The organism is Blastococcus sp. CT_GayMR20, from assembly GCF_004570345.1.
Genome location: NZ_SPQM01000002.1, coordinates 1 through 54461, shown reverse-complemented (window position 1 = coordinate 54461; position 54461 = coordinate 1). Strand labels below are relative to the sequence as shown.

The 54461-nt window shown below is 72.1% G+C and carries 60 protein-coding genes, 1 tRNA gene and 1 pseudogene; 25 read left to right on the top strand and 37 right to left on the bottom strand.

Going from position 1 to position 54461, the window contains the following annotated elements:
- Window positions 1–63: 63 nt before the first annotated feature.
- Window positions 64–351 (bottom strand): hypothetical protein, encoded by a 288-nt coding sequence (locus tag E4P40_RS00855; protein WP_209305150.1) that lies wholly within the window; start codon window positions 349–351, stop codon window positions 64–66.
- Between the two features lie 145 nt (window positions 352–496).
- Window positions 497–2854, bottom strand: coding sequence for an arylsulfatase (locus E4P40_RS00850; protein WP_135156700.1), 2358 nt, complete (start codon window positions 2852–2854; stop codon window positions 497–499).
- A 219-nt stretch (window positions 2855–3073) separates the two neighbouring features.
- On the opposite strand from E4P40_RS00850, the gene E4P40_RS00845 reads away from it, so the two are divergent.
- Window positions 3074–3736, top strand: coding sequence for a DUF308 domain-containing protein (locus E4P40_RS00845; RefSeq protein ID WP_167762065.1), 663 nt, complete (start codon window positions 3074–3076; stop codon window positions 3734–3736).
- Between the two features lie 10 nt (window positions 3737–3746).
- Here the strand turns inward: E4P40_RS00845 and E4P40_RS00840 are convergent, their stop codons facing one another.
- From E4P40_RS00840 to E4P40_RS00820, 5 genes are all read right to left on the bottom strand, one after another.
- Window positions 3747–4265: an RDD family protein gene (locus tag E4P40_RS00840; protein WP_209305149.1), complete on the bottom strand. Its 519-nt coding sequence runs from the start codon at window positions 4263–4265 to the stop codon at window positions 3747–3749.
- A 115-nt stretch (window positions 4266–4380) separates the two neighbouring features.
- Entirely contained in the window at window positions 4381–5799 is a 1419-nt protein-coding gene (locus E4P40_RS00835; protein ID WP_135156695.1) for a hypothetical protein, read from the bottom strand.
- Between the two features lie 32 nt (window positions 5800–5831).
- On the bottom strand, window positions 5832–6104 hold the full coding sequence (locus E4P40_RS00830; RefSeq protein ID WP_135156693.1) for an amphi-Trp domain-containing protein: 273 nt from the start codon (window positions 6102–6104) through the stop codon (window positions 5832–5834).
- A gap of 3 nt (window positions 6105–6107) precedes the next feature.
- Complete coding sequence (locus E4P40_RS00825) at window positions 6108–6683, bottom strand: DUF308 domain-containing protein (RefSeq protein WP_167762064.1); 576 nt, start codon at window positions 6681–6683, stop codon at window positions 6108–6110.
- Between the two features lie 103 nt (window positions 6684–6786).
- Window positions 6787–7164, bottom strand: coding sequence for an SHOCT domain-containing protein (locus tag E4P40_RS00820; protein WP_135156689.1), 378 nt, complete (start codon window positions 7162–7164; stop codon window positions 6787–6789).
- Window positions 7165–7423: 259 nt separating this feature from the next.
- Here E4P40_RS00820 and E4P40_RS00815 point away from each other — a divergent pair, with 259 nt between their 5' ends.
- From E4P40_RS00815 to E4P40_RS00800, 4 genes are all read left to right on the top strand, one after another.
- Entirely contained in the window at window positions 7424–8764 is a 1341-nt protein-coding gene (locus E4P40_RS00815) for a cation:proton antiporter (protein WP_135156687.1), read from the top strand.
- Complete coding sequence (locus E4P40_RS00810; RefSeq protein WP_135156685.1) at window positions 8761–10500, top strand: SulP family inorganic anion transporter; 1740 nt, start codon at window positions 8761–8763, stop codon at window positions 10498–10500. The genes E4P40_RS00815 and E4P40_RS00810 overlap by 4 nt, the downstream gene beginning before the upstream one ends.
- 117 nt (window positions 10501–10617) lie before the next feature.
- Complete coding sequence (locus tag E4P40_RS00805) at window positions 10618–11481, top strand: formylglycine-generating enzyme family protein (RefSeq protein ID WP_245160074.1); 864 nt, start codon at window positions 10618–10620, stop codon at window positions 11479–11481.
- Window positions 11482–11509: 28 nt separating this feature from the next.
- Window positions 11510–12751: a DUF2254 family protein gene (locus E4P40_RS00800; protein ID WP_167762063.1), complete on the top strand. Its 1242-nt coding sequence runs from the start codon at window positions 11510–11512 to the stop codon at window positions 12749–12751.
- 9 nt (window positions 12752–12760) lie between these two features.
- Here E4P40_RS00800 and E4P40_RS00795 read toward each other — a convergent pair whose 3' ends face one another.
- The 4 genes from E4P40_RS00795 to E4P40_RS00780 form a co-directional block, all read right to left on the bottom strand.
- Entirely contained in the window at window positions 12761–13123 is a 363-nt protein-coding gene (locus tag E4P40_RS00795; protein ID WP_135156679.1) for a hypothetical protein, read from the bottom strand.
- A gap of 155 nt (window positions 13124–13278) precedes the next feature.
- On the bottom strand, window positions 13279–14133 hold the full coding sequence (locus tag E4P40_RS00790; RefSeq protein WP_167762062.1) for a YhjD/YihY/BrkB family envelope integrity protein: 855 nt from the start codon (window positions 14131–14133) through the stop codon (window positions 13279–13281).
- A 94-nt stretch (window positions 14134–14227) separates the two neighbouring features.
- Window positions 14228–15670 (bottom strand): DUF2252 domain-containing protein, encoded by a 1443-nt coding sequence (locus E4P40_RS00785; protein ID WP_135156675.1) that lies wholly within the window; start codon window positions 15668–15670, stop codon window positions 14228–14230.
- A gap of 75 nt (window positions 15671–15745) precedes the next feature.
- Window positions 15746–16243 (bottom strand): DUF1269 domain-containing protein, encoded by a 498-nt coding sequence (locus E4P40_RS00780; RefSeq protein ID WP_135156673.1) that lies wholly within the window; start codon window positions 16241–16243, stop codon window positions 15746–15748.
- 195 nt (window positions 16244–16438) lie between these two features.
- Between E4P40_RS00780 and E4P40_RS00775 the strand changes: the two genes are divergently transcribed.
- The 4 genes from E4P40_RS00775 to E4P40_RS00760 all read left to right on the top strand — a co-directional run bounded on the left by E4P40_RS00775 (window position 16439) and on the right by E4P40_RS00760 (window position 19118).
- A complete protein-coding gene (locus E4P40_RS00775) occupies window positions 16439–17323 on the top strand; it encodes a hypothetical protein (protein ID WP_135156671.1) in 885 nt (294 codons plus the stop codon).
- A 119-nt stretch (window positions 17324–17442) separates the two neighbouring features.
- Window positions 17443–17901: a hypothetical protein gene (locus E4P40_RS00770; protein ID WP_209305148.1), complete on the top strand. Its 459-nt coding sequence runs from the start codon at window positions 17443–17445 to the stop codon at window positions 17899–17901.
- A gap of 72 nt (window positions 17902–17973) precedes the next feature.
- Complete coding sequence (locus tag E4P40_RS00765) at window positions 17974–18558, top strand: hypothetical protein (RefSeq protein WP_135156669.1); 585 nt, start codon at window positions 17974–17976, stop codon at window positions 18556–18558.
- A 23-nt stretch (window positions 18559–18581) separates the two neighbouring features.
- Window positions 18582–19118: a potassium channel family protein gene (locus E4P40_RS00760; protein WP_209305147.1), complete on the top strand. Its 537-nt coding sequence runs from the start codon at window positions 18582–18584 to the stop codon at window positions 19116–19118.
- 12 nt (window positions 19119–19130) lie between these two features.
- On the opposite strand, the gene E4P40_RS00755 is transcribed toward E4P40_RS00760, so the two are convergent.
- The 3 genes from E4P40_RS00755 to E4P40_RS27860 all read right to left on the bottom strand — a co-directional run bounded on the left by E4P40_RS00755 (window position 19131) and on the right by E4P40_RS27860 (window position 20208).
- Window positions 19131–19424, bottom strand: coding sequence for a LapA family protein (locus E4P40_RS00755; RefSeq protein WP_135156667.1), 294 nt, complete (start codon window positions 19422–19424; stop codon window positions 19131–19133).
- An 89-nt stretch (window positions 19425–19513) separates the two neighbouring features.
- Window positions 19514–19957, bottom strand: coding sequence for a VOC family protein (locus E4P40_RS00750; RefSeq protein WP_135156665.1), 444 nt, complete (start codon window positions 19955–19957; stop codon window positions 19514–19516).
- 92 nt (window positions 19958–20049) lie between these two features.
- Complete coding sequence (locus E4P40_RS27860) at window positions 20050–20208, bottom strand: hypothetical protein (protein WP_167762061.1); 159 nt, start codon at window positions 20206–20208, stop codon at window positions 20050–20052.
- Between the two features lie 479 nt (window positions 20209–20687).
- Here E4P40_RS27860 and E4P40_RS00745 point away from each other — a divergent pair, with 479 nt between their 5' ends.
- Both E4P40_RS00745 and E4P40_RS00740 read left to right on the top strand, forming a co-directional pair.
- The gene (locus E4P40_RS00745) at window positions 20688–21461 is read left to right on the top strand and encodes a LuxR family transcriptional regulator (RefSeq protein WP_135156663.1); all 774 of its coding nucleotides are present in this window, start codon (window positions 20688–20690) and stop codon (window positions 21459–21461) included.
- A 180-nt stretch (window positions 21462–21641) separates the two neighbouring features.
- Window positions 21642–22622 (top strand): hypothetical protein, encoded by a 981-nt coding sequence (locus tag E4P40_RS00740; protein ID WP_135156661.1) that lies wholly within the window; start codon window positions 21642–21644, stop codon window positions 22620–22622.
- Window positions 22623–22706: 84 nt separating this feature from the next.
- On the opposite strand, the gene E4P40_RS00735 is transcribed toward E4P40_RS00740, so the two are convergent.
- Window positions 22707–23993 (bottom strand): hydroxyacid-oxoacid transhydrogenase, encoded by a 1287-nt coding sequence (locus E4P40_RS00735; protein WP_135156659.1) that lies wholly within the window; start codon window positions 23991–23993, stop codon window positions 22707–22709.
- 189 nt (window positions 23994–24182) lie between these two features.
- Here E4P40_RS00735 and E4P40_RS29280 point away from each other — a divergent pair, with 189 nt between their 5' ends.
- A complete protein-coding gene (locus E4P40_RS29280) occupies window positions 24183–24311 on the top strand; it encodes a hypothetical protein (RefSeq protein WP_280790566.1) in 129 nt (42 codons plus the stop codon).
- 26 nt (window positions 24312–24337) lie between these two features.
- A complete protein-coding gene (locus E4P40_RS00730; RefSeq protein ID WP_135156657.1) occupies window positions 24338–25570 on the top strand; it encodes a serine/threonine-protein kinase in 1233 nt (410 codons plus the stop codon).
- 9 nt (window positions 25571–25579) lie between these two features.
- Here the strand turns inward: E4P40_RS00730 and E4P40_RS00725 are convergent, their stop codons facing one another.
- From E4P40_RS00725 to E4P40_RS00715, 3 genes are all read right to left on the bottom strand, one after another.
- Complete coding sequence (locus E4P40_RS00725; RefSeq protein ID WP_135156655.1) at window positions 25580–26611, bottom strand: ion channel; 1032 nt, start codon at window positions 26609–26611, stop codon at window positions 25580–25582.
- A gap of 77 nt (window positions 26612–26688) precedes the next feature.
- Entirely contained in the window at window positions 26689–27237 is a 549-nt protein-coding gene (locus E4P40_RS00720) for a universal stress protein (protein WP_135156653.1), read from the bottom strand.
- Window positions 27234–27593, bottom strand: coding sequence for a universal stress protein (locus E4P40_RS00715; RefSeq protein WP_135156651.1), 360 nt, complete (start codon window positions 27591–27593; stop codon window positions 27234–27236). The genes E4P40_RS00720 and E4P40_RS00715 overlap by 4 nt, the downstream gene beginning before the upstream one ends.
- Here E4P40_RS00715 and E4P40_RS28730 point away from each other — a divergent pair.
- Both E4P40_RS28730 and E4P40_RS28725 read left to right on the top strand, forming a co-directional pair.
- Window positions 27592–28242, top strand: a pseudogene (locus tag E4P40_RS28730) (acyl-CoA dehydrogenase family protein); the annotation flags it as partial. The gene E4P40_RS00715 and the pseudogene E4P40_RS28730 sit on opposite strands and share 2 nt — an antisense overlap.
- 82 nt (window positions 28243–28324) lie before the next feature.
- Window positions 28325–28876, top strand: a complete 552-nt coding sequence (locus E4P40_RS28725) for an acyl-CoA dehydrogenase family protein (RefSeq protein WP_245160073.1) — start codon at window positions 28325–28327, stop codon at window positions 28874–28876.
- Window positions 28877–28880: 4 nt separating this feature from the next.
- On the opposite strand, the gene E4P40_RS00705 is transcribed toward E4P40_RS28725, so the two are convergent.
- Window positions 28881–29135, bottom strand: coding sequence for a hypothetical protein (locus E4P40_RS00705; protein WP_135156649.1), 255 nt, complete (start codon window positions 29133–29135; stop codon window positions 28881–28883).
- A gap of 156 nt (window positions 29136–29291) precedes the next feature.
- On the opposite strand from E4P40_RS00705, the gene E4P40_RS00700 reads away from it, so the two are divergent.
- From E4P40_RS00700 to E4P40_RS00685, 4 genes are all read left to right on the top strand, one after another.
- Window positions 29292–29870 (top strand): hemerythrin domain-containing protein, encoded by a 579-nt coding sequence (locus E4P40_RS00700; protein WP_135156647.1) that lies wholly within the window; start codon window positions 29292–29294, stop codon window positions 29868–29870.
- Window positions 29867–30472, top strand: coding sequence for a CoA pyrophosphatase (locus tag E4P40_RS00695; RefSeq protein ID WP_135156645.1), 606 nt, complete (start codon window positions 29867–29869; stop codon window positions 30470–30472). Before E4P40_RS00700 ends, E4P40_RS00695 begins: the two co-directional genes overlap by 4 nt.
- Before the next feature lie 81 nt (window positions 30473–30553).
- Window positions 30554–30859 (top strand): hypothetical protein, encoded by a 306-nt coding sequence (locus E4P40_RS00690; RefSeq protein WP_135156643.1) that lies wholly within the window; start codon window positions 30554–30556, stop codon window positions 30857–30859.
- Window positions 30860–30929: 70 nt separating this feature from the next.
- Window positions 30930–31718 carry an alpha/beta hydrolase gene (locus E4P40_RS00685; protein ID WP_135156641.1) on the top strand — a complete coding sequence of 263 codons (789 nt, stop codon included), beginning with the start codon at window positions 30930–30932 and terminating at the stop codon, window positions 31716–31718.
- Between the two features lie 34 nt (window positions 31719–31752).
- Here the strand turns inward: E4P40_RS00685 and E4P40_RS00680 are convergent, their stop codons facing one another.
- Together E4P40_RS00680 and E4P40_RS00675 are read right to left on the bottom strand one after the other, a co-directional pair.
- Entirely contained in the window at window positions 31753–32391 is a 639-nt protein-coding gene (locus E4P40_RS00680; protein WP_135156639.1) for a class I SAM-dependent methyltransferase, read from the bottom strand.
- 1 nt (window position 32392) lies between these two features.
- A complete protein-coding gene (locus E4P40_RS00675) occupies window positions 32393–33355 on the bottom strand; it encodes an NAD(P)/FAD-dependent oxidoreductase (RefSeq protein WP_135156636.1) in 963 nt (320 codons plus the stop codon).
- Window positions 33356–33433: 78 nt separating this feature from the next.
- Here E4P40_RS00675 and E4P40_RS00670 point away from each other — a divergent pair, with 78 nt between their 5' ends.
- From E4P40_RS00670 to E4P40_RS00655, 4 genes are all read left to right on the top strand, one after another.
- Entirely contained in the window at window positions 33434–34027 is a 594-nt protein-coding gene (locus tag E4P40_RS00670) for an XRE family transcriptional regulator (protein ID WP_135156634.1), read from the top strand.
- 86 nt (window positions 34028–34113) lie between these two features.
- The gene (locus E4P40_RS00665) at window positions 34114–34416 is read left to right on the top strand and encodes an EthD family reductase (protein ID WP_135156632.1); all 303 of its coding nucleotides are present in this window, start codon (window positions 34114–34116) and stop codon (window positions 34414–34416) included.
- A 1-nt stretch (window position 34417) separates the two neighbouring features.
- Window positions 34418–34786 carry a DUF1330 domain-containing protein gene (locus tag E4P40_RS00660; protein WP_135156630.1) on the top strand — a complete coding sequence of 123 codons (369 nt, stop codon included), beginning with the start codon at window positions 34418–34420 and terminating at the stop codon, window positions 34784–34786.
- Window positions 34783–36117, top strand: coding sequence for an NAD(P)/FAD-dependent oxidoreductase (locus E4P40_RS00655; RefSeq protein WP_135156628.1), 1335 nt, complete (start codon window positions 34783–34785; stop codon window positions 36115–36117). Before E4P40_RS00660 ends, E4P40_RS00655 begins: the two co-directional genes overlap by 4 nt.
- A 225-nt stretch (window positions 36118–36342) precedes the next feature.
- Here the strand turns inward: E4P40_RS00655 and E4P40_RS00650 are convergent, their stop codons facing one another.
- The 9 genes from E4P40_RS00650 to E4P40_RS00610 all read right to left on the bottom strand — a co-directional run bounded on the left by E4P40_RS00650 (window position 36343) and on the right by E4P40_RS00610 (window position 46530).
- A complete protein-coding gene (locus E4P40_RS00650) occupies window positions 36343–36885 on the bottom strand; it encodes a hypothetical protein (RefSeq protein WP_135156626.1) in 543 nt (180 codons plus the stop codon).
- A gap of 235 nt (window positions 36886–37120) precedes the next feature.
- On the bottom strand, window positions 37121–37696 hold the full coding sequence (locus E4P40_RS00645; protein WP_135156624.1) for a tripartite tricarboxylate transporter TctB family protein: 576 nt from the start codon (window positions 37694–37696) through the stop codon (window positions 37121–37123).
- Window positions 37677–39206, bottom strand: a complete 1530-nt coding sequence (locus E4P40_RS00640; protein WP_135156622.1) for a tripartite tricarboxylate transporter permease — start codon at window positions 39204–39206, stop codon at window positions 37677–37679. Before E4P40_RS00640 ends, E4P40_RS00645 begins: the two co-directional genes overlap by 20 nt.
- Window positions 39207–39356: 150 nt before the next feature.
- Entirely contained in the window at window positions 39357–40235 is an 879-nt protein-coding gene (locus E4P40_RS00635) for an amidohydrolase family protein (RefSeq protein ID WP_209305146.1), read from the bottom strand.
- Window positions 40235–41350, bottom strand: coding sequence for a tripartite tricarboxylate transporter substrate-binding protein (locus E4P40_RS00630; RefSeq protein ID WP_135156620.1), 1116 nt, complete (start codon window positions 41348–41350; stop codon window positions 40235–40237). The genes E4P40_RS00635 and E4P40_RS00630 overlap by 1 nt, the downstream gene beginning before the upstream one ends.
- Entirely contained in the window at window positions 41347–42660 is a 1314-nt protein-coding gene (locus tag E4P40_RS00625) for a CaiB/BaiF CoA-transferase family protein (protein WP_167762060.1), read from the bottom strand. Before E4P40_RS00625 ends, E4P40_RS00630 begins: the two co-directional genes overlap by 4 nt.
- Window positions 42661–42677: 17 nt before the next feature.
- A complete protein-coding gene (locus E4P40_RS00620; protein ID WP_245160079.1) occupies window positions 42678–43661 on the bottom strand; it encodes an NAD(P)-dependent oxidoreductase in 984 nt (327 codons plus the stop codon).
- 5 nt (window positions 43662–43666) lie between these two features.
- On the bottom strand, window positions 43667–44449 hold the full coding sequence (locus E4P40_RS00615) for an enoyl-CoA hydratase/isomerase family protein (protein ID WP_167762059.1): 783 nt from the start codon (window positions 44447–44449) through the stop codon (window positions 43667–43669).
- 755 nt (window positions 44450–45204) lie between these two features.
- The gene (locus E4P40_RS00610; RefSeq protein WP_135156612.1) at window positions 45205–46530 is read right to left on the bottom strand and encodes an acyl-CoA dehydrogenase family protein; all 1326 of its coding nucleotides are present in this window, start codon (window positions 46528–46530) and stop codon (window positions 45205–45207) included.
- A 486-nt stretch (window positions 46531–47016) separates the two neighbouring features.
- Between E4P40_RS00610 and E4P40_RS00605 the strand changes: the two genes are divergently transcribed.
- Window positions 47017–48204 (top strand): MFS transporter, encoded by a 1188-nt coding sequence (locus E4P40_RS00605; protein ID WP_135156610.1) that lies wholly within the window; start codon window positions 47017–47019, stop codon window positions 48202–48204.
- 109 nt (window positions 48205–48313) lie between these two features.
- On the opposite strand, the gene E4P40_RS00600 is transcribed toward E4P40_RS00605, so the two are convergent.
- Window positions 48314–48386 (bottom strand) — tRNA-Asn (locus E4P40_RS00600).
- Between the two features lie 141 nt (window positions 48387–48527).
- Between E4P40_RS00600 and E4P40_RS00595 the strand changes: the two genes are divergently transcribed.
- Window positions 48528–48737 (top strand): hypothetical protein, encoded by a 210-nt coding sequence (locus E4P40_RS00595; RefSeq protein WP_135156608.1) that lies wholly within the window; start codon window positions 48528–48530, stop codon window positions 48735–48737.
- Window positions 48738–48744: 7 nt separating this feature from the next.
- On the opposite strand, the gene E4P40_RS00590 is transcribed toward E4P40_RS00595, so the two are convergent.
- The 6 genes from E4P40_RS00590 to E4P40_RS00565 all read right to left on the bottom strand — a co-directional run.
- Window positions 48745–49320 (bottom strand): hypothetical protein, encoded by a 576-nt coding sequence (locus E4P40_RS00590; RefSeq protein WP_135156606.1) that lies wholly within the window; start codon window positions 49318–49320, stop codon window positions 48745–48747.
- Entirely contained in the window at window positions 49317–51203 is a 1887-nt protein-coding gene (gene dnaG / locus E4P40_RS00585) for a DNA primase (RefSeq protein WP_135156603.1), read from the bottom strand. The genes E4P40_RS00590 and dnaG overlap by 4 nt, the downstream gene beginning before the upstream one ends.
- A complete protein-coding gene (locus tag E4P40_RS00580) occupies window positions 51203–51712 on the bottom strand; it encodes a hypothetical protein (protein WP_135156601.1) in 510 nt (169 codons plus the stop codon). Before E4P40_RS00580 ends, dnaG begins: the two co-directional genes overlap by 1 nt.
- Before the next feature lie 12 nt (window positions 51713–51724).
- Window positions 51725–52354, bottom strand: coding sequence for a YdcF family protein (locus E4P40_RS00575; RefSeq protein WP_245160072.1), 630 nt, complete (start codon window positions 52352–52354; stop codon window positions 51725–51727).
- A 58-nt stretch (window positions 52355–52412) separates the two neighbouring features.
- Entirely contained in the window at window positions 52413–53090 is a 678-nt protein-coding gene (locus E4P40_RS00570; protein WP_135156599.1) for a response regulator transcription factor, read from the bottom strand.
- The coding region (locus E4P40_RS00565; protein ID WP_135156597.1) for a histidine kinase at window positions 53087–54461 on the bottom strand (1375 nt) is incomplete at its 5' end. The genes E4P40_RS00565 and E4P40_RS00570, both read right to left, overlap by 4 nt.

Below are 54461 nucleotides of genomic sequence, written 5' to 3'. Positions count from 1 at the left end.
CGCCGAGCGGGGCAGTCGGTGTCCCCTGTTCCGTGTGCCGGACGAGCGTGGCGTCCTACGCGGTCATCGGCGTCGCGACCGATACGTCGAGAGGTCAGTCACCGTGTCTCTCGGATGGGGTAACGAGCCGGCTCGGCCGTGGTCCGCGCGCGGCAGCACCCGGTGGGCGGAGACCACGACGAGACCCAGCATCCGGCACTGGGCCAGGATCCCGAGCAGGTGCGACTCGTCGATCACGTCCCCGTAGAGAGTCACCCCGGCTGGCTCCTCCTCGATACGCATGTCGCAGAAGGCTTCCCGCGCCTGCTCGGTGAGCCGCCCGTCCATGCGGAACTCGTAGGCCGTCGTCATCACGAGGCTCCTTCCCCCGGTGTCCACTGTCCTGCCGTCCCGCCGCGAACCGCATCGCCCCGTTGGCGTGACCTGGGGGACGGCCCGTCGGCCGGCACTTCCGGCCCGGCACGGCGACAGCGCCGTGCCGGGCCCAGCACGTCGGTCATTCCCGGGAGAGCATGGCCGCAGCTTCGCGCTCGAGGTCGACGTACGGCGTGCCGGAGACGTCGACGGCGACCCGGTGCAGGGTGCCGCCGGTGAACCGCCACGGCGCCTCGCCGGGGTAGTCGTCGGTGACCGCCTCCCCGCTGTCCCGGCCCACGGTCAACCCTTCGCCCGCCAGGGAGAAGAAGCCGGGCTGGGTGCGGATCGTGCCCTCACCCACCTTGCGGTCACCGTGGAACAGCGACAGGGTCCCGTGCGCGGTACCCGGAGGGTCCTCCGCGGACTTCTCGAAGCTCGCCGACAGGATCAGGTCCTCGCCCGTGGGCAGGTCCTCGGTCGCCTCGACCCGCTGTTCGGCGACACCGGCGAAGTTGTTCACGTAGCGAAGCCGGTTGTCCTTGACGTAGAGCGCGTGCCCGCCGAAGCGGCTGCCGTGCGCGAACAGCACGCCCTGCGCGGCCCCGTCGACCAGGTCTACCTGGGCTCCGATGCTGAAGTCCCGGTTCCGCAGATTGACGGCGATGTGCTCCGGGATCTCTGCCGCTCCCGGCCGGTAGACGTAGCGGTCACGGTGCGGGATGAGCTGCGGCCGGGGCGTGAGGATGATCTCCAAGGCGGAGCGGTCGTCGAGCGGGAAGGCGTGGTTGACGCCCGCCTCGTAGAACCACAGACCGATGAGCTCCGACAGCCGGTCCGGCTCCTCCGCCGCGAGGTCGTGCACCTCCGACCGGTCGGTGTCGACGTGGTAGAGCTCCCAGGTGTCGTGCGCGTAGTCGCCCCAGCCCGAGAGCGCGGGGTGGGTGGTGACCGCCTTCCACCCGTCGTGCCAGATCGCCCGGGTGCCGAGCATCGAGTAGAACTGCGTCCGCTTGGCCGACGGCGTGCCGGCCGAGCCGAAGCTGGACGCCATGCTGACGCCCTGGATGGGGATCTGGGTCACTCCCCGCACCGCGTTCGGCTGCTCCAGGCCGAGGCACTCCAGCACCGTGGGCACCAGGTCGATCGCGTGGTGGTACTGGTCCCGGATCTCCCCGCGGGCGGGGATGCCGGCCGGCCAGGAGACGATGCACGGGTCGCAGGTACCGCCGTTGAAGGAGTACCGCTTCCACATCTTGAACGGGGTGTTGAAGGCCATCGCCCAGCCGGTGGGGTAGTGGTTGTACGTCTCGGGACCGCCCAGCTGGTCGATCATGGCCAGGTTCGCGGCCAGGTCGTCGGGGATGCCGTTGAAGAACTTGTTCTCGTTGACCGAGCCGTTCGGACCGCCCTCACCGCTGGCCCCGTTGTCGGAGACGACGAAGACGAGCGTGTTGTCCAGCTGGCCGATCGACTCGAGGTAGTCGAGGAGCCGGCCGATCTGGTCGTCGGCGTGGGACAGGAATCCCGCGTACACCTCCGCCATCCGGGCGAACAGCCGCCGCTCGTCGTCGGAGAGGCTGTCCCACGGCTTCGTGTAGTCCAACGCGGGGAACGCCTGGCCGTCGGGGCCGCGGCGCTCGTCCGGCGTCCCGATCGGGTTGGCGGGCGGGAGCTCGGTGGCGGACGGGACGATCCCGAGTTCCTTCTGGCGGGCCAGGATCTGCTCGCGGGCGACGTCGTAGCCCATGTCGAAGCGGCCCTTGTACCGGTCCGCCCATTCGCGCGGCACGTGGTGCGGTGCGTGCGCGGCACCGAGCGCGTAGTACAGGTACACCGGTCGTTCCGGGGCGATCGTCTTGACGTCGTCGATGAACTGGATCGCCTTGTCGGTGAGATCGACGCTCAGGTGGTAACCCTCCGCGGGTGACGCCGGGGGGTCGACGGGGTGGTTGTCGTGGACCAGGTCGGGATACCACTGGTTCGTCTCGGCACCGAGGAAGCCGTAGAACCGTTCGAACCCCCGGCCGGTCGGCCAGTTTCGCTTCGACGCGGCGAGGTTCATCTCGTCCTGGGCGCACAGGTGCCATTTGCCGACCATCGCGGTGCTGATCCCGCGCTCCACGAGCACCTCCGGGAGGGTGGCGCACTCGGGCGGCACGTGCCCGTTCCCGTTGGGGAACCCGGTGGCCGCCTCGGTGATGCACGCCATGCCGTTCGTGGTGTGGATGCGGCCGGTCAGCAGGCAGGACCGGGTGGGCGAGCAGAGGGCGGTGGTGTGCCACTGGGTGTACCGCAGCCCGGCCGCGGCGATCCGGTCGATGTTCGGCGTCTCGATCAACCCGCCGTAGCAGCCGAGCGCCCCGAAGCCGACGTCGTCGAGCACCACGTACACGACGTTGGGCATGCCTGGTGGCGCGACCGGCTGGGAGAACGGCGCCCAGTCGGGCGTCGAGTCCCGGATGTCGAGGTTGACCACACCACGGAAGGGTTCGGACATGACGGCGCTCCTCACAGCAGACGGTCCTGCAAGGTTCGGCGGCGCCCGGCGCGCCGTCGCCACCCCCGACGGATGAGCGGTGCGGCCGACGCTCCGCCCGGGGCCGCCGACCTCGGAGCCGACCGTCTCCGCGGATCACCCACGGCGGGCGTGGTCCCTCCCCCACGAGACGGCGATCCTGCGCATGGCCCGTTTCGCTCAGGCAACCCAGGAGGAGCCATGGCCGTGTCGCCCACCGCCGCCGGTGCGGAGGACCCGGTCGTCGACCGACTGGCCGGCATCGGGCGCTCCCCCGCCCTCGTCATCGCGGAGGGCGCGCTCGGCACGGTGCTCGGCGTCGTCGTGCTCGCCTGGCCGGGCCCGACTGCCACCGTCCTCGCGGTGCTCCTGGGCGTCCACCTGCTGATCTCGGGGGTCCTGCAGCTCGTTGCTGCCTTCTCCGACGCCACTCGGTGGCGCGGCCTCTCTGCCGTTCTGGGAACCCTGTCGCTGCTGGTCGGGCTGCTGTGCCTCCGCGACCCGCTCCAGATCCGGGTGGTGCTCGGCCTCCTCATCGGGATCGCCTGGACGGTCGGCGGTGTGATCCGCGTCGGGCAGGGCATCGTCGCCGAGCGCGGCCCGGCGCGCGGCTGGCGCATGGTCTCCGGCGCCGTGTCCCTCGTCGCCGGCGCCGTGGTCCTGGTGTACCCGGGCGCGACCATCGTCGTCCTCACGGCGGTCCTGGGTGTCGTGCTGATCGTCGAGGGAGCCTGCCTGATCGCCACCGGCTTCACGATGCGGCGGAAAGAGCCCACCGGCACCGCTCAACAGGCGCCGCCGGTCCCGGCCCCGGGCCCAGCGGTCCCGGTCCCGGCGGTACCCCGGCCGCCGGTCCGGCTGTGAGGCGGACGGGTCAGGATCCGTCCGGCACCCGCACGTACGGCTGGGCGTCGTAGACGACCACCGTCCGGACCACGAGGTCGGCCACCGAGCGGCGGGTCCGGTCGATCCCGCACCAGAGCAGCCCGACCGGCCAGAGGACGCACACGAGGGCGCGCAGGACCGACCGGATCCAGCTCAGCAGCTCGAGCCGCGAGGACAGCACGCGCAGCCCGATCAGTTTCGAGCCGTAGGTCCGCCCGGCCAACGCCCACCCGACGGACAGGTACACGACCGCGACCGCCACGAGGACGGCGACCACGAGGGATGTCGTCGGCTGTGGCCACCGGAAGTCCACTGGGGACCAGAGGAACCGTGCGCCCGCGGCACCGAGATCGACCAGCGCGGCCAGCACGACGACGACGACCCCGTCGACCGCGGCGGCCAGCAGTCTCGTCACCACCCCGGCGCGGCCGCGGGGTGCGGTCGCAGCCCCGCTCGCTGGAGCTGCCACGTGCCGGGACGACGCCCCGGGACGGATCGGACCGTTCACCGCCGGACGGTCCCCCGGTAGCGAGGTGTTCTCGGGTGCGGCGGTCACCGTGGTCTGCGGCGGGATCCGTCCCGCACTGCCGGCGGGCGCGTTCCGGGACGGAGCGGCATGCGTCTCACCGGGAGACGACATCCTGTGCCCCTCCTCCACGGGGAGCGGGCGGCACCACGATCGCCGGCGGCGGGCCGGCGACGTCGTCCGCCGGGACGCTCCCCTCGGCCTCCGAAGGGGGCACGTCGCCGGGGCGGCCCAGGAACTCGATGAGGGCGAGGACGACCAGCAGCAGGGCTGCGATGACCAGGATGGTGACCCCTGTCGGTTGCTCCATGAACACGAAGGTCAGGACGGCGACGGCCACGGCGCCGATGCGCAGTCCCCGGAGGTGCGTCCGGACGAAGGTGGGGACCGGGCCGGTCACGGCCGGCCCGCCGCGGATCCCGTGCAGTCGCCCGGCCACGGAGCGCCGGATGCGCACCGCACTGTCCGACCGGCCCGCGAGGAACCCGGCGAGGGCGAGCACGAGTCCGAGCACGAGCAACGTCCGGAGCCCGAGCCGCAGGTAGGTCACGACGATGTCGAACCCGGACGCCGTGGCCGGGGCGGCGCCTGGCGGCACGGCCCCGGTGAGCAGGCTCCGCGCCACGAGCAGACCCGCGCCCAGCACCACCATGGAGAGCGCGATGCCCAGCCCCGACCCGACGAGCGCGCGGAACCGGTTGCGCGCCAGGTAGATCCCCACGGCGAGCAGGAGCAGCACGATCCACGGCAGCACGCGGGCGACGCTGTCGAGCGTGCTGTACGCCGTCTGCGCGCTCACGAGGGTGTCGGCCTTCGCCAGCTCGACCGTGGGATGGACCTCGGGCACCAGGCTGACCGCGGTCAGCCCCGCGTCGCTCAGCCGCTCCTTGACCAGGTCGATGAACGGGGCCAGATCCAGGAGCACCATGTCCCCGCGGATCACGACACCCTCGCCGTCCCCGGACAGCACCGAGACGGCCTGGCGGTGGACCACCCGGATGGCCTGGTTCCAGGCCGTGGCGAAGGCCGGACTGGCCACCAGTTCCGCGATCCTGTCGTGCACGAAGCCCGTCACCGCGGAGGCAAGGGTCGGGGTGAGCGTGCCCAGCCGGTCGGCCAGCTGCGGCGGCAGCCCCTGGGCAGCCAGGGCGTCGACGGCGTCGTCCGCGATCCTCTGGACGTCGACGTACTCGAAGACCGTCGCGGTGAGTCGATCGGTCAGCCTGCTCTGCACGTCCGGGTCGTCGACGAGCGGGCTCATCGTGCGGACGAAGCGATCGGTGTCGGAGACCTGGTTGTTCACCCAGACCGAGACGCCGGCCACCGGTGCAAGCACGCAGCCGAGGACGATCAGCACGGTGGCGGACAACGATCGCCACCGGAACGGCCGCCGGGGTCGGCGGCCGTTCCTGATGGACTCGAGCTCGCGGCGCAGCCGGAGGAGCTCGTCGCGTTCGTCCGCCGTCAGCGGCGCCCCTGTCGAGGGCTGGACCGCGGGCGTCTCCAGCTGGGTCATCGCCGGTACCTCCGTGATTCTCCGGTGTCGGGTCAGGCGCCGGCTGACCCGTTCTTGGCGGCGCTCGTCGGAGGCTTCCTGGCGTTGGACCACGAGAGCTCGAGCTCCAGCTCGACGCGGTCGCCGTCGACCTCCACCTCGGCCTCGAACCGGACGTTCTCGGAGACCTTCAGCTCCACCGTGCTCTCGGCCAGGCGGAAGGCGACGGTCCCGTCACCGCTCAGCTCCTTCGCCACGTCGGCCAGCCACTTCGCTGCCTCGGTACGGGTCATCCCGACCTTGTGCTCGATCTTGACGTCGGACATGGGTCAGGCCGGCGCGGAGGTGCGCGACCCCGACGGGAGGAAGGCCGCCACCAACAGGCAGACACCGAAGGTCAGGACCTGGAACGCCAGGATCAACGACAGGACGACGACCGTGGCCGCCGGCCAGGCCAGGGCCAGGATGCCGACCAGGACGTTGAATGCCCCGGCCAGAGCCAGCCAGCCCCAGCCGGGGACCTCCGCCCGGCCGACGAACGCCAGCACGACGCGCCCGATCCCATGGACGAGCAGGGAGACACCCGTGAGGACGGCGAGGGTCCACACCGTGACTCCCGGCCAGAAGGCCGCGAGCAGACCGCCGATGATCAGGATCGCACCGAGGACCAGGGACGACGCCCGCCCGCGCGAGTCCCATCCGAGCGCGATCTCCAGGCAGCCACTGATGACCAGCGCAAGCCCGAGGAGCAACGCCAGTGTCCGGACGGCCGCATACGGGTTGAACAGCAGGATCCCGCCCACCACGAGCGCGGCGACGCCGAACACCGCCATGCCGGTGCGGGCCAGGCCGGAGCGCCGTGCAGGTGGCGCTCCGGCATACGACGGACTCACGCCTGCGGTCATGATCTCGTCCTCTCCTGTCAACCGTCGAAGGGCGCGAGCGTCCCGCGGGCCGCACGCGCCCGTCCTCATCCCCGAGTGGTGAACTCCGGTGACCGTGGCTGGGTCAGACCAGAGCCTTCGTCTTCAGGGCGTCGTACTCCGACTGCGAGATCACGCCGGCGTCGAACAGTGCCCGGGCCTGGGTGATCTGGTCGGTGGGCGTCGTCCGGCCGGCGACCTCCCGGATGTAGGCGTCCTGCTGCTGCCGCTGCGCCGCAGAGGCGCGAGCGGACCGTTCGGCCATGCCGCCACCACGGGTGCCGATGTAGACCAGCGCGGTGATGAACGGGATGAACACCAGGGCCAGGCACCAGAGCGCCTTGGCGACGCCGGACAGGTCCCGGTCACGGAAGATGTCACCGACGATCGAGAACATCACCATCAGGTAGGCCACGAAGGCCCACGTGATGAAGATGAACCAGACAATGTCCCAGAACGACATCGCAGACTCCTTGGGTAGGGATGGCCGTTGCCGCGGAGTCTGGGTGCCGGCGACGGGCCGGCGCCTCACCTCGTCGGGATGACCCGGACGCCGGGCCGACCCCGGCTCGTCGCTGCTCACCCGCCTCGGATGAGGGCGGGCGGGCCGGTCCGCAGGACCCTCGCCGCGTGGACGACGACGAGCGGCGCTCCTGCCCGGTGCCCGGTCCTGACGACGGCGACCCCGCGGTCGCCGTGCAGCGCGGCGGGCGGATGACCTCATGAGCGCGTGGGCCGTGGTGGCCGCGGCGGGCTCCGTGGCAGCGGTGGCCCTGGTGTCGAGGCGGCTGGCATCGACCCCCGTGTCCGGACCGATGGTGCTCGTCGGGGCAGGCCTGGCCTGCGGCCCCGTCGGCCTCGACCTGATGGACCTCTCCCGTGACTCCGAGGCGGTGACGCTGCTGCTCGAGGTCGCGCTCGTCGCGGTCCTGTTCACCGACGCGGCCGGGGTGCGGTGGTCGATGCTGCGCCGCGACGACGCCCTGTCGCTGCGTCTGCTCGGGCTCGGACTGCCGCTCACGATGCTGGCCGGCGCGGTCGCCGCGTGGCTGCTGCTGCCCGGCTTCACCGCGTGGGAGCTGGCCCTGGTCGCCGTCATCCTGGCACCGACGGACGCGGCCCTCGGGCAGCCGGCGATCGCCGATCCCCGGGTCCCGGCGACGATCCGGCAGGGTCTCAACGTCGAGAGCGGACTCAACGACGGGATCGCGCTGCCCTTCTTCGTGGTGCTGCTGGCGGCGGCAACGGGGGACACCGGGAGCGCGGGGGCAGCCGAGGTCTTCCTCCTGGCGCTCGTCCTCAGTACCGCGGTCGGACTCGTCGCGGGCGGTCTGGGCGCGCGACTGCTCGCCTCGTCCGCGGTGCGGGGATGGATCGGTGACGAGTGGCGGCGGGTGCCGGCGCTCGCGTTCGCCGCCATCGGCTACGTCGTCACCGTGTCGCTGGACGGCAGTGGATTCATCACGGCCTGGGTGACCGGCCTGGCCTTCGGGGTCGTCTGGCGCCGGACGGTGCCTCCGCCCGCGTCAGCGACGACCGGCCCCGGGAGCGTCATCGGGCTGTCCGAGGAGCTCGGGGCCCTGCTGGCATCGGTGAGCTTCTTCGTGTTCGGAGCCGTGCTCCTCGGTCCCGCGCTGTCGTCGATCGACTGGCGGACCGGCCTGTATGCCGTCCTGAGCCTGACCGTGGTGCGCATGGGCCCCGTGGCCCTGGCCCTTGTCCGCAGCAGGTTCCGTCCGGCAACCGTGCTCTACGTCGGCTGGTTCGGCCCGCGGGGCCTGGCCTCCATCGTCTTCGCCCTGTTGCTGCTCGAGGACGGTCCCCCCGCGGCCGACCTGCTCGTGGACGTCGTCGCGCTCACCGTGGGACTCAGCGTCGTGCTGCACGGGGCCACCGCAGCCTGGGCCGCGGGCAGCTACGCCCGGTGGCATGCGGCGGCTGCGGCGACCGACCCGCACCTGCGGGAGGGACCGGCGGACGGACCGCAGAGCACCTCCCCCGACGCAGCGGCGGTACCGGTGCCTGCGAAGCCCAGGGATGCCGACCCTCGTGTGATGCGGTGACTGACGAGCCCCCGGCCGCGGCCGGGTCGGGGACGCCGGCGTCCGGCCTGCTCCGCCGCGTCCTGCCCGGCGCCGCGGACCTGCGTCACTACCGGCCCGCATGGGTGCGCCGTGACCTGCTGGCCGGTCTGGCCGTCTGGGCGGTCCTCGTCCCCCAGGGGCTCGCCTACGGCGAACTCGCCGGCCTCTCCCCCGTCACCGGGCTGTACACCGCGATCGGGGCCCTGCTGCTGTACGCCCTCGTCGGGAGCAGTCGCTACCTCCACACCGGGCCCGAGTCGTCCGTCGCCATCGTGACGGCCGCCTACCTCGGGCCCCTGGTCGCCGAGGCGCCCGAGCGGGCCGCGGATCTCGCCTCGCTGCTCGCGTTCGTCACCGCCGGGTTCCTCGTCCTGGGAGCGGTGCTCCGGCTCGGTGTCGTCGCCCGGCTCCTGTCCACCCCGGTCCTCGCCGGGTACCTCACCGGTTCGGCGGTCGTCATCGCGGCGAGCCAGCTCGGGAAGATCTTCGCCGTCCCCACCCCCGACGAGGCGTGGTGGCGGAAGGTCGCCGCGGTGGTTGCCCACCTGGCCGAGGCGAATCCGTACGCGGTGACCGTCGGAGCGGGCAGCCTGCTCTGCGCCGTCGCCGTCATGCGCTGGACCCCCCGGGTGCCCGCCATCCTCGTGGCGATCGCCGGCGCCACCGCACTCGTGGCGGCCGCGGGCTGGGAGGACCGGCTGCCAGTGGTCGGCTACGTGCCCCCCGGCGTCCCGCCCCCGTCCCTCCCCCGGGTCCGTGCCGAGGACGCGGTGGACCTGCTCGCCGCCGGCGGGAGCGTGGCTCTCCTCGTCTTCGCCAGCAGCATGCTCACCGCCACCGCACTCGCCCGCCGGGACCGGGAGACCGTCTCGCCACGCCGGGAGTTCCTGGGCTACGCGGCCGCGTCGCTGGGCTCCGGACTGATGCAGGGCTATCCGGCCAACGGCAGCGACTCCCGCAGCTTCGTGGTCGCGGACTCGGGCGGCAGGACCCAGGTGGCCAACGTGACCGCGGCCGGGCTCGTCGCCGTGACCCTGATCGTGCTGACCCCTGTGTTCCGGTACCTCCCGCAGGCCGCGCTCGGTGCCGTCGTCCTCCTGGCTGCCGTCCGGATGATCGACCTCGCCTCGTTGCGCCGGCTGTGGAAGGCCCGGCGGAGCGACTTCGTCCTCGCCGCCGTGACGATGGTCGGCGTCCTGGTCGTCGGCGTCCTCCCCGGCATCGCGGTCGGGGTCGCGGTGTCGCTGCTGGAGGTGCTCCGGCGCGCCGTCCTCCCACCGACCGCGGTGCTGGGGCGGGTGGCCGGCCATGCGACGTGGCGCGGCACCGCAGAGGCCGAGGGAGAAGAGCTGCGGCCGGTGCCGGGCCTCCTGGTGTACCGGTTCGATGCCCCGCTCTTCTTCGCCAACGCCGACGTCCTGCGTACCGAGATCGTGCGCCTCGTCGACGACTCCGACCAACCGGTCCGGACGGTCGTGCTCAACGCCGAGGGCATGGTCGACATGGACATCACCGGTGCGGAGACGCTCGCGGAGCTCGTCGACGACCTCGCCGGACGCGGCACACGGCTCGTCATGGCCCGGGTCCGCAGGACCGTACGGATGACGATGCAGCGCCTGGGGGTCGAGGAGCGGGTCGGCACGCAGAACATCCACCTGACCGTCCGGGCGGCCGTCCGCGCCGGCGCCCGCTCCGAAACCATCCCCGGAGGATGAGGCGGCGCCCCGTGCGCCGTCGATCCTGGAGACATGTCGGCACAGGCTGCGCCCTCCCCTCCCGTCCAGGACGGCGGGCACTGCTGCAGCCCCCGACGCACGTCACGCGACGCCGAGGTGACGACGTCCGTCCCGCCCCGGCGGCCGCGGGCCGGGAGTGCGCCGGAGCGCACCGACCTCCTCGGCCTGGCGGGTGGCACGTTCTGGATGGGCTCGGACGAGGACCGTTACCCGGAGGACGGCGAGAGCCCGCCGCGTCCCGTCACCGTCGACGCCTTCCGGATCGCGGCGCACACGGTGACCAACGCCGACTTCGCCCGGTTCGTCCAGGCCACCGGCTACGGGACGACCGCCGAGCGGGAGGGGTGGTCCTTCGTCTTCGCCGGCCTCCTGCCCGACGACCACGCCCCGACCCGGGCGGTGGTGGAGGCGCCGTGGTGGCGCCAGGTCCACGGCGCCACCTGGCTGCACCCCGAGGGGCCGGCGTCCCACGTCGACGGCCGGTCGGATCATCCGGTCGTGCACGTGTCCTGGATCGACGCACGGGCGTTCTGCAGCTGGGCCGGCGGCCGGTTGCCGTCCGAGGCGGAATGGGAGTACGCGGCCCGCGGCGGTCTCGAGCGGCGCCGGTACCCCTGGGGCGACGAGCTGACCCCCGGCGGAGAGCACCGCATGAACGTGTTCCAGGGCCGCTTTCCCGGGACGGACACCGGCGAGGACGGCTTCGCCGGCACCGCGCCGGTGGACGCGTTCCTGCCCAACGGCTACGGCCTCTACAACGCGACCGGAAACGTGTGGGAGTGGACCGCCGACCGGTTCGGCCCCGGCCGGCCGGGGCAGCGCGTGACCCGCGGGGGCTCCTACCTCTGCCACGACTCGTACTGCTGGCGCTACCGCTGCGCCGCCCGCTCGGGCAACACCCCCGACAGCAGTGCCGGCAACATCGGCTTCCGCATGGCTGCCGCCAGCGTGCCGTCATGACCCGGGGTTGACGAAGCGGTCCCCCGTCGTGCCCGCGCCTGCCACGACCGGAACCGGCGGACGCGCTCCGCCGCGGCGACTGCTGCGCGGCCGGCGACGGCTGCGCGCCGGTGTGGTGCAGCTGGTGTCCGCGACGCTGGGGCTTGGGCTGGGACTGGGACTGCCCCTGGTCGAGGCGGGGCCCACCGTCGAGATCGACCGGCTCTCGGAGCTGCTCTTCACCCTGGGCGTCGGGGTCGTCGGCGTGGTCAGCATCGTCTTCTCGCTGCTGTTCGGAGTGGTGCAGTGGTCGGCGAGCAGCTTCAGCCCCCGGCTCGACGTGTTCCGCGGCGACCCTCTCGTGTGGCGGACCTACGCGTTCGCCATCGGGGTGTTCGTCTTCTGCGCCACCGCCGGGCTCGTGAGCGGGAACGGCGGCCGGGTGTCGTTGGTGGTCCCCGTGACGGCGGTCCTCGGCGTGCTGGTCGCGTTGGGGCTCATCCGCGCCTTGCAGACCCGCGCCTTCCTCTCGCTGCAACTGGCTCACGTGCTGGACGTGGTGGCCGCTCGTGGCCGCGCCGTGATCACCGACCTCTACCCGCTCCGCTCCCCGACGGGTGAGCCCGCCCGCGCGACCGAGCCCGTACCGCCGGTGCGCCGCACCGTCACCTGGGACGGGCCGCCGGGAGTGGTCCAGCAACTCGAACTGCGCCGACTGGTCGACGCGGCATCCCGAGCGGACACGCTGGTGGTGTTCCGCGTCGGCGTCGGCGAGCGGGTGGACGAGGCGGCACCCCTGGCCGACCTCCGGGGAGGCGATCTTCCGGATTCCGTCGTGCGGGCCTCGGTGATCCGTGGCACCGAGCGGTCCTTCGACCAGGACCCCATGCTCGCTGTGCGGCTGCTGGCCGACATCGCGCTCCGGGCGATGTCACCCGCGGTCAACGACCCGGCCAGCGCCGTCGACGCGATCGACGCCACCGAGACGCTGCTCCGGGCGCTGGCCGCCCGGCAGCTCGACGTCGCCGACGTCGCCGACCGGACCGGAGCGCCCCGGGTCCGCCTGGTGCTGCCCCTCTGGGAGGACTACCTGCGCACGGGGGTCCAGGACCTGCTGCCCCCCGCAGCGGGCGCGCCGATGGTCCAGCGACGACTGCACCGACTGCTCGTGCACCTGCACGAGCTGTCACCGGCGCAGCGGCATCCACCGCTCGTCCGCCTCACCGACCGGGTCCGGGCCCAGATCGACGACAGCGAGGGCGCGCTGCGCACGGCGACGTCCCGACGGTAGGACTCGGGGTCAGTGCCCCTCCAGCAGCCGGCGGAGGTCCGACTCGAGCGACTCCCGGCCGGCCCGCCACGTCTCCAATGACGCCAGCAGGTCCGCGCACAGCCGGCCGAGTGACCATCCTCGCCACTGCTGACCGTCCAGGGCGCACATCAGGAACTCGACCCGTTCGTCCCCGGCGTTCGCCGGCCCCACGGGCGGGATCTCACCGACGTCCGACCCGGGCACGGTCCTGAGCAGCCGGACGACGGTGTGCCGGTCGACCGCGCTGACGACGCGACGGGCGACCATCCGGTCGGTGAGATCGCGCCAGGCATACGGGGCCAACGCCGCGGCCACCGCTGCAGCCGCCTCGTCGCCCGTGGGTAGAGGCACGCGAGAAGACCTTCCCCGTCATCGTCCGGGGGCGGGGCTCGCGGATTGAACTCGACCGCACGGCGTCCGGACGTCGGCGTGAACTACCCCGCCCGGTCGGCGGCACACATGGGGGCCGGCCGGCACGGGTGCGCCACGAGGGCACCGGCCGACGCTCAGGGCGTGGCCTCGACACGCTCCGGGAGGGGTCGTGCAACGTCCACACCTTCGTCAAGACCCAGTCCACGCCGGATGCGCCGCGCCCACGGCGCCTTCGCACGATCCAGTTCGACGGCGACAGCGGTGCTCGCGACCACGATCAGGGCGATGCACAGGAGCCATCCGATGAGGGCCAACGTCACTCCGAACAGGCCGTATCGCTCGCTGTAGGACTCGAACAGGGGCGGCATGTAGATCGTCGACGCGACCCCGTAGAGGCTCGTGCAGACCGCCGTCAGCGCGCCTCCGGGGAGCAATCGCCGCCAGGAGATCCGCCGGTCCAGCAACAGCCACGGGACCCAGGTCCAGACCACGAGGGTGGCGGCGACCGACACGGGTGCCACCAGGACGGCACCGGCGGGGAGCGACCCGACGAGTGTGCGCGCCAGGTACAGCAGACCGATCCCGAGCACCAGGACGACGAGCCCCAGGGCGGCATTCAGGGCCCGCCCGACTCCCGGTGAGGGGTCGAGGCCCCAGGCCTGCTGGTACATCCGCTGCAGCCGGCGGGAGAGCGAGACGCCCGAGAAGAGGAGCAGGAACACGCTGAACACACCGGTGGAGCTGCTGCCCGAGTGCGCGAACAACTGATTCACCGCGTCCGCGGACTCACCCGCCAGTTCGAACCGCCGGATGATCGCCGCCGCGACGACATCGCTGCGCTCGGCCGGCGCCAGGGCCGCGACCAGGAGCAGCAACGGGATCAGCGCGGTGAACGCCTGCGAAGAGAGGACGACCGCCCGGTCGAGGCCCTGCAGCGCGATGAAGCCCCGGACGCTGCGGCCGGCGAACGTCGTCTCCAGCCGGTCCACGAGCCGACGGAGGTCGTGAGCTGTCAGCGTCCCGCTCCTCCCTGTCAGAACTCCAGCTGGTCGGAGCCGCGGACGCGGCCCCCGGGAACGGCGGCTAGCGGCCCGCCTCCGCGACGACGCGGCCGGACGCGATGGCGTCCAGCAGGGCCCGGTGGTCGCGCTCGTTCTGGTCCGCGTAGGACTCGGCGAAGGCGCGCACCGCCTCGTCGAAGGACGGGCCGCCGCCGAGGTAGGCAGCGACCGCGACCGGGTCTCCGGCGCGGGCGTGAGCACGGGCGAGGGTCCATCCGCACAGCTCGCCGTACACCCGCATCCCCTCGGGAAGCATGGTCTCGACCTCCGCCGAGCCCTTCCAGTCGCGCAGCTGGCGCAGGTAGAAGTCGCGGCGGACGCCGTCGAGACCGGTCGCGCGGACCCACCCCAGGAAGATGTCGCTGACCGCCTGCATCAGCCGTTGCCCGACGACGACCCGCTGCCCGCCGTTGTCGTGCCGGCTGGTGCCGACGAACTGCTCGAGCGCCGAGGGGCCGGCTTCTTTCGCCTGGAGGAAGAGCGGATGGAGGTTGTCGTCCACGAGCAGCAACATCCACGACCGCGTTCCCACGCTCCCGACGCCGACGACCTTCCGGGCCATGTCCACAAGCCGGTAGCGGTCCAGCAGCACCCGGCGCTCCGGTTGCAAGGTGTCGCGGTAGTCGCTCAGCAGCCGTCGAAGGCCGTCCTCCGTCGCGTCGGACTCGGCGCCCCCGTCCAGCAGATCACGCACGGGCACGACCAGCGGCGGCTCGGCGTCGAGCCGGGGCACGCCGTCGCGGACGGTGGCGAAGCGGTCCAGCGCTCCCATGTTGTCCTTCGTCTGCGCCTTCGCGACCGTGCGCTCGATCGTCTTTCGCTGTCGGCGGCTCAGCGAGCCGTCGGTGAGCGCTGCGATCCGCTTCATGTCGGCGTGCGCGTACCAGACCTCCAGGGGGTCCATCCCGGCGAAGATCCGCGTCGATCGCCGGTACGCGGCGACCGTCGCGAGCACGGCCTCCCGGCGCGCCTTCGACGAGTAGCCGTTGGACCGCCCGGCGATCTCGATGCTGGTCGCCAGGCGCTTCACGTCCCACTCCCACGGCCCGGGCACGGTCTCGTCGAAATCGTTGATGTCGAAGACGACATGCCGCTCCGGGGAGGCGAAGAGCCCGAAGTTCGACAGGTGGGCGTCACCGCAGAGCTGGACGTCGATCCCCGATCGGGGTGTCCGCGCCAGGTCACTGGCCATCGGCAGCGCGGCCCCGCGGTAGAAGGCGAACGCCGAGGACGCCATGCGTCCGTAGCGGATGGGCAGCAGCTCCGGTACCCGGGTGGTGTCTTCTGCGATCAGGAGGGCCAGGGGGTCGGCGCGGTTCGCTCCGGCGACGAACTCCGCATGGCCGGAGCGCGGTACCTCGGCCCGCGCGGCCTTCCCCCGGGCGATCCGCTGATCCCGAGTGAGCCGGGCCGATGCCTCGGCACGGCCCGTCGCGGCGCGGGGGGCAGGAAGGGTGGTCGTCACCGGGTGTCCTTCTCCGAGCAGTACGAGGTGGGCCGGAGCAGGCCGGGGCCGATGGGCCCCGGCCCACTCCGCGGATCACGCCTGGACGGCCTCGGCGAAGGCCTCCCGGAGCTGGTCCTCCTGCTCCTTGGAGAGGTTGGTGGACACGAGGGTCGCGCCGCTGCTGCGGAACTCGTCGATCACCTTGTCGACGACCGCGTTCGACGTCATGACGAACAGCGCCGACGTCCCCGGGGTCACCTGGGCCCGTACCTCGCGGATGAACTCGTCGTCGATGCCGACGTCGGCCATCGATCCGGAGAGTGCGCCCATCGCCGCGCCCACCGCCATGCCGAGGAGGGGGACGAAGAAGATCAACCCGAACAGGAGGCCCCAGAAACTGCCGCCGAGGGCGCCGGCGCCGGTCAGGTTGTTGGCCTGCTCCGTCTTCGGCTTCTTCGTCCCCTCGGGCCAGTAGACGTAGGCGGCGTCGTTGATCCGGATCAGTTCCTCCTTCTGCATCCGCGCCAGCAACCCCAGAGCGTTCTCCGCTCCGTTCGCCGAGTCGAACTTCCACACAGTCAGCGTCGCCATGTCCAGCTCCTCCACGTCGTCGTCGGGCACCCGGAACCCGGATGCCCGTACCGCCCGCCCGCCCGCCGGGCGCGGAGGGCGATCACCGTCGCAGTCTGGGAACCGGCTGGAGGCCGGTCATCACCCGCGGAGAACGATTGCCACTCATCCCGTCCAGATGAGGACGCACGCGACGACTACCGGAAACCTGGTGGGGTGCACGTCGACCTGTGGCAGCGCGGTCCCCGGAACGACCTGACCGTTGCCGGTGGCCTGCGCGCGGCCGGCGCGGTCGGTGCCGGAGTCACGCGACTGGCCCGGGCCGCGGTCGTCGATCCCGCGACCGCGACCGCGGCCGGCGTGCTGCGACTGGGTTGGCAGCTGGTACCCGGCGTGTCCGGTCACCCGGTGCTCGCCGAACTCTCCGCCGGCGCCGAGCGGGTCCGGAACCGGCTCGAGCACGCGGTGGCCGACGCACTGCGCGCCCTCCTGCGGCGGACCGTGGACGCGGCGCTCACCGCGATCGACCTCACCGAGCTGGTGCGGGCCCACGTCGACCTGGACGCGCTCGCCGCGGACATCGATGTCGACGCCGTGATCGCGCGCGCCGACATCGACGCAGTTGTCGCGCGGGCCGATGTGGACGCGATCGTGCAGACGGTCGATCTCGACGCCATCGTCGGCCGCGTCGACGTCGAGGCCATCGTGCGGACGATCGACCTCGACGCGATCGTCGACCGCGTCGACCTGGACCGCGTCGCGTCGCGGATCGACCTCGACGCCATCGTCGCCAGGGTCGACATCGATCAGATCGCGTCGGGCATCGATCTCGACGCGATCATCGCGCGCATCGATCCCGACGCGGTGGTCGCACGTGTCGACGTCGAGGCGGTGCTCGACCGGCTGGATCTCCCGACGATCGCCCGTCAGGTCATCGAGGGCATCGACCTGCCGGCGGTCCTCCGTCAGTCGACCGGCGCCGTCTCGTCGCAGGCCGCTCGGGTCGTGCGCACCGAGGGGATGAACGCCGACGACTCGGTGGCCCGCTTCATCGACCGGGTGCTGCGCCGCCCTCGCCCGCCCGGCGCCGTGACCGCGTAGCAGCGTGGGGGGCGGGCTGCAGCTTCACCCGAATCGAATGACACCTCTGCAGCCACGGAGGGACACGGTGGCTCCGATCCGGGCAGCGGACCCGGTTCCTCCGAATCCGAGGAGCACCGATGACCGACGTTGGCTCGTCACGCCCGGACTACGACACGTCCCGCGTGGCCTACGGCAACGAACCGGACCCGACCGGATGGACCGGCTGGGTCGTGTTCGCCAGCTTCATGATGATCCTGCTCGGATCGTTCCAGGCCATCCAGGGACTGGTGGCGCTCTTCGACGACGGCTTCTACCTCGTGCGCGAGAACGGCCTCGTCATCGATGTGGACTACAACGCCTGGGGCACCGTCCACCTGCTGCTCGGCGTGCTGCTGCTGCTCAGCGGCGCGGGCGTCCTGACCGGCAACCTGGTGGCGCGCACGGTCGGGGTGATCCTCGCCGGCCTCAGTGCCCTGGCGAACATGGCCTTCATCGGGGCGTACCCCGTCTGGAGCCTGCTCATCATCACCGTCGACATCCTCGTGATCTACGCGCTGACCGTCCACGGCCGGGAGCTCCGCGACTCCACCAGGTGATCCGTGAGCCGGGTCTCGGCCTTCAGCGATGCCCTGGACCGAGCCGTCGTGTCTTCGAGGAGGGAGCAAGCCATGCTCCAGCAACGATCGATCACCCGGCGGGCGATCCGGCGCTTCATCCAGGGCTCAGGCCCTTCGACGCGGACGTCGGACCGCCTGGAGTTCCTGGCGCGATTCGCGCTGGGGGGCGTCTTGCTGTCCGGGGTGGTCGTGGCCCTCGCCGTCGCGACAGCGACGTCGACGCAGGGCCGGGCCGAGGTTCTCGCCGAGACCGCGGAACGGCACACGGTCATGGCCGAACTGCTGGAGGACGCGTCGCCGACGGACGGCTCGGAGGTGGGGCGGGCGACCGCGGTCTGGACCGGCCCGTCCGGCGCCGAGGACACGGGAACGATCTCGGTGGCCGTCGAGGCGGAGGCCGGTTCCTTCCATCCCATCTGGGTCGACCCGGACGGGAACCGGACGACGCGGCCGCTGAGCAACGGGGACGTCGCCGGCCGGTCGGTCGGGTTCGCCCTCCTGACCTACCTCGGGTTCTCGCTCGTCGCCCGGGGCGGTTACCGCTCCGTCCGCGCGCTGCTCGACCGGAGCCGGTCCCGTCAGTGGGCAGCCGAGTGGGCGGTCGTGGAGCCACAGTGGACCGGAAGGGTCCCCTGACGTCTCCCACGGAGAGGTGTGTCGTGGTCCTCGAGTTCCACCGTGGCCAGGGCCACGTGGGAGTGGCGCTGCGGACCGCGACGGCCGTCGTCCTGCTGCTCGTCGGCTACTATCACGCCCCCTTGGACCGGCCGCTGACCGTGACGACCGCGGTGCTGTTCATCGGCGCGCTGATGCTCGGCGTCCTGGTCGTCGGCCTCGAGGTGCGTGCCATCCTGAGCTCGCCGATCCCGATGGTCAAAGCGGTCCGCGTGCTCGCGCTGGGCCTCCCGCTGCTGCTCGTACTGTTCGCCGCGACGTACATCACCGTCGACGGCCAGCAGGCGGACGCGTTCAGCGAGCCGCTGAGCCGTACCGACGGGCTGTACTTCACCGTGACCACGTTCGCCACGGTCGGCTACGGCGACATCAGCCCGCAGACAGAGCTGACCCGCGCGCTCGTGACCGTCCAGATGCTGGTCGGGCTGGTCGCCGTGGGCGTGATCGCGAAGCTGGTGCTGGGCGCGGCCCGGATGGCCAAGCAGCGCAACACCGCTGCCGACCGCGTCTCCGAGGGCTGACGGTCATCGGGGCTAGTCGCGCCGGGCCTCCCGGCGGGCCTTCCGACGGCGGTGGCGCCGCAGGATGCCGAGCCCTATCCACACGATCGAGCCCAGCACCGCGACGACGATGGTGAACAGCCACAGCGGAACGGTGAAGCCCCAGAAGAGGAACTGGAGGGTGACGTCGTCCCGGTTCTGCACCATGAAGACGACCAGCAGTCCGCCGCCGGCCAGAGTGGCGAGCAGGCCGCTGCTGACGCCGGCGCTCGTGCGCACAGCATCCGGGCCGCTGGTGTTCGGGGCGCTGGGAACCTGCTGGACCATGACGACCTCCTCCGGCGCCGAACCGTAGGCGCGCCCGGCGGGACCGGCATCACCCCCGCGGGATGACCCGAACGGAAAGCGCGCGGGGATCAGCGGCCCGGCAGGCGCTGCGTGATCTCCTGCAGGACCCAGCCGTTGCCGTCCGGATCGCTGAACACCGCGTGCGTCCGGTAGCTCTGCGCGTCGGGATCCCGCCCGGGCAGGCGCACGCTCGGCTCGTCGGGATGGAACCGGCCCGCCGCCCCGTGGAAGACCTCGCTCACCGGAGCGCCGGCCTCGACCAGTTCGGCGCGGGCCGCCTCGATGTCGTCGGTGACGAGCAGGAGGCTCTGCTGGCTCCCGGGCACCATGGTCGTCACACCGACGCCGAAGCTGATGGAGCACGCCGATCCAGGCGGGGTGAGCTGGACGATGCGGAAGTCCTCGCCGCCGACGATGTCGGCGTCCTCACGCCAGCCCAGACCCTTGTAGAACTCCTTGGAGCGGTCGACGTCGGTGACGGGGAGGATGACGACCTCGAGCTTCAGGTCCACGGGAGACCTCCTGGATCTGGGGATCGGTACCGGGCGGCTGCCGAGGCCTGTCCACCATGTGGCACGTCAGCGGTCGCTCGCCCCAGGGGAAGTCACTGGGCCGCTGCCTGGTCCGACGGCGCGACGGACGACGTCGCCCCGCGGACCTGCCCATCCGTCTGGCCGTCGTTCGCCATGGCCCGGCGCCCTAGCGCCACGATGATCACCGTCTCGGCCACGAATCCGGCCCCCGTGAGCAGCAGCCAGATCACCGCGTCCCCTCTCCTCCACCCCGGCCGCGATCGGAGCCGGGGAGTTCCGCGAGCAGTGAAGGGGATGCGCGGACCGGGGGCTGGCTGCTGAGGACCGTGTCGCGACCTCGCCTGGTCAGCACTCAGCGTGGGGCGGCGCGCCGCGGCAGGGTGTGTCCGGCGCGGACGCAGGAGTCACGACGCGTGCGACGCCTGCCGTCGCGCCGGTGTCCGGCATCAGCACCACGACGGCGACGACGGCCGCCGCAGCCACGATCGTGGCCATCCCGGTGCTCGGTTCGTGAGGGCCGGATGCAAACACCTCGGGCACTGGAGTCGTGGGGTTGATCATGTTCTCGCCTGTCGGGTGGCGGGTGTGTCCGCCCCCGACGCTCCTCATGAGGGACACCTGGGGACATTCGCCTTCGGGCCTATATCCCTCCCTTTCGGGTCGCCCTAGGCTGGCGGCGCGCTTCCGGATCCCGTGAGGGGGACGAGCCATGGCTGCCGGTCATCTTCGGGAAGGCGACGCCGATCTGCTGCTGGCGCTCGTGGAGGACGCGCGGCACGACGACACCGGGGACCCGGTGCCGTGGGCGCTCCTCGAGGGGCTGCAGGAGCTCGTCCCCTGCGACGAGTGGGTGAGCTTCCAGCACCACGACTTCGGGCACTCGGAGACGCTGCTCATCCAGGGCGTCGACGAGGACGGCGCGCACGAGACGGTGGACCTTCGCGACCCGATGTGCGGGGCCGAGCAGTTCTGGTCGACCTGGTGGACGGGACCGTGCTCGTGGCCCCAGCGGACGGGCGACCTGCGCCACATCCTGCTGTCGACCGACCTCTGCCCGACCGAACGGGATCGGCTCGCTCGCGAGTACGACCCCGACATCCGGTACAACATCTCCGTCAGCCTGCCCGCGGCCCCCGGCGAGGCCCGCCGCTTCGAGTTCATGCGCGGGGACGGGCCCGCATTCTCCGAGCGCGACCGCCAGCTGATGGTCCTGCTCCGACCGCACCTGGTCGAGATCCTCAGCGACGCCCAACGGCGTCGTTCCGGCGCTCCTCACCTCACGGACCGGGAGGGGGAGGTGCTCGCACTGGCGGCCGCCGGTCTGCCCTACGACGAGATCGCGCGCGAGCTCTTCGTCACCCGAGGAACGGTCCGCAAGCACATGGAGAACATCCGCACGCGCCTCGGCGTCCACAGCATGCGGGCCGCCGCCGCCCTTGCCCTGCCCCACGCGCCATCGAGGATCCGCGGCGGCCCCGGCTGAGCATCCTGTGACCTCGTCCCGGTCACGCCCGGTCACCGCACGATCCGAGTCGGACGAGTACGCGCCGAACCGGATGCTCTGCGGCTGGCGACCCAGCCGAACCGTGGCTCGCCCGGTAGACCGCATCCGTCCGTAACCCGGACGATGCACGGAGCCGAACCGAGGCATGGGAGTGGGTCGATGGGCAGGCACCGCGCGCCGAACCGCCCGTTCCCGATCATCTCCGCCCTCGGCGGCAGCGCCGGCGCCCTCACCGCCGCCGCCCTGCTCGCCATCCTCGAGACGACGGCCGTGCCCAGGGTCGAGGGCACGCTGGCCGCCAGCACCCGGACCGCTGAGCAGGCGTCGCCGACGGGGACGGAGTTCGACTGGATCGCCGGTCCGCTGGAGATGCCAGCGATCGGTGTCGTGGCCCCGGGCTTCGACGAGTGGTACGCGACGGTTGCCGTCGGCGCCTTCCCGCCGGCGCTCGTCCCGGTGGCGGCGCTGTCCACCATCACCACCCCTTCGGCGGTCGCCCTGGCCGAGCCGACCGTGCCGATCGTCGGTCCGGTGGCCGACCCGCTGCCCCCGGCCGCTCCCGTCGTCCCGGGCCAGGCCCCCGCAGCGCCCGTCCTCCCGGGCGAGACCGCCACAGGGCCGGTCGTCACGGGCGAGACCCCCGCAGGGCCCGTCGTCCCGGGTGCATCCGGGACGCCGACCACGCCGACCACGCCGACCACGCCGACGACCCCGAGCACGAGCACGAGCACGAGCACCGACGGTCCGGACGAGGACGAGGAACCGCCGTCCTCCGTCGCCCCTGAGACGCCGGGCGTGCCGTCGACGACTCCTCAGCCGCCGGACACCACCCCGACCACTCCCCCGAAGCCCGAGCCGTGCACGCCCGCCGAGCCGGGCACCGCGGACGGCGCGACCGCCACGGACGAGGTGCCGCCGACCGATCCGACCACCCCCGCGGAACCGACCTGCGTGCCGAACCCCACGTGCGTGGAGCCGGACGCCGGGACGCCTCCGCCGGCCGCCGGCACGGCGACGACCGGGACGGCATCGCCCACCGGCACGGTGGACCCGGCGGACCCGGTCGCGCAGCCGTGCGCCGAGGAGCCTCCGGCCGAGGGCACGCCCGCCACGCCCACGGCGACGCCCGCTGCCGGCTGACGTCTACCTCGCGGCCCGCGACCTCGATGAGGTGGCAGGCGCACTGCGCCGTCGCCGCTGCGGCTCAGCGGCGGCCGAAGGGGGTCACCACAGAGACATCGAGCGGGTGAAGATCCCGGCGATGTCGTCGTCGGTCACCTCGCGCGGGCAGGTGGCCAGCAAGCGCTGCTGCTTCATCGTGCCGGCGACCAGCTCGGGGATGTCCCCCTCGTCGAAGCCCACCGCGGCGATGCCGTTCGGGATGTCGATGTCGCGCATCAGGTCCGTCAGCACCATCGGCAGGAACTGGTCGGGACTCGTCGGCTGTCCGGCGTTCGGGGCGAGCAGCTGCGCGGCCCGGACGTGCCGCTCCGGCGCGGCGTCGAACGTGAAGCGGAAGGCCTCCGGCGCGGTCAGGGCCACCGACATCCCGTGCGGGACCATCGCCTCCCCGGCGGGGTAGTCCTTCGGGTGGAAGTCCTTCACCCGCCCGGCGATGGGATAGGCGTTGGCGTGCGGGATGTGCACGCCGGCGTTGCCGAAGCCCATGCCCGCGAAGGTGGCCGCCATGGCCATGTCCGCCCGCGCGTGGGCGTCGTCCCCGTGCCGGACCGCCCGGCGGAACGAGCCGGCCAGCAGGGTCAGCGCCTTCTCCGACCACATGTCCGAGATCGGGTTGGAGCCGCAGTAGGGCACCCGCTGCTCCGGCTTCTTGCGGTCGTAGGTGGTGTACCAGCGCGCCGTGTAGCTCTCGAGCGCGTGGCACAGGATGTCCATGCCGGACGCCGCGGTCACCCCCGGCGGCTGGGAAAAGGTCAGCAGCGGGTCGATGACGGCCAGCGTGGGCCGCAGCCGGGCGTGGCTGATCCCGGTCTTGACCTTCAGCGACAGCACGTCCATCACGCAGATCGTGGTGCTCTCCGACCCGGTGCCGGTCGTGGTCGGCACCGCGACGAGGGGCTTGAGCGGCTCCGTCGGCGCCTGCCCCTTGCCGACCGGCACGTTGATGTAGTCCATGAGCTCGCCGGGATTGGTCGTCAGCAGGTTGACGGCCTTGGCCGTGTCGATGGCCGAGCCACCGCCCACGGCGACGTAGGCGTCCCACGGTCCGCTCGACCGCGCCTCGTCGATCGCCGCGACCAGACTCTCGTCGGTCGGCTCGACGTGGACGCCGTCGAAGACGCGCGCCTCGATGCCGAACTGGGCCATCTGGTCGGCCACCCGCTGCGGGATGCCGGTCGCCGCCACCCCCGCGTCGGTGATCACCAGGACGCGGCGCACGCTCAACCGGCTCAGGTCGAAACCGATCTCGTCCGAGGCACCGTCGCCGAACTTCAGCTGCGGCGCCCCATAGGTGAAGACGGACTCGGGGTTCGCGGGCGTGGCGATCATTGAGCGTCCCTCTCGGCGTGCGTGGGCGGGAACGGGAGCGTAGGCCTCCTCGAACCTTGCACCGATCCCGTTCCTCCGGCAGGCCGAGATCCCGTTGCGGCGGTCGCGGAGTGTCGTCCGCTGTCGTCACAGGGGTCGGATGAGGACAGCAGCCCGGCACTCGACGCGCGGATAGGGCAGGCTCGGGCGATGACCGCTCCCGAGAACGACCTGCCGCAGCCCCGCGACATCGCGCTCGAGCAGGAGACCCCCGAGCTGGCGGCCGCGCTGGAGGCGCAGAGTGACCAGGAGACCACGGCGCCGTCCGACGAGTCCTGACCGCCTTGGCGGGGTAGGTCCCGATCATGAGTGCTGACACCGGACGCGGTCACCGCGTCATCGCGGGTCGCTACGCGCTCACCGACGTCCTGGGCCGCGGCGGGATGGGCACCGTCTGGCTGGCGACCGACCAGGTGCTCGAACGCAACGTGGCACTGAAGGAGATCACCTTCTCCGTCGACGTCAGCGCCGAGGAACGCGAGGTGTTGCGCGAGCGCACGATGCGCGAGGCCCGCGCCGCCGCGAGGCTGGACCACCCGCACGTGGCGAGGGTGTACGACGTCGTCGAGGAGGACGGCAAACCCTGGCTGGTGATGGAGCACGTCTCCGCCCGCAGCCTGCAGGAGATCGTCGAGGAGCGCGGTCCGCTGGACCCGCAGGCCGTCGCGAAGATCGGCCTGGACGTGCTCGACGCCCTGGACGCCGCGCACGAGGCGGGCATCGTGCACCGCGACGTGAAGCCGGCCAACGTCCTGGTCGACCGGACCGGGCATGCCTGCCTGACCGACTTCGGGATAGCCACCACCACCGGCGACTCCAGCCTCACCACCCACGGCGCGCTCATCGGGTCGCCGTCCTACATGGCGCCCGAGCGGGCAAACGGCGAGGAGCCCCGCCCGCCGGTGGACCTCTGGTCGCTCGGCGCCACGCTCTACGCCGGCGTCGAGGGGCGACCGCCGTTCGACAAGGGCGAGGCCATGGCGACGCTCATGTCCGTCGTCTCCGAACACCCGGCGCCGATGCTCCGCGCCGGCCCGCTCGAGTCGGTGCTGCGCGGACTGCTCACCAAGGATCCCGCCCGCCGGGCGACGGCCTCGCAGGCGCGCCGCGACCTGCAGGCCGTGCTCGCCGGCCCGCCACCCGGGAGCCCGCCCCCGCAGTGGACGGCCCCTCCTCCCCCGCAGGCACCCGGTCCGGTGGCCGGTGACAAGGTCGAGCGGATCGACTCCGAGGACCTGCGGGCGCTCGCCTCGGCCTCCAAGGCGCTGCTGGGCTCGGTGGCCCGCGACATCGCCGGACGCCGGCGCGAGCGCAAGGCCGAGGAGCGCGACGGCGGACGGCGCAACGCCCAGCAGCGGGTTGCCGAGAAGCGGGGTGCGCCGCCCCGGCGGCCCGAGCCCCCGGTCGCCGAGCCGCGGCGGAAGCGGCGGTTCAAGCGCCGGTGGGTCGTCGTCCCGGTGCTCACCACGGTGATCGTCGTGGCGCTGCTGCTGGTGGGTGCCGCCGTGGGGCTGGCCCTGCTCTTCGGCCTCCTCTGAGCCGGCGGGTCAGCGGCGCGCGGCCAGCTGCCGCACGTCGATCCGCCGGCCGGCGACGTAGTACAGCGTCGTCCCCTCGGGCACCGGGGTGTCCCACGGCGGGCTGACCACCAGGTCGCGGTCCCCGCGGAGCGCGAGCAGCGTCGCCCCGAAGGTGCGGCCGAAGTGGGTCTGGCAGTCACCGAACGTCGCATGCGGGAAGCCGGCCGGCACGCGCATGGAGTACGTGTTGCCGTGGCCGCCGCTGCTCATGAGGTCGTTGTAGATCTGGGTGATCCCCGGATCCGTCGCCTCCTCGGTCAGCAGGAACGGCATGTGCCACTGCACGACCTGCACGCCCTCGTTGACGTAGCGCAGGTTCTCCCGCCGTCCCAGGTCCCGGACAGCCGCCACGAGGTGGATGTCCGGGTTGGCGTGGTCCACCGCCACCGCGATGGCCAGCGTCTCGTTGTCGTCGCGGCCGTCGAGCACGGCGGTCCGCGCCGCCTGCACGCACGCCCGCGTCATCACGTCCTCGTTGGTGAGGTCCCCGCGCACGAAGTGGATGGCCGGGTTGTCGGGCAGCGGGTTCTCCTGGACGTCGTCCCAGGCGCAGAGCGCGACCTGGAACCGGCCCTCGGCGGTCAGCTCGGCGATGATGCGCTCGGTGCGCCCGGGCCAGTACCCGAGCAGCACCACGTGGTCGGACAGGTCCAGGGGGACCACACCTCTCATGCGTCGGCCCCGGATCGACTGCAGGGCACTGGCCAGCTGGGTGAAGAGCAGGGTGAGCGTGACGATGCCACCGACGATCACGTACAGGCCCACGACCCGGCCGACGGCGGACGTCGGGAAGACGTCCCCGTACCCGACGGTCGCCGAGGTGACGACGAAGTACCACCAGTACGTGCCCGGCGCGGCGATGCCGGTCTCCGCCGGCTCGACGAGGAACATCGCCAGCCAGCTCGTGAGGAACACGAACGCCGCGACCGCCAGCGGCAGCCGCCAGCCGTGCAGCCGCAGCCGCAGGAACCGCGACAGGCGGTAGACCAGGAACGGCACGGCAGACTCCTCGGACGGCGCTCGGGACAGCGCAAGCTACCGCTCCCCCGGCGTCGACCGGCGGCAGGATCCCGTGGTCAGCCGACCGGCGTCCCCGCGGACTGGCGGCCCCGCCGCAGGTGCAGCCGCTCCCGGTGGGCCTCCGGCGAGTGGACGACGGTGACCGGGCACGACGCGTGCTGCGCCACCTGCATGCTGACCGAGCCCAGGAGCATGCTGGCGAACCCGCCGTGCCCGCGGCTGCCGACGACCAGCAGGTCCGCGCCGTGGGACTCCAGGATCAGGGCGTCGGCCGCGACGCCCATCGACGCGTGCAGCCGCACGACCGGGGGCGGCTGCGGCCCCTCGGGCAGGACCTCGGTGACGAACGAGCGGAGCCGGTCGAGGGCCGCGGTGCGGATCTGGTCGGGCTGGTAGCTGGCGACGGCGTAGAAGTCCATCCAGTAGTCCGGGGGCCGGTAGGCGGTCACCGCCTCCACCGGGACGCCGCGGCGGGTCGCGTCCTGCAGTGCGAACAGCAGTGCGGCGCGGGCACCTGTCGAGAAGTCCACGCCGACGACCACCCGCGGCCCGCGGTCCCCGCCCTGCTCGTCGACCACGACCAGCGGATCGCCCTGCTCGGTCATGATGCCACCTCCTCCGAACCCACGACCAGCAGCTCGGCGCCCGTCCGGGCGGCCACGTCCGAGAGGGTCACCGGATGAGTGACCGCCGCGACGCGCGTCCGGCCGTGCACACCTGTCTCGTCGACCGCCCGCTCGACCATGGCGGCCAGTGCCTGCTCCATCTCCCCGAGCCCCTCGTCGGGCAGCAGCGGGTCCCCGGACCAGACGGTGACGGCGAGGAGGGTGGCATCGCGGCGCTCCGCCTCGCGCAACGCCCAGAGGAGGGCCTGGTAGCCGCAGGCCGACGGCCGGACGTCGACGACCACCAGCGGCCGGTCGGCAGGGTCGGCCGGCGTGCCGCCGGCACGCTCCGTCATGGGGAAAGGATGCTCCTGGTCCGCCGCGCGGTCCAGCCTCCACCGCGCCGTTCCCGCACGTCGGGCGACGTGCCATGCCGGTCGTAACGTCGCGCGGGTGAGCTCACCGACCCCTGACCTCTACGTCCTCGAGGAGCTCCTGGAGCCCGAGGAGATCGAGATCCGCGACCGGGTGCGCGCCTTCTGCGAGAAGGAGGTCACCCCGCGGGTCAACGAGTACTGGGAGAAGGCGGAGTTCCCGTTCGAGCTGGTGCCGAAGATCGCCGAGCTGGGGATCTCGGGCGGCACCGTGCAGGGGTACGGCTCACCGGGGATGAGCGCGGTGGCGGCGGGGCTCGTCGCCGCCGAGTGGGCACGCGCCGACGGCAGCGTCGGCACGTTCTACGGCGTGCACAGCTTCCTGGCCATGCAGTCGATCGCGATGCTGGGGGACGAGGAGCAGCGCGAGCGGTGGCTGCCCGGCATGGCGCGGTTGGACAAGATCGGCGCCTTCGGCCTGACCGAGCCGGAGCACGGCTCGGACGCCGTCGGCCTGGAAACCTCCGCCCGCAGGGACGGGGACGCATACGTCCTCACGGGCGCGAAGAAGTGGATCGGCAACGGGTCGATCGCCGACTACGTGATCATCTGGGCCCGGGGCGAGGACGGCGCGGTCGGCGGCTACGTCGTCGAGAAGGGCACCCCGGGCTACGAGGCCACCGTGATGACCGGCAAGACCCGCGCTGCGGGCGGTGTGGCAGGCCGAACTCACGCTGACCGACGTCCGGGTTCCCGCGGAGAACAGGCTGGCCAACTGCCACTCGTTCACGGACGTCTCGCGGGTACTGGACCGGACCCGCTACACCGTCGCGTGGCGGGCGCTCGGCCTGGCGACCGCGTCCTACGAACTGGCACTGGCCCACGCCCTGCGGCGGGAGCAGTTCGGCCAGCCGATCGCCGGGTTCCAGCTCGTGCAGGACAAGCTCGCCCGGATGCTGGCCGAGATCACGTCGATGCAGCTGATGTGCTGGCGGTTGTCGACGCTCGCCGACGCCGGGCGGATGACCGCGGCGATCGCCTCCGTGGCGAAGATGAACCACGCCGCCAAGGCGCGGGCGATCGTCGCCGACGCCCGGGACATCCTCGGCGGCGACGGCATCCTGCTGGGGAACCACGTGGCCAGGCATCACGCCGACATGGAGGCGATCTTCACCTTCGAGGGCACCGACTCGGTGCAGGCGCTGATCGTCGGCAGGGAGATCACCGGTCTGTCGGCGATCAGCGGCCGCAAGCCCGCCCGCTGACGGGTCAGCGCGCCGAGGTGAGCGCGGCGGCGGTGATCCGCGAGCACTCCGGGCAGGCGGTGCGGCCGGCGCCGACCCGCTCCCACTTCTGGGATCCCCAGACCTGCACGATGGCCCCGCAGACGGCGAGCTCCACCTCCCCGTCGAGCTCCGACGGCGGGCGGTGCGCCTCGACGGCGTGCCAGGGGCAGGCGTTCTCGGCCGGCCGTCCCTGCGACCAGCGGTCCGGCCGGGCGAACCCGACGGCGTAACTGTCCACGTAGTGGCTGTGCCCCACGACACAGCAGGTCAACCACACGTTCGGGCGAATGCGGCCGATCCGGAGCCGCCGAGTGTGACCGGACCGGACTCCGGGCACACCGACCCCATCCGGGGAGCCGTACCCGGGAGCAGCCGTGTCCGAGGAGTCGCTGCCATGACCGAGAGCCAGCGCGACGTCGTCGACGTCCTCACCGCTGACCACCGCGAGTTCGACCGGATCTTCACCGAGCTCGAAGGCCTGATCGGCCGCACCGAACCTGACGACCTGACCCGCAAGCGCGAGCTCGTCGACGAGGTCACGATCGGGTTGGTCAAGCACTCGGTCGCCGAGGAGACGCGGGTCTATCCGCGGGTGGAGAAGGAGATCGACAAGGAGGAGGCCGACCACTCCAAGCACGAGCACGCAGAGGCCGAGGAGACCATGAAGCGGCTCGAGCGCATGGACCCCGACGACGCGGCCTTCGACGACGCCGTGCGTGAGCTGATCCGGGAGATCCGGCACCACGTGCAGGAGGAGGAGAGCCGGATGTTCACCGAGCTGCGCGCCCGGTTCACCCGAGAGCAGCTGGTGGAGATGGCGGAGCAGGTGGAGGCGGTCAAGAAGATCGCACCGACGCGCGCCCACCCGATGACCCCCAACGAGGCGGGGGTCCGGTTGGCCGTCGGGCCGGTGGCCAGCCTCCTGGACCACCTGCGCGACGCGGTCAGTGGTCGCGGCAAGAAGAGCGAGTGACGGTCGCCGCAGACCGGGCGACGGTCGCCGAACGCCTGCGCGGCTTCCCTCGACGGGAGGCCCGCCGACCGGACCTCAAGCAGGCCGCGGTCGCGCTCTGCCTGACCGAGCACGCCGGTGGCACCGCGCTGGTCATCACCCGGCGCGCAGCACGCCTGCGGTCCCACGCCGGCCAGTGGGCGCTGCCCGGCGGCCGGCTCGACCCGGGCGAGGACGCGGTCGGGGGGGCCCTGCGGGAACTCAACGAGGAGGTCGGCCTCGACATCGCCGCCACCGACGTCCTCGGACTGCTCGACGACTACGTGACCCGATCCGGTTACGTCATGACGCCTGTCGTGTGCTGGGCGGGAGACGTCGGTGAGCTGGTCGGCGCCGAATCCGAGGTGCACAGCGTGTTCCAGGTGCCGCTGTCCGACCTCGACGTGGAACCGCGGTTCATCCGCATCCCGGAGTCCGACGCGCCGGTCATCCAGCTGCCGCTGTTGGGTCGCTACGTGCACGCGCCGACGGCCGCCATCGTCCACCAGTTCTGCCGGATCGCCTGCCGAGGGCTGGTCTCCCGGGTCGCCCACCTGGAGCAGCCGGTGTTCGCCTGGAAGTGACGCTCCGGCTCGCATCGACGCTCCCCTCGGGTCGGCCGCCGCGTTACCGTCGTGTGAGCCGAGCGGAAGGGAGCCCGGGGCATGGAGCCGATCAGCCTGCTGGTGGGTGGCGCGCTGCTGGCGGTCGGATTCGTGGCCGGTCGGCTGGGACGTCGACGTCCGGCCCCTCCTCCGCCGATGACGCCGCTCTGCGGGTGCGGGCACGCGCTGAGCCAGCACGACCGCGAGACCTCCACCTGCTACGCCGAGCTGCGTCGGGACACCTTCGACAAGCGCGGTCGCTGGTCCGGGCACAGCTGGGTGCCGTGCACGTGCCGGCAGTACATCGGCCCGCGGCCCATCGACGAGGTGTTCGCCCCGCGCCTGCTGCCGCCCGCCGTCGACTGACGGGGGCGTGGCGCGCGCCCGATGTGGGCACCCACTCCGTGGCTCACCCCCGCAACGCACCGGAAGGCCCATGACCGCCACCCCAGCTCCGCACTCCCCCCGCCGCCGCGCGCTCCTGGCCGCGACGGAACCGGCACGGACTCTCGCCACGGCCGGGTCCATGGCCGCCCTGCTCCCGCTGCTGCGGTGGGCGCCGCGCGGTGAGCCGCACCCCGTGCTCGTGCTGCCGGGCCTGATGGCGTCGGACCTCTCGACCCGCGTGCTGCGCGGCTGGCTCGGCCGGCTGGGGTATCCCGTGGTCGGCTGGGCGCTGGGCCGCAACAGGGGGCCGACCCAGGAGGTGGTGAGCGAGCTGCCGCTGCTGGTCGACCGGCTGGCCCGCGAGCACGGGACGTCGGTGAGCATCGTCGGCTGGAGCATGGGCGGGATCTACGCGCGCCGGCTGGCCCGGCGGGCGCCGCGGCAGGTGCGCCAGGTCATCTCGCTCGGGTCACCGTTCGCGCTGACCGACCGCGGGATGGATGACAGCCCCGGGGCCCGCGCCTACCAGCGGCTGCGGCCGGTGGGCGGCACCGGCCGGATCCACTCCTCCCGCACGTCCCTCGCCCGCCCGCTGCCGGTGCCGAGCACGGCGGTCTACTCCCGGTGGGACGGCGTCGTCGACTGGCGCGCCTGCCGGCAGGAACCGGGCCCGCGCAGCGAGAACATCGCGGTGCACGCGAGCCACCTCGGGATGGGGCACGACCCCGCCGTCCTCTGGGTGGTCGCCGACCGGCTGGCCCAGCCGCGGCACCAATGGCGACCGTTCGAGCGCCCGACGACGTTCGGCCTGGCCACCCTCTTCCCGGCCGAGGACTGACGCCGACATGTCGCCACGGCGACATGTCGACACGTCACGGACGGCGGCGCGCGACGAGCACGGTGTCGTGCACGGGCAGGTCGGTGGGCTCGTGCCCACCCGGTGGGCGCAGCCTCGACCCTGCGAAGACGACGTCCCAGGAACCGGCGTCGAGCGTGGCCGCGACCTCCTCCGCCGAGAAGAACATGCCCGGAACGGAGGGCCGGTGCGCGGCCATGTGTTCGTCGGAGGGATCGTGACCGGCGACGACCAGGGTCCCGCCCGGGGCGACCACCTCGGCCAGGCGGGCGATCAGCGAGGTCATCGTCTCCCCCGCCAGGTGCACGAACATCGCGGACACCAGGTCGAAGCGCTCCTCGCCGGGCACCCACGCCGTCAGGTCCGTGTGCCTCCAGGCGATCCGCCCGTCGACCTCCTCGCCCTGCGCGCGCGCCCGCTGCCGGCCGCGCTCGAGCGCGGTGGTCGAGAAGTCCATGGCCGTCACCCGCCAGCCGTGGCCGGCGAGCCAGGTCGCGTCGCCGCCCTCGCCACAGCCGGCATCCAGCGCCGTCCCCGGTGCCAGATCGGCCACTGCCGCGACGAACGCGGCATTGGGGCGCCCGCTCCAGATGTTCGCGGAAGCGCGGTAGCGCTCCTCCCACGATGCCTCGTCGAACCTGAGGTCGTCGGCCATGTCAGCGGACTCCGATCAGGCGGTGGGCGGCCACAGCCAGGCGGGTGTCCTCCGCGATGAGGTCGGCGTTGATCGCCGCGCCCGCGTTCAGCCCTCCGGCGGCGGCGGCGATCACCTGCGCCTGCAGGTTGGCCACGTTGCCGGCCACCCACACCCCCGGGACCGCGGTGGCGCCCATCGCGTCGGCGGGGACGTAGCTGCCCATGACCGTGCCGTGCGCCTCCAGCTCGACGGTCTCCAGGCCGAGGTCGGCCAGGAGGTCGGCGCGGGCGGTGAAGCGGGGTGCGACCACGACCGCGTCCCGGAGGACGACCTCGCCGGAGACGAGGCGGACGCCGGACAGCCGACCCCCGGCGACCTCCAGCGCGGCGACCTCGCCCTCCACCAGGGTGATGCCACGGGCAGTCAGTTGTTCGCGCTCCTCCTCGGTCGGGGCTCGCCCGACGTGCTGGAACAGGGTGACGTCGGCCGTCCACTGACGCCACAGCAGTGCCCCGTAGACCCCCATCGGCCCGGTCGCCACGATCCCGACAGCCCGGTCGCGCACCTCCCAGCCGTGGCAGTACGGGCAGTGCAGGACGTCGTGGCCCCACAGCTCGCGCACGCCCGGCAGGTCCGGCAGCTCGTCCACCAGGCCGGTCGTGAGCAGCAGCCGGCGGGCGGCCACCGCGCGCCCGTCGGCCAGGTCCACGCGGAAGCCGTCGTCCTCCCGCTCGACGCGGACGACCTCGCCGGTCGTCACTTCGCCGCCGTACCCGGCCACCTCGTCGCGGCCGATCTCCAGCAGTTCGGCCGGTGGCGTGCCCTCGCGGCCCAGGTAGTTGTGCACGTGCCCGGCCGGTGCGTTCCGGGGCGCTCCCGCGTCGACCACGAGGACCTGCCGCCGCGCCCGCGACAGGGCCAGTGCACCGCTGAGTCCCGCCGCTCCACCGCCGATGACCACCACGTCGTACCGCTCGTCCATCGTCCGCTCCTCGCCTCTCGGGTGACTGCGCCCGACTGTCCACCCCATGGAGACATTGTGACAACTATCGTTGCCGGTATGGCAAAGGACGACGACGACCTCGGCACCGTGCTGTCGGCGGTCGGGCCCCGCCTCCGGGCCCTGCGACTGCACCGCGGCGCGACGCTGGGCGAACTCTCGGCGACCACCGGAATCTCGATCAGCACGCTGTCGCGCCTGGAGTCGGGGCAGCGCAAGCCCACGCTGGAACTGCTGCTGCCGCTCGCGCGGGCGCACCAGGTGCCGCTGGACGAGCTCGTGGACGCCCCGGAGACCGGCGACCCCCGCATCCACCAGCGCTCCTTCGACCGCCACGGGGTCACGATGATCCCGCTGACCCGGCGACCCGGCGGCCTGCAGGCCTACAAGCAGGTCTACCCGCCCCGCTGGCCCGCCGGCGACGTGGAGCAGCAGACCCACGAGGGCTACGAGTGGCTCTACGTGCTCTCCGGCCGGATGCGGTTGCTCCTCGGGGAGCACGACCTGGTCCTGGCACCGGGCGAGGTGGCCGAGTTCGACACCCGGACGCCGCACGCCGTCACCAACCCCGGCCCCGACCCGGCCGAGGTGCTCACGCTGTACGGCCCGCAGGGCGAGCGGGCGCACGTCCGCGCCCGCCCGTCTTCGCGCTGACGGACCAGGGTCTTCGACGGGCGCGACCGGACCCTCCCGGCGCGGACGGTGGCCGCAGCACCAGTCCCAGGGAAGAGGAGCCCGGCGTGGCCACCACCATCACCGTCATCTACGACAACCCGCGGGATCCTCGGGCCTTCGAGGCCGCCTTCCCCGAGCAGGTGGCGCTGGCCCGCAAGCTGCCCGGCCTCCTGACGCTGAGCAGCGCCACGGTGTGGCCCAAGGAGGACGGCAGCCCGACGCCCGCGCTCGTCGACCTCCACTTCGCCGACTACGCGACCGCCAGTGCCGCGGTGACCTCCGCCGAGGCCGGGGCCTTCTTCCCGAGCGTGTCCGCACCGGCCACCGGCGGCGTGCGGATCGTGTTCGCCGAGGCCCAGGAGGTCTGAGATGACCACCTACCTGATCAACCACCTGCGCGTCCCCGGGGTCCCGAAGCCGCAGAACCTCGAGTACCTGGAGAGGGTCGAGGCCACGTTCCTGCCGTACGGCGGGAGATGGCTCGTCCTGGACGGTCAGGTGGAGGTGCTGGAGGGCGCCTGGCCCGGTTCCGCGGTGCTCATGGAGTTCCCCGACATGGAGACGGCGAGGAAGTGGTACGCCTCGCCCGGGTACCAGGAGATCGTCGGGCTGCGCACCGGGAACGCCATCAGCGACCTGATCCTGGTCGACCCCGTCGGCGCCCAGTTCACGTCGGCGACCTGGGCCCGGCAGATCCGCAGCAGCCTCGCGGCCGGCCCGACGGACGAGCAGCCATGAACTACGACGTCGTCGTCGTGGGCGGCGGGGCGCCCGGGGAGCACTGCGCGGCCCGGCTCGCCGACGGCGGGCTCCGGGTGGCGATCGTCGAACGCGAGCGCGTGGGCGGCGAGTGCTCGTACTGGGCCTGCATCCCGTCGAAGACGCTGCTGCGTCCGGGCGAGGCGGTGGCTGCCGCGCGGCGGGCGCCGGGAGCGGCCGAGGCGGTCACCGGCCCGGTCGACGCGGCCGCGGCGTTCGCCTGGCGGGACTTCATGGTGTCGTCCTACGACGACTCCGGCGCGGCCGCCTGGGCCAAGGGCGAGGGCATCGACGTCCTCCGCGGCCACGGGCGGCTCGCCGGTCCCGGCCGCGTCGAGGTGGACGGCACGCTCCACACCGCCGACCACGTTGTCCTGGCGACGGGCTCCGACCCCTTCGTGCCACCGGTGCCCGGTCTTCGGGAGCTGCCCGGCGTCTGGGGCAGCCGCGAGGCCACGAGCATGACGGAGGTTCCGCGCCACCTGCTCGTCCTCGGCGGCGGCGCGGTCGGCGTGGAGATGGCGCAGGCCGTTCTCCGCCTGGGCGGCTCGGCGTCCATCGTCGAGGGCATGGACCACCTGCTCCCCCGGGAGCCCGAGCGCCTGGGCCGCGCCCTGAGCACGGCGCTGGCGGCGGAGGGCATCGACCTGCACCTCGGCACGGTGGCGTCGGCGGCCCGGTACGAGGACGGGGAGTACGTGCTCGAGCTCCGCGACGGCGAGCCGCTCCGCGGCGACAGGCTGCTCGTCGCGACCGGGCGCCGGCCGCGCGTCCAGGACATCGGCCTGGAGACGGTCGGCATCGAGGAGCTCTCCGTCGACGCGCGGATGAGGGCCGGCGAGGGCCTGTGGGCCATCGGCGACGTGGCGACGCCCTGGCCGCTCACCCACGTCGGGAAGTACCAGGGCCGCGTCGTCGCCTCGAACATCCTCGGCCGACGGCGGGAGGTGGACTACTCCGCCGTCCCGCGGGTGACGTTCACCGATCCCCAGGCCGCTGCCGTGGGCGAGGCCGGCGGACGGTTCGTCGCCACCGTGCAGCTCTCCGGGGTGGCGCGGACGGCGACCTATACGCGGAACTACGACACGGAGCCGGGCTTCCTCACGCTCGTGTCCGACGGCGCCCGCCTGACCGGCGCCTATGCCCTCGGTCCCGAGGCCGGTGAGTGGCTCCAGCAGGCGACCCTCGCCATCCGCGCCCGCATCCCGCTGGAGGTGCTGGAGGACGTCATCCAGCCGTTCCCCACGTTCTCGGAGGCCTTCCTGCACGCGCTGCTCGAGCTGCGGACGGCGACCCCGGTCCCGGCCTGACGCAGCGCCCGGTCGTCAGACGGCCGGGGCGGTCTCCCAGTCGTCGATCTCGACGTCCACGTCGGCTCGACGACCGTGGCCCCGGCGAGCGCACGGTGAAGAGCGCCGTCATGACCGCGGCCTACCGCTGCCGCGTCCTCGAGCGCGCACCGGGGCTCCCCGGGACATGACACGAGCGGTGCCGCACCCACCAGGACGGCGCCGCTCGTGTCGTGCGGGAAGGGATCAGTCGCCCGGCCTGCCATGTCGGTGGTGCCCCCGGCGGAGGTCGTCGCTGTTCACCCGGTCGGTGACGCGCTCCTCGAGGTCGGCCAGCCGCTCGTCCGCCTCTTCCTGCGTGAGCCGCCCGTCCTCGACGGCCTCCGCGATGCGAGCCTGCTGGGCCTCCACCAGTGCGTCGACGAGCGTGTCGACCTCCACGCCCTCGGCCTCGGCGACGTCGGCGAGGGAGGTGCCGTCGGGCTCCAGCGCGGTGCGCAGCTCGTCGTCGGTCATGCCGAGGGCCTCGGCGGCGGTCTCCAGTCCCAGCCGGCCCGCGCCATGGGGTCCGCCGCCGCGACCGAGACCGGCCTCGCTCAGCGTGGTCGCGACCTCGTCGGCCTGCTCCTGGGTGATCGACCCGTCGTCCACCAGCCCGGTGAGGGCCTCCTTGATCCGGTCGACCACGGAGGTCTCCCCGGGGGTGTCGGCCAGCACCGGTACCGCTACGGCGACGCCGCCCAGGGTCAGGACACCCGCGGTGGTGGCGATGATCAGCTTCGTGCGCACAGTCGACTCCTCGCTCCTGGGCCGGGACCTCCGACCGTCGACCGACGGTGGGTCGCGCACCTGTGACGGACCTGTGAAGCCCCTTCGGCGTGGCTGGGGATCCGGCCGACCGGTCCCACAGTCCGGCCGGCCAGGTCGGCGCCGCGAGGCAGCGCCTCGGCCGAGTCGGCCGGAGGGCCGTCACCCCGGAGCACGGTGCCGGAGACGACGGAAGATCCCGCACCTCACCCGGAGGTCAGAACGAGGGCAGGTCGAGGACTCCGCTCGGCAGGTACACGCCCAGCACGCTTTGCAGGAGCACGGCGATCGACGCGTAGACGGCCGCCCCCATCAGGAGCGCCCGCTTCCACGACCGCCCGTCCGCCATGTACGTGTACGCGACCGCACCCAGCGCACCGCCGACGGCGAAGCCGAAGAGAAGTAGCAGAGCGACGAAGGCCAGTGGCAGCGCCGCCCCGGTGAGGAGCTCGGCTCTCGTCGTCGACTGCTCTCGCGGAGGACCCTCTACCGGGCCCGGGGAGTCCGACGCCCTCGCCCCCTGGGCGGCCGACACCTCCAGCGGCGGATCAGGGAGGGCGACGCCACCGGCCAGACCCGATTCCTCGTCGGTCACCGAGTCCTCCGGCGGACTCCCCCCGGTGGCCCGGAGCCCGAGCACAAGCTGCATCAGTGCGAAGGCCACCAGGGACGCACCGGCCACGCGCGGGAACAGCGCCGACTCGAACCGCCACTCGAGCGAGGTCAGCAGCGCGTAGGCCCCGAGGACCAGCAACGTTAGGGTGAAGACGAGATCATTCCGGCGCGCGCTCACGAACCTTCTCCAAGGTCTCGGCGGCGACCTGACCGCCGCGGCGAGCCAGGCGCCGCTTCAGGACGGGGAAGAGCACGGCGCTGAGGGCCGCGATCATCAGGGCGACGACGATGGGGCGCTGGAACATCTCGAGCCCGTACGCCTGGAGTCCGAGACTGAGGTTCCGCTCCATCAGAGGACCGAGGATCAGGCCCAGGATGAGCGGCGGACGCGGCCAGTCGAGCTTGACCATGATGATGCCGACGACGCCGAAGACCACCGTGACGATGAGGTCGGAGAAGTGGTTGCTTTCGGTGTAGGCGCCGATGAACACCAGCAGGATGAGGGGGGCGACGAGGAGCGTTCCCCGCACCTGGGTGATTCGCACCAACTGCTTGATGAAGAGCGCGCAGACCACGACCGCGACCACGTGGGCGATGATGATCACCCACACCATCGACAACGTGACATTGAGGTGCGTCGTCAGCATGGCTGGTCCTGGCACGAGACCGTGGATCAGGAATGCGCCGAGCAGGATCGACATCGTCGCGGTGCTGGGGATGCCGAAGGCGGTGACGGTGAGGAGGTTGCCGCCCTCCTTGGAGTTCGACGCGGCGCACGGACCCAGCACGCCACGCACGTCACCGTGTCCGAAGCGGCTCTTGTCCTTGGCGCTCTGGACCGAGTGCCCGTAGGCGATCCACTGCGCCACCACACCACCCAGGCCCGGGACTGCGCCGACGATGGTGCCGAGGATGCTCGTCCGGAGCACCAACGCCCAGTGGTGCAACGTGTCCCGCAGACCGGACAGCAGGCTGCCGATCCTGGCCACCGCCGAGCGCGCGATGCTCCCCTTCGTGACCGCGAGCTCTGCGATCTCCGGCAGGGCGTACAGGCCGACGGTGACCGGGACGATGGACAACCCGTCCAGGAGGGTCGTGGTCCCGAAGGTGTAGCGCTCCTCGCCGAGATGCGGGTCCTGACCGACGGTCGCCAGCAGGATGCCGAAGGCGGCCACCGCCAGGCCCTTGACCGGGGCATTGCCGCTGACGCCGCCGACGAATGTCAGGCCCAGGACCGCGAGCATGAAGAACTCGGGCGTCCCGAACGAGCGTGTGACCGGCAGGACGACCGGCAGCATCGCGAAGAGGACGACCGCCCCGATCAGCGCACCGACGAGGGAGCTGGCGAAGGCCGCGCCCAGCGCCCGCCCGCCCTGGCCGTCCTTGGCCATGGGATGCCCGTCGATGACGACTGCGGTGGAGGTCGGCTCTCCGGGCACGCCGAAGAGGATGGACGTGATGTCCCCGGCCACCGTGGTCACGGAGTACATGCCCAGCAGGAAGACGAAGGCCTGCGTCGGGGTCATGCCAAACGTGAACGGCAGCATGACAGCCATCGTCACGGTGGCACCGAGGCCAGGGAGGATCCCGACGACCAGGCCGATCAACATGCCCAGCCCCAGGTAGCCGAGGGCGGGCCACGCGACGACCTCGTGCAGGCTGGTCAGGGCGGTCTGGAAGAGTTCCATGGATCAGCACCGTTCCCGAGGGCCGGCAGGACGTGGGCGCACGGTGTCAGGAAGGGCCGGCGGGCCGGCCGGTGTCACCCCGCTCGTCCGTTGCGCAGGCACTCGTCCGCCCCTCCCGGAACGCGCTGACGCCAAGCCGTCCATGCCGGGCTACAGGTCGAGCACACGGACGGCGTTGTTCAGCAGGATGTCTTCCCGCACACCGTCCTTGATCGGTAGCTGGTCGAAGTCCTGCACCCAACGCTCGGGAGTGATCAACGGCCAGTCGGAGCCGAAGAGGAACTTGTGACGAAGCGGCCCATTCAGGTACCGGACGAGTTCCTCGGAGAAGTACTTCGGCGACCACCCGGAGAGATCGATGTAGAAGTTGGACTTGTGCCGGGCGATGGCCAGGCTCTCCTCCTGCCACGGCCAGGAGGGATGCGCGCCGATGACGGTGAGCTCGGGGAAGTCCCCGACCACGTCGTCCAGGTACGGAATGGGGCGGGTGTACTTCAGCTTGTAACCCATCCCGCCCGGCGTGCCCGCACCGGCGCCCATCATGCCGGAGTGGAAAAGCACCACCAGCCCTTGCCGCGAGGCTTCCTCCCACAGCGGATAGCAGGCGGGATCGTTGGGATAGAAGCCCTGCCGACCCGGGTTCAGCTCCCCGATGCCCCGCAGTCCCAATTCCTCTGAACAGCGGCGGATCTCGTCCACCGCCAGCTTGCCCATCGCCGGCTCGACGACACCGAACCCGGTGAACACATCAGGGTGCTTCTGCACCGCCCGGGCGATCTCGTCATTGGGCACCGGCGCTATCCCCGACGTGGTCTCGTCCGTGGTGTTCATCAGCACCGCACGCATGTTCCGGGCCCGGTAGGAGTCGGCGAGCTCGTCCATGGAGACGACGCTCTCCTCCCGCCCGAAGTACGCGCTCATCTGCTGGGCCCGGGGACCCATCGCGGCGACGAACTCGGCACTCCTGGGATGCACGTGCACGTCGACCGCGACGAGGTCGGCACCGATGCCCGCCCCCGGGTCCGCCATCAGGAGCTCCTCACCAGCTCCGCCAGATAGTCGATGGCCTCCGGGTTGTCCTCGGCGCTCTGGACGATGCCGTCCGAGATGGTCTTCGCCTCGTCCGCTTCCAGGACGATCAGGTCGTACCCGAGCAGCTGCTCGGACTCCGCCTGGAAGGCCGGGTCCGCCAGCGTGTCGCTGAGGCCCGCGCGCAGGACCTCCGCGTTCTCCTCCGGCACGCCCGGAGGCGCGACGATGGCCCGCAGGAGCGACAGGGTCCCGACGATCTGGGCCATGGCCGTCTGCTCCACGTCGCTGTAGTCGCTGGCCGCATGCTCCTCGAGGAGCTCGTGCATCGTGGGAAGGTCGGGGAAGCGCGGGTCGCGGATGACCTGTCCTTCCTCGTCGACCGCCCCGGCCTGGGCGAGTTCCACGACCGAGCCGTCCTCGACCTGGGGCGCCACTCGCGGGACGTAGGTGGAGAGGCTCAGAAGGAAGGTGTTGATCTCGTTTCGGTCGAGGGCCGCCAGGGCGTCGTTACCGCCGGGGTAGCCGGTGACGAGGTTGTAATCGACGCCGAGGGTGTCGAAGAAGAGCCGCTCGCCGAGGTCGACGTCACTGCGCGGCCCGTACCCGCCGGCCACGATCTCCGCGCTGGAGTCGACGAGGTCCTCCGCGGTCTCGAGCCCGAGATCGGCCCTCGAGAACAGGATCATCGTCTCGCTGATCCCGCCGACCCAGGTCCACTCCTCCATGTCGTAGTTGACCTCGGACTCGGGCAGCAGCGTCGGCAGCATCGGGTCGGTCAGGATGCCGAACGTCAGGCCGTCGGCCTCGGCATCCCACAGCCGGTTCGATCCCAGCGCACCATCGGCACCCGGCACGTTCTCGACGACGATGTCCGGGTTGCCCGGTAGGTGGTTGGTGAGGTGCTTCGTGATCAGCCGGCCGAACGTGTCCGTGGGCCCGCCGGCGGAGAAGTTGATGATCACTCGTAGGGTCTCACCCTCGAGGGAGATCTCAGGTTCCGCGTCGCCGCTTCCGACGGCGTCGTCGTCCTGGCCGGACTGGCCGCAGGCGGCCAGTGTGAGCACCGCGGCGGCGGCGACTGCGCCGAGACGCCGGATAGATGCACCCTTCACCGATCTTCTCCTGTCGTTGAGGAATGGGCTGGAGCGTGGGACGCGGTTCCGGTCTCGGTCTTGTCGGTCGACCCGGGCCCGGGGGCGCCGGTCGCCTGCTGGCCGGGTTGATCGGCCTCTAGGACGTCGGCGAGACGCTGCTCGTCGAACCCCAGCTCGCGCAGCACCGCGTGCGTGTGCTCGCCGAGCTCAGGCGGCAGATAGCCGTCGCTCACCGGAGTGGTGTCGAATCGGACCGGGATGGCAACGGTGCTCATCGCGCGTTCGGGCCCGGTGAGGCGCCGCCGTAGTCGCAGCGCGGCCAGATCCTTGTCCTCGAAGACGTCCGCCAAATCGTGCACTGGCGCGCAGGGCACGTCCTCGGCAGTGAACCGGGACAGCCACTCGGTGCTCGACCGCTTCGCCATGGTCTCGACGAGCTCCTGGCGCAGCTGCTCGTAGTTCTCGATGCGCCCGGCTCGCGCCTCGAATCGGGGGTCGGTGACCAGATCCGGACGTTCCAGCCCGCGGGACAGCCCCAGCCAGAACTTCTCCACGGAGGACAGGTGGATGGCCACCAGCTTCCCGTCCGAACAGCGGATGACGAAGGAGGAGGAGTTCCCAGGCCGGGTGTACGGCCCCGGGACGACGCCGGTCTCGAAGTAGACTTGCGCCTCCGCCCCCAGCAGTGCCAGGCCGCTGGTGATCATGTCGACCTCCACCAGCTGACCCCGTCCCGACGCCGACCGGTGCACCAGGGCGCCGAGGATGCCGTAAGCGGCCGTCATGCCCGTCAGGGAGTCCGACAGGTTCGGGCCCGCGACGTGCGGGTCCTCCGGGTCGATGAACTGACTGGCCAGGCCACTGAGCGCCTGTCCCACCGCGTCGTACGCTGGCCGGGCGGCATACGGACCCTCGGTCCCCGCACCGGTGATCGAGCAGTAGATCAGCCCGGGATTCCTGGCCTTCAAGGTCTCGTAGTCCAGCCCCATCCGGGCCATGCTTCCGGGGCGGCTGTTCTCGATGAAGACGTCGGCGCTGTCGAGCAGCGCCAGTACTGCCGCCTTCCCCGCCTTGGTCCGCGGATTAAGACGGACCGAGCGCTTGGTCCTGTTCAGCGCCAGGAACTGGGCGCTGAGCTTCGGGTCGGCCCCGAACGAGCGGAACGGGTCACCGTGCTCCGTCTCGAGCTTGATCACGCCGGCGCCCAAGTCGCTGAGCAGCCGCGCGGCGTACGGCGCGGTGACGAACCGGCCGAACTCCACGACGGTGATTCCCCCGAGCGGCCCGGGGAGCTGCTGCCCGGTCGGCGCGTCGCCCGATGCTGCCATGCCATCCGTGCCTGCCGTCATCGCTGTGACTCCGCTGTCGCCTGGAGGGTGGGGCCGAGCACCTGCAGGGCGTCCCGGTAGTGACGGACCGATTCCGCCAGGTCGGTCGCCACGAAGCCGAGGTCTTCCTTCGCCCGGGTGCAGTCGAACCGGCTGGCGTAGGCCGTGGTCTCCGACGTGCTCGGGTTGATCTCCAGTGACGCCGACGGGCAGACCTGTCGCACCGCTTCAGCGAGAGTGACCAGAGAGTTGAGCTGCCCACTGCCGATGTTGTAGACGTCGTGGCGCAGCCGATCGGTCGTGACCGCTGCCACCAGCGCGTCCGCAGCGTCACCGACGTAGATGAGATCGTCCAGGTCGCCGCCGCCGGGAGCGTCGGCCGCGAAGGGGATCCCAGCCAGAGCCGACTCGATGAGCCGGCTGTGCAGCAGCCGCGACTGATGGCGCACCATACGCCCGGGCCCGTAGATCGTCGCGAAGCGCAGGGCGGCAAACGCGATCCCGTTCTGCTGCCCGAGGGTGGAGCCGATCCCCTCGCACATGATCTTCGTGTAGTCGTAGAAGTTGCGCGGTTTCGACGGGTGCTCCTCGGTCACCGGCGTGTACTGCGGCGCCCCGTGACTGCACAGGAGCGGCCCGTAGGCGGCCTTCGAGCTGGCGAAGACCACGCGGTCGACACCCTCCTGCTCGGCCGCGACCATCACGTTGCGCATGCCCATGACGTTCACGTCCAGGGCCAGGAGGGGGTCGGCCTGCGCGGCAGGGGTCAACAGCGCGGCCAGATGGATGACGCGGTCGACGTCGTGCGCCGACATCGCGCCGCGCACGGAATCCGGATCGCGAACGTCGCCGGCCTCCACGACGATGCGATCGACGTCTCCACCGAGCAGTGACCTGTCACCGGAGGCGTCGAAGACGACGACGTCCATGCCCTTCTGGACGAGCAGCCGCGTGACGAAGGCGCCGTTGACGCCCAGGCCACCGGTAACCATGATCCGCATCTCGGTCACCCGCCTCCCTGGCTCCGCCGACGGCTCCTGAGGAACGTGTCGACGTCGTCGAAGGAGCTCGCCGTGCGGTTCTGGCGCGCGCCCACCAGCAGGTCATTCATGAGCGCCTGCTCGAAGGTCATCCCCTCCGAGGTATAGGCGGCCATCTTCGCGTGCGTCAGCGGGGCGAACTCCCTGCTGGCTACGTCCTGGGCGAGCTGGTGCGTGGCCGCCTCGAGCTGGTCGTCGGGCACGACCCGCGACACCAGCCCGTAGGACGCCGCCTCGCTCCCCGTCAGTTCCCGGCCGGAGAGCTGCATGTCGAACGCGATCTTCCGTGGCAGCCGGTAGTGGATCGCCGCTGCGGCCAGGGCGCCGAAGCTGCCCCGCTGCGTCTCCGGCAGGATGAACCGGGTCGACTCCCCCGCTATGGCCAGGTCGTGCGCCGCGACGAGGGCCAGGCCACCGCCTGCGCAGTACCCCTGGACCGAAGCGATGGTCACGGCGGGGTGCTGGCGCACCTCACGAATGGCGTCGACCAGCAGTCCTCCGTCCGACCACGGGATCTGATTGGTCTCCCACAGCTCGACCAGGCCGCCCAGCTCGGTGAGGTCCATCCCGGCGCTGAAACTCGGACCCGCCGCGGTGGTGAGGATGACCCGGACATCGGCGCTCTCACGCAGTTCTCGGTATGCGTCGTTGAGTTCCCGCAGCAGTTTCTGACTCAGCGCGTTGCGCTTCTCCGCGCGATCGAGAGTGACCGTGGCGATGCCGGCATGCTCACCTCGACGGAGGACCACGCTGGGACGGTCCGCAACGACTCGAGTTCCTTCGCCCGTAGTATCGCTTGCCATTCTTGACGCATTCTCCGATCCGAAAGTTCTGATATGCGAGAACACCGAGTTACGTCGAGATAGGACTTTCCAGAGTGCGCCGCACGACCAGTTGGTGTCTGAACGATCGTTCATGTGTATGCGCGTGGACACAACGTACGGGCGGGCCGCGGACTCGTCAAGGCCCGCTGTCGCGGGCAGCGCAGCCGCACCCCGCAGACACGTTCGGCTTGGTCAGAGGCCCGGAGTAGGACCACCGAGCCACTCCACCGGAGCGAGTGGTGGTTCCGACAGGCCCGCGGTTCCGACTACACCACTCGCCCCCGTGAGCCTGTGCGCGGCAGTTTCGCGAGCGGCGTCCCCACCGTCGGTCGCACATCCGTCGAGGACGGAACCAGGAGGCCCTTCGGTCTCCTGGATGTCGTCCCCATTTCGTTCGGGGCCCACGGCCCAGCGGTCCTGGTGGCCTGCAGGACGTGAACCGGCAGCCATTCATCGCGACCGCCCCCGCTATTGCCTGACCGCCGCCAGTCTTCGTGATGCGCGAGAGGGCAACGGTGCACCGCAAAAGAAATCTGCCCAGATGCTGGAGGTTGCCGGACCGCGGGGGACAGCGGTCAGGCCGTTGTCGCCGCGGACCAGGGCGGCGACCCGCAGTTTCCGAGCATTGGCCCCTGGAGGGCACCCTTCGCACGAAGTCCGGGCTGGTGCGGACCGCAGGCTTACAGGTCCGCGTAGCGGGCCGGCAGGCTCCGCACGATGAAGTTCCGCATCACTTCGCTCGTGCCTTCGGTGATCTTCAGGCTGCGCAGATCCCAGTACCACTTGCCGAGTGGCAAGTCCTTCATCAGCCCCATGCCCCCGTGCACTTGGACGGCCCGATCGACGATCCGGCAGCCGGTCTCCACGCCCATGACCTTCGCTGTCGCTGCTTCGTACCGGACGTCCATCCCGAGATCGGCCTTGGCAGCGCAGTCGTGGGTGAGGAGCTTGACTGCCTCCAACTCCATGTGCGAGTCGGCGAGCATGAATCCGATCGCCTCGTGATCGATGATCCGGCGGCCGAACGCCTGTCGCTCCTGCGCATGACGGACCGCCATCGCCAGGGCCCGCTCGCCGTAGGCGATCGCCTTGGCGGCCTGGTTCAGCCGGCCCTTGATCAGCCACTTCTGCGCCAGCCGGAAGCCGGCACCCACCTCCCCCAGCACCTGCTCGGGCCCGAGACGGACGTTCCGCAGGTGAACCTCCCACGTCTGCTCGCCATCGAGCGTCTCGTCGCAGCGGCCGATCTCGACCCCCGCCACGTCGGCGTCGACCAGGAAGACTGTGAACTGCGGCCTGCTGGTGGACGTCCCCGGTTCGGTGACCGCGACCACCTGGAGGAAGTCGGCCTCCTTCGCACCGGTGATGAAGTGCTTTTCGCCGTTGAGCAGCCAGAGCGCACCGTCCCAGACCGCCCGCGTCTTCATCGCGGCCGGGTCGGAGCCGGCGGCGGGCTCGGTCTGCGCGAAGGCAGTTGTCTTCTCCATCTCGAGCACCGGCACGAGGTACCGCTCGTTCTGCTGCGGGGTCCCCGCATAGAGCATCGGCCCCGCACTGGGCCCGAGCACGGTCGTGTTGCGGGCCGGCAGAACCGCCGCCTTGTACAGCTCCTCCCAGACAACGCACATCATTCGCAGCCCGAGCCCCGCGCCCCCGTACGCCTCGGGCGCGTCGAGCAGCCACAGGCCCGACTTGCGGGCCTTTGCTTGTGCCTCCATGAGGGCTTCGGGGGGAGCCTGCCCCGCGAGATGAGTGGCCTCCAGCGGGTAGAGCTCCCTCCGGACGAAGTCCCTGATGGTCTGGCGGAGGGCCGCCTCGTCGGACGGGTCGTACGGGGTGATCCCGGTGCTGTTCACTGTGCCGCCGCCTTTTCCTTCATGGGAGACCGCCTCGGGTCTGGCCCCGGCGCTTTCGACGATGTTCCGTGCGACGGCCGAAGCCTCGTCCGCGGATGTGTGCCCGGCCGGAACGCGTGCAGTTCTCCGCCTCGTTGCCGATCGGCTCATGCCTGGACATCTGGCCGATGCCGGCGGACGGTGCGCCGGCCATGTCGTCCCGTACGCCGGGAGCAGTGCCCGGACACGCAGCGGATCGCTCGGATGGTGGGTGATCAGCCCGCCGAAGGTGTCCGCCGCCCGCCGCCGCAGGGGCTCCGGGCCGCGGAGCCGATGCTGGATGCCTGGTCCTGATCGACGCCGCCACCGGGTGCTGTTCCCACCGCACGCGCCTCGCGCGAGGGAGATGGTCACGACACGCGGCGCACGCGTCCGCGACGGACCGCGATCCGGACGGCTCCCTGATCATTGGCTGCGCACGCTACCGCAGACTGTGTCCATCCGTATACGCGCGCGAACCGGAGCGACAGCGGTCACGGCGGGTTCACCCACGCCGAGACCGCGCCGGGCAGACTCCCCCGTCGTGATGCGGGCGCCCACAACCCGGTGACCTGCCCGACCGGAGCAGCCCCGCGGCTAGCGCTATGGTCTCGCGACATGCGCCGGGCGCCCTCGATCGCGTGGAGCCCCGGCGCCCGGGCGCTGGCGTCGGCCTCGCTGGTCGCCACCGTAGGGATGCTGCCGGTCTTCATGGTCGGGGCCCTCGCGGTCCTGGTGCGCGACGACATGCCGTTCACCGACAGCCACCTCGGCATCGTCGTCGCCGGGTACTACGCAGCAGCCGCGCTGACCTCCGTTCCGGCCGGCCGGCTGACCGAACGTCTCGGGGGTCGCCGGACCCTCGTACTGGCCGCGGTCAGCAGTGGGGTGGTCCTGCTGGGCATGGCGACTTCGTGGTCGTGGCCGGTGCTGGGTGTTTGGGTGATGCTCGGCGGGGTCACCAACGCGGTCGGCCAGATGGCGGCGAACTCGCAGGTGGCCCGAGCCGTTCCGGCGCGCCGGCACGGGCTGGCCTTCGGCATCAAGGGATCCGCACCACCAGCTGCCAGCCTTGCCGGAGGCATCGCCGTACCCGTCATCGCCCTCAACCTCGGGTGGCGGTCTGCGTTGGTGGTCGCGGGCTGCCTGGCCCTGGTCGTGGGCGTCACACGTGGGCGGCGCCGGCAGGACGAGCCCGCCCGCGGGCCGACTTCCGGAGCAGCACCGGCGGTGCGGCCGCTGCGCCCACTGCTCCTGCTGAGCGCGGCGGCGGCGTTCGGTCTGGTCGCAACACAGGCGATGGCATCGTTCTTCGTCGTATACGCGGTGGCTACCGGCGTGGACGCCGGTGCCGCGGGAGTGATCCTCGCTGTGGGTAGCGGCTCCGCTCTGGCAGCCCGAATCCTCGTCGGTGTGGTCGCCGACCGCCGCGCAGGCGGTCACCTCGCGCTTCTGACCGGGATGCTCGCCGTGGGCGCCCTCTCATTCGTCGCACTGGCGGTCGTGTCCGGAACATCAGCCATCGTGGCCGTCACGGTGGTCGCCTACGCGGCGGGCTGGGGCTGGCCCGGCTTGCTGAACCTTGCCGTCGTCCGGGGAAACGCCTCGGCGCCGGCCGCGGCGACAGGGGTGACCAATGTCGGCATCTACGTCGGCGGGGTCACCGGCCCACTCCTGTTCGGCGTCGTCGCCTCGACCGCCGGCTACTCGACCGCATGGCTGGTAGCCGCCGGATGCCTTCTCGTGGCGACTGCGCTCACCCTGGCCGCCCGCCAGCAGGTCAGGCACACATGGCCGTCTGCCTGAGCGCGTCGCGCCACCGCCAGTGCGCCGGCGGCGGTTCACTCCGGGCGGTCGGCCACGCCGCGCAGAGCCGAGACAACGTGAAGCATCAACCGAGCTCGCTGGGGCTTTGCTCCCCCGATTGGACTCGAACCAATAACCCTGCGATTAACAGTCGCATGCTCTGCCAATTGAGCTACGGGGGATGAGCGGGTGCACGACCCGCTGGCCTGACGAGGGTACATCAGGCCGCCCGAACCCCCTGGGGCGGCTCGCCCGGCGGGCTGGAGTGGTGCCCGGCACAGGTAGCCTGACCGGCGATCTCGCTCCTAGTCCTGGAGGTTCCCGTGGCGAAGCTGTCCTTCCTCGCCGGCTTCGGCGCCGGTTACGTGCTGGGCTCGAAGGCCGGCCGCGAGCGCTACGAGCAGATCAGGCAGGCCTACGCCCAGGCGAAGGACGACCCTCGTCTGCAGAGCCTCGCCGGCATGGCACAGGCCCGGGCCGACGACGCGCTCGCCTCCATCCGCACCCGCATGGGCAGCGAGCCGCCCCGCTGACCTGGGGTCAGTCCGGCTGGTCGGCTGCGACGAGGTCGGCCAGTTTCTGCCGCGCGGCCTCCCGCGCCTCGGGGTCGTCGCGCCGGCTGTCGTCGTCGAAGACGACGCTCCACTCGCGCACTGCCTGACCGGGGACCCGCCGGGCGACGAGCAGCACCCCTCCCCCACCCGGCAGCGGTGACCGATGGCTGGCGACCACCGTCTGGTTCACCCGCCGGCGCACGACTGCGGGCAGGTCGCCGGCGTCGGTGAGCACGTAGCGCTGTTCCGGTTGCCGCGCCTGCACACCGGGCTCGACCTCGCTGAGAGCGACGACCCGGAACGAACCACCGCCGTCGTTGGTCGCAGTCCAGTGCGCGTGGGCGACCTCGTGCCAGGGCAGCACCTCGGCGTCGGCGACCGACGTCACCTGCGGCGGGACGACCCGGAGGCCGCCAGAGGTGGCGACGAGCCAGCCCCCGTCCCTCGCCAGTGCGCCCCAGGCGAGCACCCGCTCGTCGGGATCGGTCGACGCCAGGACGGCGACCCGCACCGGCTCCGGCGGCCGGGCGAACCGCCCCTTCACGCGGTCGAGCAGGCTCATGGCGTCAGACCGCCCATCGCACGCTCCCGCAGCGACCGGGCCTGCGCCTCCAGCGCGACGAGCTGGCCGAAGACCTTCGTGTACTCGTCGGGCGCCTCGACGGGGTTCATCCGCTGCAGCTTGCCCTTGAGCGCGGCCACCCGGCGCACCGTGGCCATCTCCTGCAGCCGGGCGAGCACCGCGTTGACGTACAGGGCGTCGGCCTCGCCCCCGACCGACCGCATCGGCTCGACGGCCAGCGCGGTCAGCATCGCCCGAGCCGACTCCCGCGGGCAGTGCGCCGCCACCTCGTCCAGCCAGGCCGGTCCGGTGACCCGCGCCGCCGCGGCTCCCCCGGCGCCGGAGACGGCCTCCGCCACGGCCGCGTAGTCGGGATCGGTGTAGGCCGCGGGCGGGACGGCGTCGAACGACGGTCCCGCCATCTCGGGCACCTGCAGGGCCGCCTTGACCGCCTCGCGCTCCACCTCGACCGCCGCGTCGTCCGGGGTCCGCTGCGGACCCCGCTGCCGTGGACGCGGCCGCTCGGTGGTGTCGCCGGTCAGGCGGCGGAGCCGGTCCATGACCTCCGATTCGTCCGGCAGACCCAGCAGGCCGGCGAGCCGGCGGGCGTACGCCGGGCGCAGCGCGTGGTCCTTGATCTGGGCGAGCAGCGGCGCGGTCTTCTCCAGCGCGTGCACCCGGCCCTCGACCGTGTCGAGGTCGTACGCGGCCAGCGTCGTCTTCAGCACGAACTCGATCAGCGGTGTCCGGCGGGCGATCAGGTCGCGGACGGCGGCGTCGCCGTGCTCCTGCCGCAGCTCGCACGGGTCGTTGCCGTGGGGCTCGACGGCGACGAAGGTCTGGCCGACGAAGCGCTGGTCCTCGGCGAAGGTCTTCATCGCGGCCGCCTGCCCCGCGGCGTCGCCGTCGAAGGTGTAGACGACCTCCCCGCGGAACTCATCCTGGTCCATGAGCAGCCGGCGCAGGACGCTGATGTGCTCGCCACCGAACGCCGTGCCGCAGGACGCGACGGCGGTGGTGACGCCGGCGAGGTGGCAGGCCATGACGTCGGTGTAGCCCTCGACGACGACGGCCTGGTGCTTGCGCGCGATGTCCCGCTTGGCGCGCTCGATGCCGTAGAGGACGGTGCTCTTCTTGTAGAGCGGGGTCTCCGGGGTGTTGAGGTACTTGGGGCCGGGGTCGTCGTCCATCAGCTTGCGGGCCCCGAAGCCGATGACGTCGCCGGTGATGTCGCGGATCGGCCAGACCAGCCGGCGGTGGAACCGGTCGATCAGGGTGCCACGGGAGGACTCCTTCGCCAGCCCGCCGGTGACCAGCTCGGCCTGGGTGAAGCCCTTGCCGCGCAGGTGCCGGGTCAGCGCATCCCAGCCGCCGGGCGCGAAGCCGCAGCCGAAGTCGATCGCCACCTGCCGGTCGAAACCGCGCTCGGCCAGGAACTGCCGCGCAGGCGCGGCCTCGGGCGTGCCGAGCTGCTCGACGAAGAAGGCCGCCGCTGCGGTGTTGGCCGCGACCAGCCGGGCACGCTGGCCGACGTTCGCGCGGTCGGGGGCGCCGGTCGCGCGGCCGCTGTCGTCCTCGTAGTGCAGCTCGACGTTGGCCCGTCCGGCCAGCAGCTCGACCGCCTCGGAGAAGGACAGATGGTCGATCTTCTGGACAAAAGAAATGACATCGCCTCCTTCTCCGCAACCGAAACAATGGAACAGGTTTCTCGTCGGTGTCACCTGAAAAGACGGCGACTTCTCGTCATGGAACGGGCAGAGGCCCTTGAGGCTGCCGCCGCCCGCACGCTTGAGCTGCAGGTGCTCGCCGACGATCTCGTCGATCTTCGACCGCTCGCGCACGAGCGCGATGTCGGCGGCCCGGATCCGTCCACGCGGCGGCATCAGCTGCTCCCACCGATCACGGCGACGCCCGTGGCGGCGCCCACGACGGCCATGTTGCGCCGACTGATGACCAGTTCCAGCCAGAGCAGGAAGACCTGCTGGTGCAGTGGGAGCGCGCTGTCGGCGTCCAGGGTCGGACGGGGTGACCAGCCGCCGGTCGTACCGCTCTCGGCCAGCTGCTGCCCCCCGCTCAGGTAGCGGTGCGTGCCCTTCCACACCGACGCGTTCTGCACGTCGACCGGGCGGCCCTCGAGGTCGACCGTCCAGGTGCCCTTCCACAGCGATGCCTGCCGGGCCTGCAGCCGGGCGACGTCCGACGGCTCTTCGGCCCAGCGGCCGGTGAGCACGCCCCTCTGCTTGGCGAACACCCACTCCCGGTCTCCGACGACGGCCGTGGCCGCCTCCTTCCAGTTCTCGGCGCGCAGCACGGCGACCACCGCGCCGTCCCGGAGGACGGGCAGCTCACCCTTCCCGTACCCGGCCGAGCCGGCCTTGCCCAGTTCGAGCACCGGTTCCCCTCCTCAGCCGATCCCCGGCGCGCCCGCGACGCTCTCGCCGGTCGCGCGGTACAGCAGATAGGCAGCAGTCTCCCGGAGGATGTAGCGGAACTGCGTGGCACGGGTCTGCACCGCCGGCCCCTGCCGGGTCGGCGAGCTCTCCGCCTCCATGCCGGCGTCCTCGGCCATCCGCTCGGCCCGCATCGCGTGCCAGGGGTCGGAGACCAGCACTGCGCTGCTCCAGCCGCGCTCCTGGAACGCCGCCCCCACCACCCGCATGCTCTCCAGCGTGTCCACGCCCTCCTCGACGGCGAGCAGCGCGTCCTCCGGGATCCCCGCGTCGGCGAGGTAGGCCCGGCCGGCTTCGGCCTCGGTGAACTGGTCGCCGTCCGCCTTCCCCCCGACGGTCACGATCACCGGCGCCACGCCGTCCTCGTAGAGGGCGATCGCGTGCTCCAGCCGCGCCTCGAAGAAGGACGACGGGACGCCGTTGTACTGCGCCGTCCCCAGGACCACGATCGCGTCGGACGCCGGCCTCGAGTCCTGCCGGGCGGTCCACCAGATCGCCAGCGCCGTCGAGGCGACCACCAGGAACGCGGCGATCACGGCGGCGGCGAGCACCCGCGCCATCAGGCTCCCGCGCCGCACCCCCACGCGTCATGGGTACCACGCCGGGGGGACGCCGCGCGGTGCCCCTGGGGACGGTGTGCCGTCACGAGTTGCTCCCCAGCCGCACCAGCCCCGTCTCGTAGGCGACGATCACCGCCTGGACCCGGTCCCGCAGCCCGAGCTTGGCCAGGATGTGGGTGACGTGGGTCTTCACCGTCGTCTCCGCGAGGAAGAGGTCCTGCCCGATCTCGGCGTTCGACCGCCCCCTCGCCAGCGCCCGCAGCACGTCCAGCTCGCGCTCGGTGAGCTCCCCGAGGCGCGGCGGCACGACGCCGTCGGGGGCCGGGGCCGGCTGCCGCACGTAGGTCTCGACCAGCCGCCGGGTGACGCTGGGCGCCAGCAGCATCTCCCCCGCCGCGCACGCCCGGACCGCCGACACCAGCGCGGCGGCGGGCGTCGTCTTCAGCAGGAAGCCCGACGCCCCCGCCCGCAGCGCCTCGAGCACGTACTCGTCGAGATCGAACGTCGTCAGCACCAGCACCCGCGTCCCGGAACAGCGCTCCAGCACCTGCCGGGTCGCGGTCAGCCCGTCCCCGCCGGGCATCTCGACGTCCATGAGGACGACGTCCGGCGCGAGGGCGGCCGCCGCCGCGACGGCGGACGGCCCGCTGGAGGCCTCCCCCACCACCTCGATTCCCGGGTCGGCCCCGAGGATCGCGGTCACCCCGTCCCGCAGCAGGTCGTGGTCGTCGGCGATCACCACCCGCACGGGCGGGGTCATGCGTCCGTCCTGGCCAGTGCGGGCACCCAGGCGTGCACGCGAAAACCCCGGCCGTCGGGTCCCGGTCCGGCCGCGAAGTCCCCGCCCAGCCGCCGCACCCGCTCCTCGATCCCCACCAGCCCGTAGCCGCGGCGCTGCCGGGTACCCGGGCCCGGGCCGTCGTCGATGACCTCGACGTCCACGCCGGCCGGGTGGGCGTCCACCCGGACGACGGCTCCCGCGCCCGGCGCGTGCCGGATCACGTTCGTGAGTGCCTCCTGGACCACCCGGTAGACCACCGCGCCCACCTCGCCGTGGAGATCGCCGTCCAGCTCCGCCCGGACGGTCAGCCCGGCGGCCCGCAGCCGCTCGATCAGGGCGGCCAGTTGGTGCCCGTCGGGCCCCGGCACCTCGGCGCCCAGCACGCCGTGGTCGAGCACGTCGACCAGCCGGTCCAGCTCGTCCAGGGTCTCGCCGGCGGTCCGGCGCACGACGTCCAGCGCACGGCGGGCCCGCTCCGGATCGCTGGCCCGCGTCGCCAGCGCGGCGCCGGCCTGCATCACCATCACACCCACGGCGTGGGAGACCACGTCGTGCAGCTCGCGGGCGACGGCCAGCCGCTCGGCGCGCACTGCCGCCCCTGCGGCCGCGTCCAGCTCGACAGCGCGCCGGTCCGCCCGGTCCTGCGCCCGGTGCTGCCACCCCTCGGTGGCACGGACCGTCGCACCGCCGATCGCCGCGACGGCGAGCACCAGCAGCGCCATGAACAGGTTGTCCGGATCGAGGGAGGCCATCTCCGCGCCGACCCCGGCGGCGAGCGCGGCGACGGCCAGCAGCCCCCTGACCCCCCGTCCGGCGGCGGCCCAGGCGAGCACTCCTGGACCGGCGATCAGCCAGAACCCACCGGCCAGCGGCTGGGTCCAGATCGCGGCGGCGAACAGCAGACCGCACAGCGTCGCCCCGAGCTCGGGCGCCACCCTGCGTAGGACGACCGTCGACGCGGCCCCGGCGGTCAGCAGGACGGAGACGGCTCCGACGGTCACCCCTACCGGGAACTCGCTGCGGTAGGCGACGTTCTCGGCGACCGCCAGCACCGTGACCGCCACGGCGAGGACGACGTCCCGGCGCGAGATCCGCGGGACCTCCTCCGGCGCGGTCGAGGCGGCGGCCTCGTCGTCGGCCTCCCGCAGCAGTCCGAGCAGCCGCCGCAGCTCGAGCCCGGCCCGCTCCCCCTGCTCCTGGACGGCGTGCAGCGCGGGCGCCGGGTCGCCGTCCCACCGGCGGACGGCGTCGTCGGCGGCCGCGCCCATCGATGTCGCCGCCGTGCGCACCACCGCCTGGATGTCCCCGGCCAGCCGTGCCCGCTCGACCGCCACGGCCGTCCGGGCGACG

What these genes read in the sequence shown, in the direction of transcription:
- E4P40_RS00855 (WP_209305150.1), bottom strand. Translation starts at nt 351, where the DNA reads ATGACGACGGCCTACGAGTTCCGCATGGACGGGCGGCTCACCGAGCAG.
- E4P40_RS00850 (WP_135156700.1), bottom strand. Translation starts at nt 2,854, where the DNA reads ATGTCCGAACCCTTCCGTGGTGTGGTCAACCTCGACATCCGGGACTCG.
- E4P40_RS00845 (WP_167762065.1), top strand. Translation starts at nt 3,074, where the DNA reads ATGGCCGTGTCGCCCACCGCCGCCGGTGCGGAGGACCCGGTCGTCGAC.
- E4P40_RS00835 (WP_135156695.1), bottom strand. Translation starts at nt 5,799, where the DNA reads ATGACCCAGCTGGAGACGCCCGCGGTCCAGCCCTCGACAGGGGCGCCG.
- E4P40_RS00830 (WP_135156693.1), bottom strand. Translation starts at nt 6,104, where the DNA reads ATGTCCGACGTCAAGATCGAGCACAAGGTCGGGATGACCCGTACCGAG.
- E4P40_RS00825 (WP_167762064.1), bottom strand. Translation starts at nt 6,683, where the DNA reads ATGACCGCAGGCGTGAGTCCGTCGTATGCCGGAGCGCCACCTGCACGG.
- E4P40_RS00820 (WP_135156689.1), bottom strand. Translation starts at nt 7,164, where the DNA reads ATGTCGTTCTGGGACATTGTCTGGTTCATCTTCATCACGTGGGCCTTC.
- E4P40_RS00815 (WP_135156687.1), top strand. Translation starts at nt 7,424, where the DNA reads ATGAGCGCGTGGGCCGTGGTGGCCGCGGCGGGCTCCGTGGCAGCGGTG.
- E4P40_RS00780 (WP_135156673.1), bottom strand. Translation starts at nt 16,243, where the DNA reads ATGGCGACGCTGACTGTGTGGAAGTTCGACTCGGCGAACGGAGCGGAG.
- E4P40_RS00770 (WP_209305148.1), top strand. Translation starts at nt 17,443, where the DNA reads ATGACCGACGTTGGCTCGTCACGCCCGGACTACGACACGTCCCGCGTG.
- E4P40_RS00765 (WP_135156669.1), top strand. Translation starts at nt 17,974, where the DNA reads ATGCTCCAGCAACGATCGATCACCCGGCGGGCGATCCGGCGCTTCATC.
- E4P40_RS00755 (WP_135156667.1), bottom strand. Translation starts at nt 19,424, where the DNA reads ATGGTCCAGCAGGTTCCCAGCGCCCCGAACACCAGCGGCCCGGATGCT.
- E4P40_RS00745 (WP_135156663.1), top strand. Translation starts at nt 20,688, where the DNA reads ATGGCTGCCGGTCATCTTCGGGAAGGCGACGCCGATCTGCTGCTGGCG.
- E4P40_RS00740 (WP_135156661.1), top strand. Translation starts at nt 21,642, where the DNA reads ATGGGCAGGCACCGCGCGCCGAACCGCCCGTTCCCGATCATCTCCGCC.
- E4P40_RS00735 (WP_135156659.1), bottom strand. Translation starts at nt 23,993, where the DNA reads ATGATCGCCACGCCCGCGAACCCCGAGTCCGTCTTCACCTATGGGGCG.
- E4P40_RS29280 (WP_280790566.1), top strand. Translation starts at nt 24,183, where the DNA reads ATGACCGCTCCCGAGAACGACCTGCCGCAGCCCCGCGACATCGCGCTC.
- E4P40_RS00730 (WP_135156657.1), top strand. Translation starts at nt 24,338, where the DNA reads ATGAGTGCTGACACCGGACGCGGTCACCGCGTCATCGCGGGTCGCTAC.
- E4P40_RS00720 (WP_135156653.1), bottom strand. Translation starts at nt 27,237, where the DNA reads ATGACCGAGCAGGGCGATCCGCTGGTCGTGGTCGACGAGCAGGGCGGG.
- E4P40_RS00715 (WP_135156651.1), bottom strand. Translation starts at nt 27,593, where the DNA reads ATGACGGAGCGTGCCGGCGGCACGCCGGCCGACCCTGCCGACCGGCCG.
- E4P40_RS00700 (WP_135156647.1), top strand. Translation starts at nt 29,292, where the DNA reads ATGACCGAGAGCCAGCGCGACGTCGTCGACGTCCTCACCGCTGACCAC.
- E4P40_RS00690 (WP_135156643.1), top strand. Translation starts at nt 30,554, where the DNA reads ATGGAGCCGATCAGCCTGCTGGTGGGTGGCGCGCTGCTGGCGGTCGGA.
- E4P40_RS00685 (WP_135156641.1), top strand. Translation starts at nt 30,930, where the DNA reads ATGACCGCCACCCCAGCTCCGCACTCCCCCCGCCGCCGCGCGCTCCTG.
- E4P40_RS00680 (WP_135156639.1), bottom strand. Translation starts at nt 32,391, where the DNA reads ATGGCCGACGACCTCAGGTTCGACGAGGCATCGTGGGAGGAGCGCTAC.
- E4P40_RS00675 (WP_135156636.1), bottom strand. Translation starts at nt 33,355, where the DNA reads ATGGACGAGCGGTACGACGTGGTGGTCATCGGCGGTGGAGCGGCGGGA.
- E4P40_RS00670 (WP_135156634.1), top strand. Translation starts at nt 33,434, where the DNA reads ATGGCAAAGGACGACGACGACCTCGGCACCGTGCTGTCGGCGGTCGGG.
- E4P40_RS00660 (WP_135156630.1), top strand. Translation starts at nt 34,418, where the DNA reads ATGACCACCTACCTGATCAACCACCTGCGCGTCCCCGGGGTCCCGAAG.
- E4P40_RS00655 (WP_135156628.1), top strand. Translation starts at nt 34,783, where the DNA reads ATGAACTACGACGTCGTCGTCGTGGGCGGCGGGGCGCCCGGGGAGCAC.
- E4P40_RS00640 (WP_135156622.1), bottom strand. Translation starts at nt 39,206, where the DNA reads ATGGAACTCTTCCAGACCGCCCTGACCAGCCTGCACGAGGTCGTCGCG.
- E4P40_RS00635 (WP_209305146.1), bottom strand. Translation starts at nt 40,235, where the DNA reads ATGGCGGACCCGGGGGCGGGCATCGGTGCCGACCTCGTCGCGGTCGAC.
- E4P40_RS00625 (WP_167762060.1), bottom strand. Translation starts at nt 42,660, where the DNA reads ATGGCAGCATCGGGCGACGCGCCGACCGGGCAGCAGCTCCCCGGGCCG.
- E4P40_RS00620 (WP_245160079.1), bottom strand. Translation starts at nt 43,661, where the DNA reads ATGCGGATCATGGTTACCGGTGGCCTGGGCGTCAACGGCGCCTTCGTC.
- E4P40_RS00610 (WP_135156612.1), bottom strand. Translation starts at nt 46,530, where the DNA reads ATGAGCCGATCGGCAACGAGGCGGAGAACTGCACGCGTTCCGGCCGGG.
- E4P40_RS00605 (WP_135156610.1), top strand. Translation starts at nt 47,017, where the DNA reads ATGCGCCGGGCGCCCTCGATCGCGTGGAGCCCCGGCGCCCGGGCGCTG.
- E4P40_RS00590 (WP_135156606.1), bottom strand. Translation starts at nt 49,320, where the DNA reads ATGAGCCTGCTCGACCGCGTGAAGGGGCGGTTCGCCCGGCCGCCGGAG.
- dnaG (WP_135156603.1), bottom strand. Translation starts at nt 51,203, where the DNA reads ATGCCGCCGCGTGGACGGATCCGGGCCGCCGACATCGCGCTCGTGCGC.
- E4P40_RS00570 (WP_135156599.1), bottom strand. Translation starts at nt 53,090, where the DNA reads ATGACCCCGCCCGTGCGGGTGGTGATCGCCGACGACCACGACCTGCTG.